This window comes from Enterococcus pseudoavium NBRC 100491 (genome assembly GCF_001544295.1).
Classification (GTDB): Bacteria; Bacillota; Bacilli; order Lactobacillales; family Enterococcaceae; genus Enterococcus_A; species Enterococcus_A pseudoavium.
In genome coordinates, this window is sequence record NZ_BCQF01000006.1 from 1 (window position 1) to 57671 (window position 57671).

General features: G+C 38.8%; 63 protein-coding genes, 1 riboswitch and 1 other annotated feature (1 of these 65 running past the window's edge). Of the genes, 7 read left to right on the forward strand and 56 right to left on the reverse strand.

Features of this window, described 5'->3' with window-relative positions; genetic code table 11:
- Positions 1 to 614 precede the first annotated feature (614 nt).
- Entirely contained in the window at positions 615 to 932 is a 318-nt protein-coding gene (locus EP1_RS04190; RefSeq protein ID WP_067623941.1) for a hypothetical protein, read from the forward strand.
- A 151-nt stretch (positions 933 to 1083) separates the two neighbouring features.
- Here EP1_RS04190 and EP1_RS04195 read toward each other — a convergent pair whose 3' ends face one another.
- The 18 genes from EP1_RS04195 to EP1_RS04280 all read right to left on the reverse strand — a co-directional run bounded on the left by EP1_RS04195 (position 1084) and on the right by EP1_RS04280 (position 15788).
- Entirely contained in the window at positions 1084 to 1848 is a 765-nt protein-coding gene (locus EP1_RS04195) for an ABC transporter permease (RefSeq protein ID WP_067623944.1), read from the reverse strand.
- Positions 1845 to 2780, reverse strand: coding sequence for an ABC transporter ATP-binding protein (locus tag EP1_RS04200; RefSeq protein ID WP_067623947.1), 936 nt, complete (start codon positions 2778 to 2780; stop codon positions 1845 to 1847). Before EP1_RS04200 ends, EP1_RS04195 begins: the two co-directional genes overlap by 4 nt.
- Positions 2777 to 2989 (reverse strand): PLD nuclease N-terminal domain-containing protein, encoded by a 213-nt coding sequence (locus tag EP1_RS04205; RefSeq protein WP_067623951.1) that lies wholly within the window; start codon positions 2987 to 2989, stop codon positions 2777 to 2779. Before EP1_RS04205 ends, EP1_RS04200 begins: the two co-directional genes overlap by 4 nt.
- Entirely contained in the window at positions 2982 to 4109 is a 1128-nt protein-coding gene (locus EP1_RS04210) for a helix-turn-helix domain-containing protein (protein ID WP_067623954.1), read from the reverse strand. Before EP1_RS04210 ends, EP1_RS04205 begins: the two co-directional genes overlap by 8 nt.
- Positions 4110 to 4251: 142 nt before the next feature.
- Positions 4252 to 4923, reverse strand: a complete 672-nt coding sequence (locus tag EP1_RS04215; RefSeq protein ID WP_067623958.1) for a TVP38/TMEM64 family protein — start codon at positions 4921 to 4923, stop codon at positions 4252 to 4254.
- 70 nt (positions 4924 to 4993) lie between these two features.
- Positions 4994 to 5851 carry a nucleoside hydrolase gene (locus EP1_RS04220; RefSeq protein ID WP_067623961.1) on the reverse strand — a complete coding sequence of 286 codons (858 nt, stop codon included), beginning with the start codon at positions 5849 to 5851 and terminating at the stop codon, positions 4994 to 4996.
- Positions 5848 to 6513, reverse strand: a complete 666-nt coding sequence (locus EP1_RS04225; RefSeq protein ID WP_067623963.1) for a TIGR04282 family arsenosugar biosynthesis glycosyltransferase — start codon at positions 6511 to 6513, stop codon at positions 5848 to 5850. The genes EP1_RS04220 and EP1_RS04225 overlap by 4 nt, the downstream gene beginning before the upstream one ends.
- Positions 6506 to 7501 (reverse strand): phosphotransferase family protein, encoded by a 996-nt coding sequence (locus EP1_RS04230; protein ID WP_067623966.1) that lies wholly within the window; start codon positions 7499 to 7501, stop codon positions 6506 to 6508. Before EP1_RS04230 ends, EP1_RS04225 begins: the two co-directional genes overlap by 8 nt.
- Before the next feature lie 13 nt (positions 7502 to 7514).
- Complete coding sequence (locus EP1_RS04235; RefSeq protein WP_067623971.1) at positions 7515 to 8195, reverse strand: TIGR04283 family arsenosugar biosynthesis glycosyltransferase; 681 nt, start codon at positions 8193 to 8195, stop codon at positions 7515 to 7517.
- Entirely contained in the window at positions 8192 to 9187 is a 996-nt protein-coding gene (locus tag EP1_RS04240; RefSeq protein WP_067623974.1) for an ABC transporter ATP-binding protein, read from the reverse strand. Before EP1_RS04240 ends, EP1_RS04235 begins: the two co-directional genes overlap by 4 nt.
- Entirely contained in the window at positions 9171 to 9965 is a 795-nt protein-coding gene (locus EP1_RS04245) for an ABC transporter permease (protein ID WP_067623978.1), read from the reverse strand. The genes EP1_RS04240 and EP1_RS04245 overlap by 17 nt, the downstream gene beginning before the upstream one ends.
- A complete protein-coding gene (locus EP1_RS04250) occupies positions 9962 to 10816 on the reverse strand; it encodes an ABC transporter permease (RefSeq protein WP_067623983.1) in 855 nt (284 codons plus the stop codon). Before EP1_RS04250 ends, EP1_RS04245 begins: the two co-directional genes overlap by 4 nt.
- Positions 10809 to 12047 (reverse strand): ABC transporter substrate-binding protein, encoded by a 1239-nt coding sequence (locus EP1_RS04255; RefSeq protein WP_067623986.1) that lies wholly within the window; start codon positions 12045 to 12047, stop codon positions 10809 to 10811. Before EP1_RS04255 ends, EP1_RS04250 begins: the two co-directional genes overlap by 8 nt.
- 9 nt (positions 12048 to 12056) lie before the next feature.
- On the reverse strand, positions 12057 to 12812 hold the full coding sequence (locus EP1_RS04260) for a heterodisulfide reductase-related iron-sulfur binding cluster (protein WP_067623990.1): 756 nt from the start codon (positions 12810 to 12812) through the stop codon (positions 12057 to 12059).
- A gap of 108 nt (positions 12813 to 12920) precedes the next feature.
- The gene (locus EP1_RS04265; RefSeq protein WP_067623993.1) at positions 12921 to 13274 is read right to left on the reverse strand and encodes a 4Fe-4S dicluster domain-containing protein; all 354 of its coding nucleotides are present in this window, start codon (positions 13272 to 13274) and stop codon (positions 12921 to 12923) included.
- Between the two features lie 3 nt (positions 13275 to 13277).
- Positions 13278 to 13649 (reverse strand): hypothetical protein, encoded by a 372-nt coding sequence (locus tag EP1_RS04270; RefSeq protein ID WP_067623995.1) that lies wholly within the window; start codon positions 13647 to 13649, stop codon positions 13278 to 13280.
- Entirely contained in the window at positions 13649 to 14680 is a 1032-nt protein-coding gene (locus tag EP1_RS04275) for a sulfurtransferase (protein WP_067623997.1), read from the reverse strand. The genes EP1_RS04270 and EP1_RS04275 overlap by 1 nt, the downstream gene beginning before the upstream one ends.
- A gap of 622 nt (positions 14681 to 15302) precedes the next feature.
- The gene (locus tag EP1_RS04280) at positions 15303 to 15788 is read right to left on the reverse strand and encodes a TIR domain-containing protein (protein ID WP_067623999.1); all 486 of its coding nucleotides are present in this window, start codon (positions 15786 to 15788) and stop codon (positions 15303 to 15305) included.
- 274 nt (positions 15789 to 16062) lie between these two features.
- Here EP1_RS04280 and EP1_RS04285 point away from each other — a divergent pair, with 274 nt between their 5' ends.
- Together EP1_RS04285 and EP1_RS04290 are read left to right on the forward strand one after the other, a co-directional pair.
- A complete protein-coding gene (locus EP1_RS04285; protein ID WP_067624002.1) occupies positions 16063 to 16611 on the forward strand; it encodes a GNAT family N-acetyltransferase in 549 nt (182 codons plus the stop codon).
- Positions 16612 to 16683: 72 nt separating this feature from the next.
- Positions 16684 to 17355, forward strand: a complete 672-nt coding sequence (locus tag EP1_RS04290) for a Crp/Fnr family transcriptional regulator (protein ID WP_067624005.1) — start codon at positions 16684 to 16686, stop codon at positions 17353 to 17355.
- Between the two features lie 23 nt (positions 17356 to 17378).
- On the opposite strand, the gene EP1_RS04295 is transcribed toward EP1_RS04290, so the two are convergent.
- The 12 genes from EP1_RS04295 to lepA form a co-directional block, all read right to left on the reverse strand.
- A complete protein-coding gene (locus tag EP1_RS04295; RefSeq protein WP_067624008.1) occupies positions 17379 to 17576 on the reverse strand; it encodes a hypothetical protein in 198 nt (65 codons plus the stop codon).
- A gap of 155 nt (positions 17577 to 17731) precedes the next feature.
- Entirely contained in the window at positions 17732 to 18238 is a 507-nt protein-coding gene (gene msrA, locus EP1_RS04300; protein WP_067624012.1) for a peptide-methionine (S)-S-oxide reductase MsrA, read from the reverse strand.
- An 18-nt stretch (positions 18239 to 18256) separates the two neighbouring features.
- The gene (locus EP1_RS04305; protein ID WP_067624015.1) at positions 18257 to 19072 is read right to left on the reverse strand and encodes a MetQ/NlpA family ABC transporter substrate-binding protein; all 816 of its coding nucleotides are present in this window, start codon (positions 19070 to 19072) and stop codon (positions 18257 to 18259) included.
- 72 nt (positions 19073 to 19144) lie between these two features.
- Positions 19145 to 19376: a binding site (T-box leader), on the reverse strand.
- A gap of 251 nt (positions 19377 to 19627) precedes the next feature.
- Positions 19628 to 21379 (reverse strand): DNA helicase RecQ, encoded by a 1752-nt coding sequence (gene recQ, locus EP1_RS04310; protein ID WP_067624018.1) that lies wholly within the window; start codon positions 21377 to 21379, stop codon positions 19628 to 19630.
- Between the two features lie 213 nt (positions 21380 to 21592).
- Positions 21593 to 22369, reverse strand: coding sequence for a dihydropteroate synthase (gene folP, locus EP1_RS04315; protein WP_376717064.1), 777 nt, complete (start codon positions 22367 to 22369; stop codon positions 21593 to 21595).
- Positions 22356 to 22961 (reverse strand): non-canonical purine NTP pyrophosphatase, encoded by a 606-nt coding sequence (locus EP1_RS04320; RefSeq protein WP_067624026.1) that lies wholly within the window; start codon positions 22959 to 22961, stop codon positions 22356 to 22358. The genes folP and EP1_RS04320 overlap by 14 nt, the downstream gene beginning before the upstream one ends.
- 9 nt (positions 22962 to 22970) lie before the next feature.
- Complete coding sequence (gene folE / locus EP1_RS04325) at positions 22971 to 23534, reverse strand: GTP cyclohydrolase I FolE (protein WP_067624029.1); 564 nt, start codon at positions 23532 to 23534, stop codon at positions 22971 to 22973.
- A gap of 5 nt (positions 23535 to 23539) precedes the next feature.
- A complete protein-coding gene (gene folK, locus EP1_RS04330) occupies positions 23540 to 24028 on the reverse strand; it encodes a 2-amino-4-hydroxy-6-hydroxymethyldihydropteridine diphosphokinase (RefSeq protein ID WP_067624033.1) in 489 nt (162 codons plus the stop codon).
- On the reverse strand, positions 24025 to 24396 hold the full coding sequence (folB, locus tag EP1_RS04335) for a dihydroneopterin aldolase (protein ID WP_067624037.1): 372 nt from the start codon (positions 24394 to 24396) through the stop codon (positions 24025 to 24027). The genes folK and folB overlap by 4 nt, the downstream gene beginning before the upstream one ends.
- Positions 24397 to 24782: 386 nt before the next feature.
- Positions 24783 to 25961: a DUF6179 domain-containing protein gene (locus EP1_RS04345; RefSeq protein WP_067624043.1), complete on the reverse strand. Its 1179-nt coding sequence runs from the start codon at positions 25959 to 25961 to the stop codon at positions 24783 to 24785.
- Positions 25962 to 26378, reverse strand: coding sequence for a DUF6323 family protein (locus tag EP1_RS04350; protein WP_067624047.1), 417 nt, complete (start codon positions 26376 to 26378; stop codon positions 25962 to 25964).
- A gap of 486 nt (positions 26379 to 26864) precedes the next feature.
- The gene (lepA, locus tag EP1_RS04355; RefSeq protein ID WP_067624050.1) at positions 26865 to 28703 is read right to left on the reverse strand and encodes a translation elongation factor 4; all 1839 of its coding nucleotides are present in this window, start codon (positions 28701 to 28703) and stop codon (positions 26865 to 26867) included.
- A gap of 161 nt (positions 28704 to 28864) precedes the next feature.
- Here lepA and EP1_RS04360 point away from each other — a divergent pair, with 161 nt between their 5' ends.
- The 3 genes from EP1_RS04360 to EP1_RS04370 are packed head-to-tail and all read left to right on the forward strand — an operon-like array spanning position 28865 to position 31230.
- A complete protein-coding gene (locus EP1_RS04360) occupies positions 28865 to 30082 on the forward strand; it encodes a GNAT family N-acetyltransferase (protein WP_067624053.1) in 1218 nt (405 codons plus the stop codon).
- A complete protein-coding gene (locus EP1_RS04365; RefSeq protein WP_067624056.1) occupies positions 30069 to 30578 on the forward strand; it encodes a nucleoside 2-deoxyribosyltransferase in 510 nt (169 codons plus the stop codon). The genes EP1_RS04360 and EP1_RS04365 overlap by 14 nt, the downstream gene beginning before the upstream one ends.
- Positions 30568 to 31230, forward strand: a complete 663-nt coding sequence (locus EP1_RS04370) for a DUF2238 domain-containing protein (protein ID WP_067624060.1) — start codon at positions 30568 to 30570, stop codon at positions 31228 to 31230. The genes EP1_RS04365 and EP1_RS04370 overlap by 11 nt, the downstream gene beginning before the upstream one ends.
- A gap of 112 nt (positions 31231 to 31342) precedes the next feature.
- Here EP1_RS04370 and EP1_RS04375 read toward each other — a convergent pair whose 3' ends face one another.
- The 19 genes from EP1_RS04375 to EP1_RS04465 form a co-directional block, all read right to left on the reverse strand.
- Positions 31343 to 32527, reverse strand: a complete 1185-nt coding sequence (locus EP1_RS04375; protein WP_167540741.1) for an acetate/propionate family kinase — start codon at positions 32525 to 32527, stop codon at positions 31343 to 31345.
- Positions 32528 to 32548: 21 nt separating this feature from the next.
- Positions 32549 to 33256, reverse strand: a complete 708-nt coding sequence (locus EP1_RS04380) for an MIP/aquaporin family protein (RefSeq protein ID WP_067624067.1) — start codon at positions 33254 to 33256, stop codon at positions 32549 to 32551.
- Between the two features lie 125 nt (positions 33257 to 33381).
- Positions 33382 to 34500 (reverse strand): 1-propanol dehydrogenase PduQ, encoded by a 1119-nt coding sequence (locus EP1_RS04385; protein WP_067624071.1) that lies wholly within the window; start codon positions 34498 to 34500, stop codon positions 33382 to 33384.
- Position 34501: 1 nt separating this feature from the next.
- A complete protein-coding gene (locus tag EP1_RS04390) occupies positions 34502 to 35908 on the reverse strand; it encodes an aldehyde dehydrogenase family protein (protein WP_067624074.1) in 1407 nt (468 codons plus the stop codon).
- Between the two features lie 2 nt (positions 35909 to 35910).
- Positions 35911 to 36375, reverse strand: coding sequence for a GlcG/HbpS family heme-binding protein (locus tag EP1_RS04395; RefSeq protein WP_067624077.1), 465 nt, complete (start codon positions 36373 to 36375; stop codon positions 35911 to 35913).
- The gene (locus EP1_RS04400; protein WP_067624080.1) at positions 36368 to 36958 is read right to left on the reverse strand and encodes a cob(I)yrinic acid a,c-diamide adenosyltransferase; all 591 of its coding nucleotides are present in this window, start codon (positions 36956 to 36958) and stop codon (positions 36368 to 36370) included. Before EP1_RS04400 ends, EP1_RS04395 begins: the two co-directional genes overlap by 8 nt.
- A 12-nt stretch (positions 36959 to 36970) precedes the next feature.
- Positions 36971 to 37243: a EutN/CcmL family microcompartment protein gene (locus EP1_RS04405; RefSeq protein ID WP_067624084.1), complete on the reverse strand. Its 273-nt coding sequence runs from the start codon at positions 37241 to 37243 to the stop codon at positions 36971 to 36973.
- Entirely contained in the window at positions 37225 to 37737 is a 513-nt protein-coding gene (gene pduM / locus EP1_RS04410) for a PduM family microcompartment protein (protein ID WP_067624087.1), read from the reverse strand. The genes EP1_RS04405 and pduM overlap by 19 nt, the downstream gene beginning before the upstream one ends.
- A gap of 11 nt (positions 37738 to 37748) precedes the next feature.
- A complete protein-coding gene (gene eutJ, locus EP1_RS04415; protein WP_067624089.1) occupies positions 37749 to 38573 on the reverse strand; it encodes an ethanolamine utilization protein EutJ in 825 nt (274 codons plus the stop codon).
- Positions 38574 to 38584: 11 nt separating this feature from the next.
- Complete coding sequence (locus tag EP1_RS04420) at positions 38585 to 39208, reverse strand: phosphate propanoyltransferase (RefSeq protein ID WP_067624092.1); 624 nt, start codon at positions 39206 to 39208, stop codon at positions 38585 to 38587.
- Between the two features lie 28 nt (positions 39209 to 39236).
- Positions 39237 to 39515 (reverse strand): propanediol utilization microcompartment protein PduA, encoded by a 279-nt coding sequence (gene pduA, locus EP1_RS04425; RefSeq protein WP_270264034.1) that lies wholly within the window; start codon positions 39513 to 39515, stop codon positions 39237 to 39239.
- Positions 39516 to 39527: 12 nt separating this feature from the next.
- Entirely contained in the window at positions 39528 to 40016 is a 489-nt protein-coding gene (locus EP1_RS04430) for a BMC domain-containing protein (protein ID WP_067624099.1), read from the reverse strand.
- Positions 40017 to 40355: a glycerol dehydratase reactivase beta/small subunit family protein gene (locus tag EP1_RS04435; protein ID WP_067624101.1), complete on the reverse strand. Its 339-nt coding sequence runs from the start codon at positions 40353 to 40355 to the stop codon at positions 40017 to 40019.
- A gap of 2 nt (positions 40356 to 40357) precedes the next feature.
- Positions 40358 to 42190: a diol dehydratase reactivase subunit alpha gene (locus tag EP1_RS04440; RefSeq protein ID WP_067624104.1), complete on the reverse strand. Its 1833-nt coding sequence runs from the start codon at positions 42188 to 42190 to the stop codon at positions 40358 to 40360.
- A gap of 15 nt (positions 42191 to 42205) precedes the next feature.
- A complete protein-coding gene (locus tag EP1_RS04445) occupies positions 42206 to 42718 on the reverse strand; it encodes a diol dehydratase small subunit (RefSeq protein ID WP_067624107.1) in 513 nt (170 codons plus the stop codon).
- Positions 42719 to 42729: 11 nt separating this feature from the next.
- Positions 42730 to 43461, reverse strand: a complete 732-nt coding sequence (locus EP1_RS04450; RefSeq protein WP_067624110.1) for a propanediol/glycerol family dehydratase medium subunit — start codon at positions 43459 to 43461, stop codon at positions 42730 to 42732.
- Positions 43462 to 43483: 22 nt separating this feature from the next.
- Complete coding sequence (locus tag EP1_RS04455) at positions 43484 to 45148, reverse strand: propanediol/glycerol family dehydratase large subunit (RefSeq protein ID WP_067624115.1); 1665 nt, start codon at positions 45146 to 45148, stop codon at positions 43484 to 43486.
- 37 nt (positions 45149 to 45185) lie between these two features.
- The gene (gene pduB, locus EP1_RS04460) at positions 45186 to 45986 is read right to left on the reverse strand and encodes a propanediol utilization microcompartment protein PduB (protein WP_115872281.1); all 801 of its coding nucleotides are present in this window, start codon (positions 45984 to 45986) and stop codon (positions 45186 to 45188) included.
- A gap of 2 nt (positions 45987 to 45988) precedes the next feature.
- Positions 45989 to 46273 (reverse strand): BMC domain-containing protein, encoded by a 285-nt coding sequence (locus tag EP1_RS04465; protein WP_067624121.1) that lies wholly within the window; start codon positions 46271 to 46273, stop codon positions 45989 to 45991.
- A 278-nt stretch (positions 46274 to 46551) separates the two neighbouring features.
- On the opposite strand from EP1_RS04465, the gene EP1_RS04470 reads away from it, so the two are divergent.
- Positions 46552 to 47565: a PocR ligand-binding domain-containing protein gene (locus EP1_RS04470; RefSeq protein ID WP_067624124.1), complete on the forward strand. Its 1014-nt coding sequence runs from the start codon at positions 46552 to 46554 to the stop codon at positions 47563 to 47565.
- A 61-nt stretch (positions 47566 to 47626) separates the two neighbouring features.
- Positions 47627 to 47797: riboswitch (cobalamin riboswitch) on the reverse strand.
- On the opposite strand, the gene EP1_RS13280 is transcribed toward EP1_RS04470, so the two are convergent.
- The 7 genes from EP1_RS13280 to EP1_RS04500 all read right to left on the reverse strand — a co-directional run.
- Entirely contained in the window at positions 47778 to 48854 is a 1077-nt protein-coding gene (locus EP1_RS13280) for a glycerate kinase (RefSeq protein ID WP_157065573.1), read from the reverse strand. Its footprint overlaps the riboswitch before it by 20 nt.
- 54 nt (positions 48855 to 48908) lie before the next feature.
- Positions 48909 to 49301, reverse strand: coding sequence for a DUF4430 domain-containing protein (locus EP1_RS04475; protein WP_067624126.1), 393 nt, complete (start codon positions 49299 to 49301; stop codon positions 48909 to 48911).
- A gap of 13 nt (positions 49302 to 49314) precedes the next feature.
- Entirely contained in the window at positions 49315 to 50133 is an 819-nt protein-coding gene (locus EP1_RS04480) for an ECF transporter S component (protein WP_067624130.1), read from the reverse strand.
- Positions 50106 to 51791, reverse strand: coding sequence for an ABC transporter ATP-binding protein (locus tag EP1_RS04485; RefSeq protein ID WP_067624136.1), 1686 nt, complete (start codon positions 51789 to 51791; stop codon positions 50106 to 50108). Before EP1_RS04485 ends, EP1_RS04480 begins: the two co-directional genes overlap by 28 nt.
- A gap of 4 nt (positions 51792 to 51795) precedes the next feature.
- The gene (locus EP1_RS04490; RefSeq protein WP_067624139.1) at positions 51796 to 52740 is read right to left on the reverse strand and encodes an energy-coupling factor transporter transmembrane component T; all 945 of its coding nucleotides are present in this window, start codon (positions 52738 to 52740) and stop codon (positions 51796 to 51798) included.
- A gap of 12 nt (positions 52741 to 52752) precedes the next feature.
- Positions 52753 to 53982, reverse strand: a complete 1230-nt coding sequence (locus tag EP1_RS04495; RefSeq protein ID WP_067624141.1) for a DUF4430 domain-containing protein — start codon at positions 53980 to 53982, stop codon at positions 52753 to 52755.
- A 7-nt stretch (positions 53983 to 53989) separates the two neighbouring features.
- Positions 53990 to 57671, reverse strand: partial view of a DUF4430 domain-containing protein gene (locus EP1_RS04500; RefSeq protein ID WP_067624144.1) — the 3' portion only. It continues 1277 nt past the right edge of the window; 3682 of the gene's 4959 nt are visible here — the last part of the coding sequence; the start codon falls outside the window, past its right edge; its stop codon occupies positions 53990 to 53992.

Sequence of the window (57671 nt, forward strand, 5' to 3'; positions counted from 1 at the left end):
AGTAACAAAAAATAATCGTAAAGTAAATTTTAACACCTACCTAACAAATCATTTTCAAGCCCACTGTTGGAGGCTTCCAATCTTTTTTTTTATGGTTTTAAAATAAAAAAGAATATTGCTCTTTTTTTTAATATTCCTGTAAAAAATGCTGTTTTCTATTAATGCCAGCAGAGAATTATAATTCTATTGTTATTTGTTGAAACAGATTACTCTGATATAATAATTACTATAAGGGGGATAGCTCATGGATATTGGTAATAGTGTTTCAATAGTTATATATATTATTTTCTTTTTGATGACTATCATCTATTTCTATCTATTTAGAAAAGATCGCTTTTTGATCCATTTGTATTTCTCCTTGATTCCAACTTTTTTATGCATTTGCTTACTCATGAACTATCATCATTATCAACCTATCCAAGGTGCCTGGGTACTAGGTCTTTTAATGCTCGTCTCAATTTTATCCTGTCTGCTTTATTGGTTAATCCACTCTTTCTGGAAAAATAAGTAATGATTTTCCGAGTCAAATCCTTCATAAATAATTCGTAATTCTTTTATTAGTTATATGCTATAATAAAGCTTGATTATTCTAACCTATTCGAAGGAGCTTTATTATGGCGCTTTTATTGACTCTCTTGTTTGATCTGCTGATGATTCTTTTATTCTTGTTTAGAATGTTTCAGGGGGATCAAGTTATCTTTATCGTTAGTATCGTTTTACAAGGTTTGATTTTTATTGATTTACTGGCTGTGGTTCTCTTACGACCAACTAAAAATAAAATGACTGCTAGTCATAGTGAAGATACTTCTCACAGAAGATCTCACCAAAAAGCAGTACCTAGACGGGGCGGCTTTTTTACCCAGCTTTCCTGTATCGTTGCTTTACTGTTGTTGGCTTACTACATCTACTCAGTTGTTTACTTATTCATTTGATGATAGCTATCATCAGCTTTAATTTGAGCTTATAGAACAGCGTTTATTCAAAAACAGGGAGTGTGACAAAAGTATTGTCACACTCCCTGTTTTTTTGTGGATCTTTATAATTGAAAGGAACCTAATAAAATACTAGCGGCCCCGTTCGAATTTATAATTTCTTTTGATTAAAGATAGCGATACTAAGGGATACGAAGAGGACAAAAAGCAAGACACTTAACAACATTGCCGGCCAATAATCAGATACGACCGCATCTTTTTGTAAGAAAACAAGGTTTTGTGTCACTAAGGAAAGCGGATTAAGGTATTTGAGTTTTTTTACTACACTCAATAGGATAAATAAGAGAATCAAACCACCGCTGAGTAAAAGTCCCTCATAATTATTTCGGGCAATTGTAGAAGTAAATAGAATAAGGCCTACCAACAATAATTGAAAAATCCACAGAGGAAAGACCGCTTGAAATGGATGGGGACTTTGATTATCTGGGAAATAATATTGAGTGTAAAACCAGGTCACTAAAAAAGTTACGGTTAAGCATAAGGTCCACTGGATTACTAAACTCAACAACTTGCCAATAATGACCGTCCAACGACGCAATCCCTTAGTGACGAGATTGATCAAGGTACCTTTATTAATCTCATTACTCACAATCCCACTGAACATCAGCGCTAAGACAATTAACCCCGTCTGAGGATAATTTTTATAAAATTGGGCCCACGAATCAAAGGAAGTCGGTTCAGCTAGCGTATTCGCCAGCCCTTCACCAATCGTCTGTTTAATAATTTCCGGTAGCAACTTTGCCAACAACGGGTTCATTAGCCCGATAATTAAAAAAATAATCAGCAAAATCAGACAGCGGGAAGTTCGCCAGCTTTCAAACAATTCTTTTTTTAGAAAAAAATACAGTTTTTTCATTGGATCACCTCCAAAAAGATTGTTTCTAATGAAGGATCGATTTTTCTTAATGCCTTCGGATAAAGTCGCGCTGTTTCAAAACTTTGAAACATGACAGCAGCAACTTGTTCGTAGCTCTGTGTATATTCTACATTTATCAAAGCTTTGTCAGAGTCATAGGCATAACTTTTAATGAGTTGCTGCTCCTTTAACTCCTGGATAATTTTAAGCAACTCGCTTAAATCTTGTCTCTGGGAAAACTCAATTTCAAGCTGATTCTTGGCATAGCGCTCTTTCAATTGTTCTATTGGACCGCTGACAATTAGTTTTCCTTGATCTAATATTCCAACATAATCACAGATTCGTTCCACATCACTTAGAATATGGGTCGAAAAAAGAATCGTTGTCCGCCCTTTTAAATTAGCGAGCATTTGTAAAAAATCGTTGCGGCCACTTGGATCCAGCGCTGAAGTTGGTTCATCACAAATCAATAATTCTGGATCATTCAATAATGCTTGAGCGATTCCTAAACGTTGTTTCATCCCTCGCGAGTAGCCTTTAATTCTTTTATTATTTAGCGGAAGACCAACTAGTGACAAAATTTCCGAAATTTTGCTCCTCAACTCTTCACCCTTCAAGCCAGTAATTTCACCACACAGTTTTAAGTATTCTTGTCCAGATAAATAATCATAAAATTCCGGAACATCGGGCAAGTAGCCGGTAAATTGATTGGTCCGATTGTCGCCGAAGGTCACTGGAATGCCATTAATTAAGATCTCTCCACTGTTTTTATTTTCTAGTCCTAAGATTAACTTCATTGTAGTCGTCTTTCCCGCACCATTTTCTCCTACAAATCCGAAAATTGAACCCGTCGGCACAGTTAAATTCAAGTGTTCTAAAACTTTTTTGGTTCCATATTTTTTCGAGACATCCTTTAGTTCCAAAATATTCATCCATTATCCCTTCTTCCAAAGACAAAGTAAATAACAGGCCCAATCAGTTGAAAAACAATCACTATTACTAGCCAAAAAGCTTTATTTCCAAAACGATAAGTCGGATGCTTCAAAATATGCCGAACTGCTGTGATCATTAACAACAGTTCTAAAATAATTAGGGGGATAAACAATGCTAAATTTTCCTTGAACAGCTCAAAATTATGCATTTTCGGTCACCTCCTGTTCCTTTAATAATTGTAATTCTGCAAAAATCTGCGCAAACTGCTCTTGTTTTTCAAATTTCTCAAATAGCGGATTATTGAGTATCAGGTCAATCAGACTACTCCTAACCTGCATCGAATCTCTAGGTAATTGATCTCCTAGCTCCGATTGTTCCAACCACGCATCGACTTGATCGAAGTAATCATCGCCATGGAGTTTAACTGGAAATTTCGTATTTTTTAATACCACCATAAATTGCTTTAATATTTGTAAAGTAGCTTCCTCCTCACCCATTTGAGCATATCCAAAAATTGCTGATAATTGAAAATTCATTAGTACCACTGGATGTAGCTCTTGAAAATTAAAAATTTCAGCAAATTCAGAGCCGCGTGTTACCGTATCGGAAAATTTTTTACGATCGTTACCGACGATTTGTAAATAATTGGTTAAAAAACTCATGAAAACCGCGATGTTTTGATAGATGCCACTTTGCAGTGTAGCAATCGCTTGCTGTGGCTCGCCCTTTTGTTGTTGGGCCGCAGCAATTAAAATCTCAATTGGAAAGGCGGCTGGAACACGCTCTCCTAAAAGTGCTAAGACTTGATCATATTCCTGTAACACTAAAGAGGCATAGGCCTCATATTTCAGCGCTTGAGTAATTAATTCCGGATCTTTTGCTTGTGTTCGAACATGGATAAATAATTCCTGAGCTTCTTTTGTATACGTAAAAATTTTTTCCTCCCCAGGTAATAAATCTGCATGATTCATTAGAAACAGGCCCATCTGTAAAACAAATGGATAGCAAGAGTAATAGCGTCGAACAAAGCTACGGATCGTCGCTAAAACTTCCTCCGAAGATTTTGTTTCTAAAAATTCTTTTAGCATCCCATAAATACGCTGGATTTCATGATTATCCAACTGAGGCTCATAAGTCAGTAGCGCATCAATTGTAATATCAAAATAAGCCGCTAAAATGGGCAATAATGTAATATCTGGATATGTTTGACCAGTCTCCCATTTAGAAACTGATGCTTTAGATACACCAATAAAATTAGCTAATTCTTGTTGTGTTACTTTTTTCTCTTTACGTTTTTCTAGAATAATTGGCCCGATATTCATCTCCATCAATATCCCTCCTTACTTTTATTTTAGAAGTAGCTAGTTGAAAAGGCAATGGAGGTGTTGTTAACTTTGGAGTTGAAAAATCAACTTATAAGAAACAAAAAAAGGAGAATTGACAAAAGTCTTGTCAACTCTCCTTTTGTAGCTATTCTTTGTATTCATTGCTTAGCTGATTCATTTTTTTACTAATTTTTTTCGGTAAATAAGTGATCAAAGCTAAGAGCATGCCCGCAACAGTCAATTCTATCAGTAATTTCAGTGAAACACCCTTTGAAGCAATTTCCGAAGCCATGAAAGCATAGATAAAACTAGCCGGCATCATCGTTAAGAAAGAAATGAAGCTAAACTTCTTGACACTCATGGGGGTCAACGCATAGGCATAACTTTGAATTGCAAAGGGAAAAATGGGCACCAATCGGGTAAAAATCAAAAAAGAAAGCCCATTTTCCCGTACACCCTTTTCAACTTTTTGAAAAATTGGATCCTCACCAAAACGCTGAAGGATATAATCTCTGGCTACATATTTCCCGATGATAAAAGAAAGACTAGCTCCTAGAGAAGCTCCGATAACCGTCAGTACACCGCCAACAAAACCACCATAAGCCAAGCCACCTACGATTGCTAGAAATTGTCCCGGCAAAAGGAAAACCGCAACAACAACAGAAAGTAGAATAAAAAACAAATAGCCCCACCAACCAAAATTTTCTAAACAACTTCTTAAGCGAGTGATATCGGTTAGAAATGCTACTAAGCCAAAATGATCAGCTAAAAAAATGACGTCTGCGACTAACAGGATAAAAACAATTAATTTTTTCACTGATACTCCTTTCTCCCAACTTATTTGTTAATGATTTTTTTACGTTTGAGTCTTTATTCACCAATGATATCTATTTTTTTGTAAGGCCTGTGACCATACGCTCAATAGCCAATTGATTGAATTCAGAAAGTGCCAAAAGTTTTTTAGGCATTTTTACATAATATTCTGATCTAGCAGTCAGTTGCAGCTGACCTTTAAAAAGCTGGTCCTGCACAGCTGATAAATAGTAAGCTTCTTCACTAAAAAAATCTGGCCGCTCCAAATAAACTGCAGTTGTCATATCCCAATTGCAAAAACCAGAAAATCTGAAAACTTTTTGGTTCCATTCGATCCATTCTGCTAGAGTGGTCGCCAACCAATCAAAACTAGCGCGGGGCAAGACAGGTTCCGCCGCTTGTAGTAATTCGACCAGTTCATTTTTTGAGAAGAAAGCCGCCGCCGTCATATGGCCATTCATAATAGTTAATTTTGCCTGACTTAATAAAACTGCTTCACTAGCAACCGGATCACAAGAAAAGTTTAATTCCTTGACCGCCCGTTGATTGACAACTAACGGTTCCACAGTCCCACCCATTAAAACGATTGCTTCAACTTTTTGAAAGAATAAGGGGTCAATTTTTTGTGCTTCATACAAATTGGTTAACGCGCCGGTTGCAAGGATTGTCACCTGATTAGGCGCCTGATTGACTTGCTCCACTAAGAATTTTGCTTGATTGGTTGAATAAGCTTGAAAAGGCAAAGCTAAGCGCGTTTGAAGTTCGTTAGTCATTTTCGTGACTTCCGCTAAAGAACTATTCCCATAAGTCAAAGTTACTCCCAGTAAGTCTAGCGTTGGAGCTCCTAGTATATAAAACAATGTTAACCCATCATCGACATCATGATCAGGCAAACCAAAAGTATTATCACAATCCAAAATAACTTTTCTCATTCTAAAACTCCTCGATTTTCGATCAGCCAATGATGCAAATAATGATTTTCTTCCGCCAGATTTTCTTGCATCCTTTTTAAATCACTAGGGTAATCAATATCTTGCAAGGGTGGTAGCAAGCTGACCTCATGTTCGCTTAAACGTTGCAAAGTTTCTTGCAACACTTTCTTTTTTCCCCAAGCAATTTCTGTTTCAAAGATCAGCTTCAAATCGATCTGGGAAGTGCTTCCTACTAAGTAATAACCTCCATCAAAAGAAGGACCAAAAACCAACTCTGTCAATTCAGAAAATGCGGTTAAAATGATTGCTGTATTCAAATTAGGGATATCGCTACCAGTCAACACAACTTTTTCATAACCTTTAGCAAAAACAGTTTGCATCGCATGATTCATTCGTTCACCGATCGTTTTGCCCTGCTGCCGAAAAGTCTGAAAATTTTTTGGCACGCTCTGCAGCAACTCTGTCGGATCTCCTTCATCAGAATAGGCCAGATAACCATCAATCGCGTATTGTTCCAAATCGCTGAATTTTTTGAAACTATCCTGTAGCATTCGCAGCTGGACCTGACTAGCCTCCTCACCACTGAGGCTACTTTGCAATCGTGTTTTCACTTTATTGGCTACGGGAACCCGGGTAAATAAAATATAAGCTGATTTATTCAAAAACTTGCTCCTTTAAGGCTTGATCTAAAAAATCTTCCATTAAATAGCTGGTGACTTTATCAAAGATTTCTTGATTTTTTAATTCTTTCGTATCTTTTTGATAGCTGTCATAGGCCATTGCCGACCAGGCCAAAGCCCGCAGCATCAAATACGGATGATAAATCCGCAAGGCTTCTTCAAAATCGTCCGAAAGAAAGCCCGTTGCTTCCAAGTAATGTTTGAAAAAATGGCGTTTTTCAGCTTGCGTCAGAATTAAATTACTGCGCCAAAGCGTTGTTGTTGATGCCAAAAACTGAGATATATCCTGAACCGGATGACTAATGACCGGTTTCTCCCAATCGATTAAATAGCCCTTCTCACCAATGATAAAATTATGGGAATTCACTTCCGTATTAGTAACACACCATTGATCCAATTGAGTAAAAAAAAGCTGCTGAGAAATGTTTTTTTGACATTTGTCCAACGCGGCTGCCAATTGTTTTTTTGCATGAAGCGGAACAAACTCACTCTTTAAAACAGGTTCTAATAACTGCTGACATTCATTGACCCGGTCAGTCAACAGGGTTGATTTTTCCATGATAAAATTTTTTTCAGCAACTGAATCGATGGGCTTTCGATGGATTTCCCCAAAAATCTGAGCAGCTTCGACTAAATCTTTCCGATAGTCCAAAGGGCTCCCAACCAAAAATTCCATGATCAATAACCCTTGAGGAAAACTTTGGCGCTGATCATCTACATAATAAACTTTAGGCGTGCGACCTGTGGGTTCTAACCATTTTAACGCTTGATATTCATAACTAATTTGATTAGCCAACTGTCTTTGACTGCTATAATTCAAACGGAAAACGTACCGTTTGATACCATCTGAGAGTACAAAATTCTGGTTATATTCCCCTTGCGCCAAAAATTCAACTTTAACGGGGTTCTGTAATTGCAGCCTTTTTACTAGTTGTTGTTCGTCCAAATACTGCTGAATTTTTTCTAACATGGCTGATTCCTTTCTATTTGTAGTAACGACTTCGGAGTTTCTCTGGTGAAACGCCTAATAAATAAAGCAATTTAATTTTGTGCATCCTCAGATGTGTCCGTAGCTTGCCTTTTTGAAAACGGCGACTAGAAGTAACCAGCGTAGCCGATAATTGTTTGAACTTTCCTAATTTCCATAATTTACGACTTAGCTCCCAATCTTCCATCAAGGGGATTGGATCAAAACCGCCGACTTTCTGATAATTCGTCCGAGTGGTAAAGAGTCCTTGATCGCCAAAAATTAATCCCAAGTAACGTGCGCGCCAATTGGAAGTACGTGCTAAATAGCGATAAAAAAAATCATTGGAATTAAAAGCTAATTTGAAAAAACCAGCACTAACTGCTTGATCCGCTGAGACTTCTTGAATTTGTAGCAGCGGATTCTGATAATAGTCTAACTGACTGTCGCTATGTAAAAACCATAAAATCTCCCCGTGACTTTTTTCAGCACCATATTTCAGCTGAATTCCGCGATTTGCATTTTCCAACTGATAAACTGTCGCAAATTTTTGAGCAACGGCAACGCTTTGATCTTGGCTGCCGCCATCAACTACGATCAACTCAAATGGGATTTCATTTCCTAAACTCTCCAGTTGCAATAATAAAGGCAAAAGTTTTTTTTCTTCATTTAATACCGGAATAATAACTGAAATCATTTTTCCATCACCTGTAATTTTTCCGGGAATTCTAAACAGACACTTGTCCCTGAAGTAACTTTTTCTGATAAATTAGTAAAAATACAACGCTCATTCCCAAGTTTAGCGACTACACGTTGGCCTTGTGGTGTCCATTCGCTCTGTTCAATAAAAGCCGGAATGCCGGTTGCTCCCACAATGATTTCAGCTCCATAAGGCAGATATAGCACACCATCACCCGCGATTTCATTGGAATTTCGTACGGATAACGCAAACTGTTCTGTTTGAAAACTCGTTTCGCTAATTATCCCTGGAATAAAATTTGCTTCTCCGATCGCTTCTGTGACTTGACGATTCTCAGGATAAAAATAGATATCTCTAGGTTTGCCAATTTGCTGGATCGTGCCATCCATGAGAATGATCATCCGATTAGCTAGTTGAAAAGCTTCTTCACGATCGTGAGTCACTAACACGATACTAAACTGATAGGTTTGCTGCAAACGGCGCAAATAATCTCGCATGGATTCTTTTAAATGATTGTCCAAATTCGCAAAGGGCTCATCTAACAGTAATAACTTGGGCTCCAAAACCAGCACCCGCGCCAAAGCTACCCGCTGTTTCTGACCACCTGACAACTGGTCAGGAAAATGCCTTTCCAAACCGCTCAAGTCAAAAACTTTAAGGATCTCAGCCGTTTTTTCTTTGATCTGCTGAGACGGGAACTTTCTTGCTTTTAAACCAAAAGCAATGTTTTCAACTACATTCATATGAGGAAAAAGCCAAAAATCTTGAAAAACAAGCAGGGTCTCCGCTTGCGAAAAAGCTCCGTCAAAAGTTATTATCCCTTTTTCTACCGGTTGAATACCTGCAATCATTTTAAGTAAGCTTGTTTTTCCCACACCGGAAGGCCCAAACAGAGCCAGAATTTCTCCTTCTTTTACGTCAAAGGACAAGTCATGTAAAATTTCCTTTTTCCCGTAGCTTAACTTCAAATTTTTAACGCTTAGTCCCATGCGGCTTCCCTCCGATTATTTTTTTTAAGCTAAGTACCCCAATCATTGTACTGACTAAGAAAATCAAACTGTAGGCTGAAGCTAAACCAAAACGACCATTATTCGCATAAGGCAATAGCAGCAGGGGCAGTGTCACAATTCGACCGCCACCAATAAAAAAAGTCGGTAAATATTGACTAAAGGAAACAATAAAAACAAGCATCGCTGCTGTACTCACCCCAGGTCTTAGTAACGGCCAAGTAATTTGTCGAAAAATGGTTCCTGGCTTAGCACCTAAACTTTGAGCTGTTAATTCATAGCCTTCACCTAGTTGCCGATAGCTTTCGATTAGAACTTGCATCGCATAAGGTAAACATAGATAGGTGTGGAGTAAGATGACTCCTAGAAATGTCCCGGTTAAGCGCAACTGAAGAAAAAGTACCTGACTAGACGTAATCACTGCAATTGCCGGTAAGATCAACGGGAGATAGATCAAAACTTCAACGAGTCTTTGCGATAACCTTCGCTGAAAGGCAAAGTACTTCGCCGCTGGCAACGCTATGAATAAGCTGACGACGGTAGTTGCAAAAGCAATCAAAAAACTATTGCAGATAGCTGGGTAAAAATTAGGATCATTTAGCATTTGCTTAAACATTTTATTGCCGATTTGCTGTGGCCAGATAGCCGGGTACATCCATTTTTGACTGAAGGACCAGACTAACATGATCAGTAAAGGTACTAACACCATGATAGCCGCGAGTAATAAGAAAGAGTATTTTTTTTGAACCACAAATTTCATGATGTTTTTCTCCCTCCGGGTAAAACACGGCTAATGGCTAAAACTAACAAAGTAACACCCAAACAGATTCCAGAGATAACTAAATTCAAAGCAAAAGCTTGAGGTCGAGTCATTAGATCGGCTTGGGTAAACAAATCATAAGCAGTTAAAGCAACGGTCTGATGACTGGGACTCCCTAATAGATACGGAACTTCAAAAGAAGCAAAAGTAAAACAAAAGAGAATAATGAATAAACTTGCCAATGTTTTTTGAAGCATTGGTAAAAGAATTGACCAAAAAATGCGCAGAGAGGATGCCCCTAAATTTTTTGCTACTTCCACATAGCCTAATTCCAGCTGCTGTAATATGGCCAAAGTCGAGATCGCTACATAAGGAATTTCTTTATAAAGAAAAACTAATAGGATTCCAATCCCCCCGGGATCATGAATCAATAATGGAAATTGACCAATCTCTTGAATCCAACCTAACTGATAAAACAACCGGGAAAGAATCCCTGTCTGGCTAATCAGTTGCATGACCATTAATGCAACAATGATATGCGGTAGCGAGATTGGCAGACTGATTATTTTATGGAGCCAACCGCTGTTTACTTTTAATAGTAGAAAAGCTAAGAACAGACCTAATAATAATGACAAAAAAGTCGCAGTCAGTGCTAAATAGACACTATAGACAAGCGACTTTTGAAAAAACGGGTTCGTTAAAACCTGCTGGTAATTACCAAAAGATAATTCATCCAGACCGACTAATGGATAATAGCCTAAACTTATTTGCATTCCCTTAAACAGCGCTGCGATAATTATAGCGCTGTTTAATAATAAAAACGGGAGGGCTAATAGTTTTCTTTTATTCATGTAAAACGTGCTCTTTCCATAGAGCTTCGATCACTGGAATTTTTTCGGCCTGAACTTCAGGAATTTGCTTAGCTTGCATCTCTTCTAATGAAAGAACGCCTTGATTTTTATAAAGATCAGTCAGCTTTTGATTCGTTTCCTTCGATAATTTATTCGCATCAAAGGGTGGGATACTGTAGCCATACTTGGCCTCAGCTTTTTTCAACTGTGCATTTTCACTGGTCATTTCATTAATCAGAACAAGTGCGCCAGCCTTCGCTTTCGAAGTGTTGGCAATCGCTAAATAATTTTGGTTAGCGATTGTTCCTTTATCAAAAAGAAACGACTCTGTTGATGCTTTAAATTCATTGTCACTCCGTTTTTCTGCTACATGCATTTGAGAGTAACTATAGTCCAAATCAATTTGACCGGCAGCAAACATTTGGTCTAGCTCAGCAGTAGTAGTAGGATAGGTTTTTCCTTCTTGCCATAAATATGGTTTGATTTCATTTAAATAATCGAGACCTGGTTTGATCACTTTATATAGCTCTTCTTTGTCAGCCGAAGCCTCTTCAACTTTGTCATAACCAACAATATCACAAATAATATTACGGACAAAAGCACTACCGGTAAATTCTGGTGGCGCCGTATAAGTGATTTTCCCAGGATTCTTTTTGGCATAGTCTAGCAATGCTTGGGTATCCGTTGGAAAACCTGTTTCAAATTTTGTTTTGTCTCCGGCAAAAACTAATTGCGCACTCCCGTAAGGCACTTCATAACCGTCAATTTTCACACCAAAATCATATTTTGAATTATGCCCCTTCACGTCCATTAATTTTTCAAAGCTTTCAACGTTTTTTGTGATGGGGCCATAAAGTAATTTTGCTTGTTTTGCGGTATAGAAGTTTTCCCCATTGATCCAAATCACATCAATGTCGCCTTCTTTACTACCGGCTTCTTTTTCCGTTATCAATTTATTCAAAATTTCATCAATCGCCATCGGAACACGTTTCACTGTAATATCATACTTTTCTTTCATCGCTGGGCTGACAACTTCATCGACCCAAGCATTGGCCTTTTCATCGCCACCATAACCATAAAAAGTAACGGTCTGGCCTGCGCCTTCTTTAACTGCCCCAGAAAAACTGCTGATGGAATCAGTCGTCTGGGCGTCTTTTGTTTCACTTGTCTTGCAGGCAGTCAGGGAAAAAAGCATCCCTGCCATCGCCAAAGCTGCTAAACACTTTTTCATAATCTTCTCCTAAGTCTTTGTAACTATTTTTTTTGATTGATAGCGATTTTTCCAAGCCTCGATTGGATTATTCAATGGATGAGTCATCGTTGTATCTTCTTGATAGACAACATCATCAAAGATTAAGTCCAATAAATGCCAAGCATTTCCACCGCCATGGATCATCGCTGAAGTGCAACTGGCACAATAAGTCACAATGTGATCCGTTTTAAAATCTTGAACACGCTTTTGAGCAAAATTTTTCGCTAAAGCGGGATTGGACACACCACACATTCCACCCATTCCGCAACATAAAGTATTCTTTCCTGATAAACGATTTTTGGCCACTTGATACCCCAGTTCTTCCAACAAATAACGGACCGCTTGATGAATCTCAGTGACTTCTTTAGTAGGACAAGAATCTTGAATTGAAAAAACGACATCGCTCGACTTACCTTTGCCAATGACTGCTTTTGGCAACCCCAACTCAGCCATTTTCACCCACAAGGAGGAAGTCGGAAATTGATTTTGAAGCGTCATGGTCTTAATACAGCCTTGGCAGGCCACGATCAGTTCATCAATTTCTGCCGTCCGCACTTGTTGGGTTAACTTTCCAAAGCGTGTTTGAAACAGTTCTTCTTGACCGATCATTCGTGTCGGTTTGCCGCAACAGCCTTGGATGACCGCTAAATCAGGATAAAAAACTTTTAAATAGTCGATAATCTGGGCAACGTGTTTGGGGCTACTTGAACTCAGTGCACAGCCTGCCATAAAGCCGTATTTCATGTTAGTTCTCCTTTTATCGTAAGGATAAGTTACTTGCTAAAACTCGCTTACTTTTTTATCCTCGCTTACATTTCAAAACACTTAACTCTATTTTTCTCTTTCCGTTGACTACTTACCCCGATTGACTGCAGAAAACAATTTACTAGTTGAAAGTTTTTGGTGCATTTCAACACCTTTCAATTGTTTTAGCGGCAACCCGTCTTTGATTAAATCTTGTCGCATTGCTTGAAATGCTTCGTCTAACTTCAATTGTAACGGACAAACCACCGTGCAACGACCGCATAGCATACAAGAATAAGGAACAATCGGTTCCAAGCCTTCGGTTAAAAACTGCTGGAACAATTTTTGGGGATCCTGACAATACTGCTGTAAAAATAGACAGTCCCGCATGCAGCGTTTGCAACTGGTACAGTTTTCTGCAATCATTTGCGCTAACTCAATTGTTTTCTCTGAATAATCCACTGTTTATTTTCCTTTCATTAAAACAATGATCAATTGTACCAAACAAAGCAAACAAAAAATCCCGCTAATTAAAAAATAAATTGGTGTCGTTTGTAGGTCAAAGAAAAGTTGCCAGCTTAAAAAAAGTAAGTTAACAATCACTAACAATCCGGCCTCGAAATTTTTCTTGCTGATCCATAGAAAAATAGCAATTACTAGCAAACAGAGCGGCAGTAAAAACAATTTACTGCCGAATGCGCTGGCTTCAAATTTGTGAGAATAAAAAGAAACATTTCGCATAAACCCTAGATGATTGCGATAAAGATCGTCCATTAGATAAATCGCATAGAGTAGTCCAATTTGGATTAAATGTAAAAGAATGCGTAAAACTTTCATTAGTTAAGGATTTTCACCTTGTCTTTATCTCTTGGATCGCCAACTTGGACAGGATATTTACTTGGGTCTTTTTGATGCGCTTTATCCCAGTCGTACCAACCACCATCGAATAATTTGACGTCTTTCCAACCTTCTTGTTTCGTGATGAAGAAAGTTGTTGCTGCCCGCCAACCGGTTCCGCAATAAAAGGCGACTTCCTTATCTGGTGTAATGCCCCATTTTTCCCAAGCTTTAAAGATCTTTGTCGGTTCTTTGACTGTTCCATCATTGTTCATTAATTGTGCAACATCGGCACTAGTTTTACTTGATTTCGCGTAGACTGCTCCTTCAGGTTCACCAGCATTTTCGATATAATCATATCCACTGGTTTTTCCAGTAAATTCTTTCCAAGAACGTACACTTGCCAAGACCAACTCAGGATTCTTTTCCTTTGCTGCTAGCAAGTCAGCTGACGTTGAAATCAAACTGTCTGGACGACCAGGTACTTTAGCCCCAAAATCTTTAGCCGCCGCAACTTCTTCATTGCCTTTTTCTACTTTATAATCTGCTTTTTCCCAAGCTTTTAGACCTCCGTCTAAAATTTTCACTTGATCCACGCCTAACCAGTAGGCCACAAATGCAACCCGCGCTGCCGCATTAATATCACTAGAATAAACTACTACAGGTGTTGTTTTCGTAACGCCGCGTTTTAAAAATACTTCTTTACACGTTTCGGCAGATAAAATATTCCAGTTATTCTCTTCCGTCTCGATTTCCATCGTATCAATGTGTAATGCTCCAGGAATGTGCGCTTTTTGATACTCTTTTCCTTCACCATATGAAGCTTCGATAACCACCGTCTTTTTATCATCTTTCAATTGCTTGTGTAGCCATTTTGCATCAACAAAGAAATCAGAAGCTTTGATATCATCACTTTTCACTAAGCGCTGAACTTGGCTACTTTTTTTAGCGGCTTGAACCGTTTCTGTTTTTGAATAGATTGCTAATGTTGTTAATAGTAAACAACCGATGACTGTAATAATTTTTTTCATTTTTATTGACTCCTTTTAAATTATAATTTTCACTTGAAACGTTTTCACCGTTAATAGAAAGAACTTTTAAGCACAACAAAAAAACATACTCATGCAAGTATGTTTCCCCCTAGCAGTAATTTTTTACACACTCAATAACCTTTTTAGACAATTCCAAAAAAAGTTGGTTGGAGGAAAGATAATTGTTCTACTTGCTTAGAAACTCTAAGTATTAATCGAATTCATAGTCATTTCTGATAATTTTTAAGCATGAGAACACCTCCTCAACCACTTTATAAACTAGGTTCTTTTCCCTACCGAGTATAACGAAACGTTATTTGATTAGCAAGGGAGATTTGATTAAAAAAACAGAATCTTTTTTGTGAAAAGATCTATATTTTTAATTAATCGCCAGTCCCTGTCTTCGCCTCGAACCTCTTTTAACCCTGGTGTATCTGATAGCTAGATGAATCAAAAAGGACAAGCGTTGAACTTTTAGTTCAAACCCTTGTCCTTTGCTTCTCTCTATCTACCAGTAGTACATTTTTCCCCTTTATTTTTCCCATTTGTTTTTAGGCTCTCCTTTTCAAAATAAGCACTAGTTATTCTGTTGAACATTGAATAATTAACAAACCAACGCTAACTAGCCCTCCTTCACCGCGACTTCTTCTAGCCAGTTTTCTAAGTTATTGTAACCGTCATTCTTGATATAATCATATTCCCCATCAATGATTTCATCAAACCAAAGTAATTCTCCGTCACGCTTTTTACCGGCAATCTTGACCACCGATTGACTAAGTGAGGTTTGTTGACTCAAATTTTTCACCTTGCCGATTTTCACTGCAATAATTGCATTCCCACGTTCATAACTCTTTTCGATTTCATATTGAACATATTTAGAATCTAACGTCTCACTGCCGATCAATACGACAGTGACAGCTGTCCCGCCCAATTGTTTATCGATCCAGCGCTCAACCACATCATCACCGTCACGCTTCATCCGTTCGAATTCGGCTTTGCTCGTGAAACCGGACTCTTCATTTTCCTTCAACGTCCAGTTTTTCTTCACGACCAGCGCTCGTGACAAATCGTTTTCATAGTCAAAACTGAAAAAAACTCTTTTAGCCATTAAAAACACGACCTTCCTCACTTTTTCGTAAAATAGAAATATCACAGTTTATTGGTCATTAAACAACAAAAAAGTCTTGACATTTACCTATAAATCTGAAATCCATTTTCTCTACTCATTATATAATATTCATCAAAATCCGTTGCTTCTTTTTTTTAATAATAGTAATTTTTATGGAGGCCAAGTTTTCAGCGCTCTTTTGCCAAAGAACATGCTGGTTTTTACCTGCTTTGCATGATAAGCTTTTGGTGAGAAAAAGACTGGAGGTATGAACATGTTGGATAAAACCGTTCCTTTTATTCCCTTTACGATGTTTCGCTCTTACAATGCTCCGCCCTTGGCAAACACTCAACTACCACCTGGTTATCGACTAGTTTTTTATCAACCCGGTGACGAAAAAGATTGGTGTCAAATCGAAACAGCCGTTCTAGAATTCGAGACTGAACAACAAGCAGCTAGTTATTTCGAACGTTCCTTTGCCCCATATCCAGAAGAATTAAAACGTCGGATGCTCTTTATTGAAAATCCCAAGGGCGAAAAAGTCGCTACTTTTACTGCTTGGTGGACAGCCGATCATTCTCCACGACTTCATTGGTTAGCGGTGCTACCTACGGAACAACGCAAAGGTCTTGCTAGAGCGTTAGCAATAAAAGTCACTCAGTTACTGCACGAATACTATCCTGATCAAGATCTTTATTTAAGTACTCAAACTTGGAGCCACTCAGCGGTAAAATTGTATCAACAACTTAATTATGAAATATTTCGAAACCAGGACTATCAAAAGATCCAAGATATTTTGACTGCTGCTGATAAAAAGCATTAAGTCCTCATTTTATTCAATCAAAACATCAAATTAAATATAATCGAGAAATTAGCAAAAAGTGAGGAGCTAGCTATGACTGGAAAATTAACCCCGCGCCATCTTGAACTATTGGATCATTATGGTCTGCTGGATCATCAAGCCGTTTCTGAGGTTCGAACATTTAGTTCTGGTGAGACCATTTTTACACAAGGAATAGAGTACAAATACATGATGATTGTCGTTTCTGGTAAAGCCAAAGTTTGTACGAGTGCTCCCACTGGCAAAGACTTGGTTTTAGCTTACTATCTTTCAAGCGGTTTAATTGGTGATGTGGAATTGATGTCAAATACTCCTTACGCAACCGCTTCAGTCGTTACCCTTTCTCCTTTTGAATGTATCGTCGTTCCCTTTGATCCTGAAAAGGACTCGATCTTTAAAAATCTCAAATTTATGACAGCTCTGGCAAAAGGCTTATCAGAAAATTTAATTAATAGTTCTTACAATTACACTTCCAATGCCCTCTATTCTGGCGAGCAACGGCTTTGCGCCTATATTTTACAAGGATCTTATAAAGATTATTTTTCAGATAACTTAACAGATGTTGCTGCTACTATCGGGGTCAGTTATCGCCATTTGTTACGCTTATTGAACAAATTATGTGAGGATAAAATTTTAAAAAAAGCGAAGAAAAGTTTTTGGATTCTTGATCCAGAACAGCTAACCCAGCGTTCCGCTGAAGCTGAGTATTTTAAAAAGAACCACTAAGAAAACAAGAAGCCTCTGATTCTTTAAATCTTAGAATCAGACAGCTTCTTGTTCTCTAATGCTCGTTGGGTTTCAAGTGCTCGATGTAAAATTCGTTGTTTTTGTTGAGCTTCAATTGCATTGATATGTTCCCAATAAATCTGTTTAGCTTGAACTTTTTTTCGTTGTTCAATTACCGCAATGCTAATAATTAATAGTAGTAATAAAATAAGAAAAAACATCTTTATCCCTCCCGTAAGCTCATCATACGACTCTTACAGAAAAACAATTATGACATATGTCACATTTTAAAAATAAAATAAGCCTAGAAAAAATTTCTAGGCCGTGTGCTCAATCTTTTTCAGCAATCCGTTCTCCGCTTAATCGGAAGAATCTTTTACCAAAATTCAGCAATAAACTGCTTTCTTCTTGCCGCATTTTTCTGATAATTCTCTGGATTTCTTTGATAATACGCTTGATGCTCTGCTTCAGCTGGGTAAAATGTTACTGCTGGTTCAATTTGCGTTACGATTGGCTGATCAAAATGTCCACTACTTTGTAAGTGTTTTTTACTTTCCTCAGCCGTCTCTCTTTGTTTTTCATCAAAATAATAGATAACTGGTCGATAGCTACTGCCTCGATCCTCAAATTGACCAAAGGCATCGGTCGGATCTGTTTGTTGCCAATAAATTTCAACTAATTCACGATACGAAATTAGAGTTGGATCAAAAATGATTTCCACCGCTTCCGTATGACCGGTTGTTCCACTTTTTACTTCGAGATAGGTCGGATTTTCCTGATTACCACCGGTATAACCAGAAATTACTGACTCGATACCAGGTAAAGTATCAAAAGGTTGAACCATACACCAAAAGCAGCCACCGGCAAATATTGCTCGTTCCATCGTCTTCACTCACTTCTCTTATTTATTTACTGGGACAATTGAGCCGCCCCATTTTTTCTCGATCCATTTTTGAACTTTTGGTTCATGTAATACTTTAACGATTTTTTCGATATCCTTGTTGTCTTTGTCACTAGTTTTAGTGGCTACAATGTTTACATATGGGGAATCATTTTGCTCAATCATCAATGAATCTTTGACCGGATTTAACCCTTTTTCATAAGCAAAATTAGAGTTTATTGCTACTAGATCGCCTTCATTATTTTCATAAGCAGATGTTAACAAGGTTGGATCCACACTGTGCTCAAAAATCAGCTCTTTCGTATTTTCTGTAATATCTTCAAAAGTTGCTTTGTCAATGGCTACTCCTGATTTCAATTTAATCAAGTTGTTTTTCACAAAAATATTCAATACACGCCCCCATTCAGAAGGTACGTTAGAAACGATGACTTTAGCACCATTAGGGATTGCACTGACCTTTTTGATCTTATGTGAGTAAATCCCCATTGGCTCTAAATGAATCGCACCGACATTAGAGAATTTGTACCCATTCTCTTTCTTCTGCAAGTTGAAATACGGAACGGTTGAAAAATAGTTGGCATCGATCTCGCCATCTTCCAAGGCTTTATTGGGTAATACATAATCATCGAATTTTACAATTTCTAAATCAATTCCTTGTTCCTTCAGTTCCGGTTTAATGTGTTCTAATATTTCTGCATGAGGCGTTGGCGAAGCCCCAATTTTTATTTTATCCGTTGTTGTGGCTGAACCAGAGCCACAGGCAGCCAGTAGTAAGATACTGCTTAAAGTTAATAATGCTAAACCGAATTTTTTCATACAAACACCCTCCAAATTTTTTTGATAAATAAAAAAAATATTCATCCCTTTACCTATCAGACTACTGATAAATAAAGGGACGAATATTTTCGCGTTACCACCCTTATTCGTATTATCCTTACAGATAATACCTCAACGGTACAGACATACCCGGCGATATATCGGTCGCTTCCCGTCCAATTTGCGTGAACAAACTGAATGCTCAGAGCTCATCTTCACAAACTTTCCACGATCCCTCTTTTCACCAGCCGAGGGTCTCTTTAATCGTTTCATGGTCCGTTACTCTTCTCTTCAACGCACATTTATTAATTGAAATCATTCTAATATAACTCTTTTAAAAATGCAACTAAAAACTAATAGTGTGGAATAGGTCTAGCTTAAAATAACTATTCAATCTAATTAAATGACTTGCTACTTTTTCCAAGTAGAAATCTGTGCTTCTTTTGACTTAACTGGTTAACTGCCCGCAGACCAATTGATCAAGCATTCCTAAGCTAAATGAACCGCTAACTTTTTTAAAAGCTAGCGGTTTATTCACTAGTTGGTATAACTGAATTATTTTTCTGATTTCAACAAGGCTAAAAATTGCTCACCATAATTATCTAGCTTGCTTTTCCCGACACCTTTAATCTTTAAAAATTCCAACGATGTCTGGGGCTGTTTTTCAGCTAGCTCCGTCAACGTTTTATCCGAAAAAATCACATACGGCGGAAGATTTTTTTCCTGCGCAAGCTGTGAGCGTAAATTGCGCAGTTCTTCAAACAATGCATCATCGGCTACTAATTTTTTAACTGGAGCTTGTTTGCGATAGACCTTTTGTTTGCCTAAAAGAACTAAAACTCCCTGATCAGAAACTGATAATAATGGATACTGCCCTTCAGAAGGTACTAAAAAGTGTTCTGCCGTCAAGTAATCGATCAAATTAGCAACCTCTTTTTGTGACTGTTCTTTCATTAAACCATAAGTAGGCAACTGCTGAAATTTCCATTGATTGATTTTCTGATCATTTGAACCCGTTAAAACTTTCGCAACTAACGCTTTACCAAATTTTTCACCCATTCGTTTGACACAAGACAGCACTTTTTGTGCATCAATCGTAATATCAACTTGTTCTCGCTCATCTAAACAGTTACTACATCTTCCACAATCTGGCTGATCTTCCCCAAAATAGTTTAAAATGGCACGTTGCAAGCACATTTGTGTATGAGCATATTGATTCATTTCTCGCAATTTGGCATATTCATTTTGTTGATACGTGGTTTCTGATTGAGATTGTTCAATAAAAAATTTCTGGACCTGCAGATCCTGTGGGGCATACAATAATACGGCCTCACTAGGCAGACCGTCTCGTCCCGCACGCCCCGCTTCCTGATAATAAGACTCCAAATTCCCGGGAATTTGCGCATGGATAACAAAACGGACATTGCTTTTATTGATCCCCATTCCAAATGCATTGGTGGCAATCATCACTGCGATTCGATCAAATAAAAAATCCTCTTGATTCTGTTGCCGTTGCTGATCGTTCAAACCGCCGTGATATCTCCCCACAGCAAAACCATGGTGTTTTAAGAGATGATATAGACGTTCGACTTCTTTACGAGTAGACGCATAAATAATCCCCGATTGACCCTGATTCAGTTTCAAATATTCCAATAAATACAAATCCTTTTGTTCCTTGACTACTTGAAAGGCTAAATTCTCCCGAGCAAAACCAGTTTTGACCTCATTTTCTTTTGAAATGTGTAGCAAATCAGAAATATCAGCGGCCACTTGCGGTGTGGCAGTGGCGGTCAATGCAATGATCGTCGGCTGCTGATCAAAATTTTGAATAGTTTCTGCTAACTTCAAATAGCTTGGTCGAAAATCGTGGCCCCATTGAGAAATACAATGCGCCTCATCAACTGCTAAAAGTTCGATTGGAACATAGCGTAATAACTCACGAAAATCAGCTGATTCCAGCCGTTCTGGCGCAACGTATAGCAATTTGATTTCGCCGCGTGCTGCCTTTTTCACCCGTTCATTCATTTCTAAATTCGATAACGTACTATTGATAAATGCTGCTGGGATACCGACTTCGTTCAAACTATCAACTTGATCTTTCATTAACGAGATCAAAGGTGAGATGACTAAGGTCAAACCCTCAAGCACTAACGCTGGCAATTGATAACAAATCGATTTCCCGCCACCTGTTGGCATGATCCCTAAAACATTTTCTTTCTGCAATACTTTTTGAATAATCGCTTCTTGACCACTTCGAAATTGCGTATACCCAAATTTTTCTGCTAATAATTCCCTCATTCGATCCATTTTTGGTTCCTTTCTCAAAACAAACATTATATGACCATTTTTGTCTAAAATTGCTGCTAGGATTTGTTCACCAAATCTAACACATTGGTCCCACATTTAGCAAAAGCATTAACAACAAAAGACCGTTAACAGTAGTCATTTTCACAACTTTGTCAACAGTCCTAAGCATATGCGATACTATTCTAAAAAATTGATTGACTTTCTTTTTAAAGGCTACTCAGCTAATTGCTGCCAAATTTTTAATGCATCTTTCATGCCTTTGACTTGATGAACTCGTACTAATTCAACTCCATGAATCGCCGCAAATAAACTGGCGGTGACTGATCCATAATCTCTTTCTAAAGGACGTTCTTCATCCACTAAATGAGCAATGGTTCGTTTGCGTGAGACGCCATAAAGCAGCGGAATATTTTTGTAACGATATTTCTCTGGATGTTTTAGCAGATCAATATTTTCTTCCATGCTTTTCCCAAAACCAATCCCTGGATCAAAACAAATTCTTTTTTGATTTATTCCCGCAGCTAAACAGGCTTGATATTTTTCTTCATAAAAGGCTTGCAAATCTGCTTCTAAGCTAAGTTCTGATTTTCTAGGACGAGAATGCATAATAATCAATTTCGCTTGCGGATATTTCTTAGCAACCTCCATCATACCATCTAGGTCAAGTCCCCGTACATCATTTAAAATGGTTGCGCCATTTGCTAAAGCATAATCAGCTACCTGGGGAAAATAAGTATCAATCGAGATAGGAATCGTGCTTTTTTCACGAATTGCATTTATGACTGGAGCAATCCGTTTTATTTCTTCTTCCGGAGAAACCTCTATATAGCCGGGCCGAGTCGATTGAGCTCCAAGGTCTAAAATATCAGCCCCCTCTTGAATCAGTTCAAACGCATGCGCCACAGCTTTTTCAGGTTGATAAAACTTACCACCATCGGAAAATGAATCCGGTGTTACATTAACGATGCCCATAACCTTAATCTTTTTCATTTCCATTTGCCTCCAGCACTATCTGATTAGTCAGCTCGCGTAATGCTCTTGTTCGCGGACTGTAACGATTTCGTTCCTCTAACGGTAACTGAGCCAATGTCTTGCCGATACTCGGAATGAAAAAAATCCGATCAAACCCGTAACCTTCAGTCCCGATTTCTTCAAGGGTCAGTTCCCCAGACAGTGATTTTTCAACGACCAATATCGAACCTTTGGGATTAGCATATGCTAATGTCGCAAACAGTGTGACCTTTCGATTGGTTTGGTCTTTCATCAAATCGAACAATTGCTGGTTCTTTTCCTGATCACTCAATCCCGTTTTAAAAAAGCGCGCAGTTTTAATCCCTAGCAATTGGGGAAAAGCTGCCAAAACTAAACCACCATCATCAGCGAGAACGGGCTGGTTCAACGAATGACAAAAATTTTCGGCCTTTTCTACAGCATTTTCCCGAAAAGTTTTACCCGTCTCCGCAAAATCCAGCCTCTGTTTAGTATATTCCGTATAAGAAATCAGTCTCACTTGGTCTGACTGGATACTATCCTGCATCTCGGTTAGTTTGCCTTGATTATTCGTTCCAACAATAATCTTCATTTCTTGCACCTAGTTATTAATTGCCGCTAAGAAATCTTTTTTCCATTCGCGGTCTTCTTTAAAAATCCCTCTATAATGGAAAGTTTTAGTCAAACTATTCGGTGTTTTGACACCTCGCATCGTCATACACATATGTTCTGCCTCGATTGCTACCGCGACCCCTTTAACTGGCACATGCTTGACTAATTGATCCGCAATCATGACCGTTAGATTTTCTTGGACACTGGGACGTTTGGCACAGTACTCCACCAGGCGTGGCAATTTACTTAACCCCACTACCTTATTGCCCTCAGGAACATACGCAACGTGGACTTTTCCGAAAAATGGTAAAAGATGATGCTCGCACATGGAATAAAACTGGATTTCTTTTACTAATACCATATCGTTGTCATTGCCACTATCAAATAACGGGTAATCATTAAATTCTGGTTCATTTAGTGAACTAAATATTTCCTGATACATTTTAGCAACCCGTCTTGGTGTGTTGATTAGACCTTCTCGTTTCGGATCTTCTCCTAATGCTTCCAAAATTTGGGTAACTGCTGCTTCGATCTTCTCTTGCTGCAAATCCATTCCTACTACCAACTTTCTGTACTATTCCATACTTCTTCTTGATTGCCCGTTTGATCAATTAAGTCTTCGATTGCCTGTCCAAATAGTAAACTTTGGGAGTAAACATCTTTCAGCGGAACCAGAACAAAGGAACGCTTTTTGATTTCACTATGAGGAATCGTTAAACGCTGATCAGAAAACGTTAAATCTTCCAATAATAGGATATCGATATCAATCGTTCGTGGTCCCCAGTGAATCAATCGTTCGCGTCCTAATTTTTTTTCGATCAGCTGGGTTTGATCCAATAATTTTAGTGGTTCTAAATTCGTCTCAATTTTTACGACTGCATTTAAATAATTATCTTGCGGAACATCACCATAAGGTTTCGTTTCGTAAATTGCTGATTTCTCTAATACGGTGATTCCTGCCGTCTGATTTAAATAAGTGACAGCTTTTCTTAAATAGTCAATTCGATTTCCTAAATTACTACCAAGAGCTAGATAACCTATTGTCATTTTACTCCCAGCTCTCTTTCCATTTCGATCTCAATATTATCAAAAATCCCCGGCATTGGAACACTATATTTTCGGATTCGAACCATGGCCTTTTGTAATTTTTTTCCATGATTTTTTTCAATGTCATCTAAAATTGCTGAAGCTACTGCTTCAATTAAATCAAATGAATCCTTTTCCAGTCTTGCTGCGATTTGATCATTCACTTCAGCATAGTTGACAGTATCAGCTACATCATCTGTTTTCCCCGCTTTAGTCAAATCCATTGTCAACTCAACATCTATTTCTAATTGTTGTCCTAAAATACGTTCTTCCTTTAGAACACCATTTTTGGTGTAAAACTTAAGATTATTGATTCGAATTTTCCCCATCATCATGCCTCCACTACTACTAGTTTTCATTGTCGAATTCATCCAATGAAATTGCTATCGTTATCTTACCATAGATCGTAACATCTCTAAAATCGTAAATTTCAATGATACACACCTTTTAAATGTGTACCAAGCAAAAATAGATAGTTCCTTACTGCCAATTTTTTATACAGCCTCAAAATATCTTTAGTGACAATAGTAAACGACCAAACGAAAAAGTCAGCCAACATCATCGCAATCGCTTTTTTGAACTTTCTTACAGTCGTTTGTCTTGGGTAAGCGTTCGTCCACTTGATGGATTTTTGATGAGTCCAGAAGCCATAGCGTATGTGGGGAAAATAAGTTAAAACCACTAAAAAAGACCAGATTTTATACTCCTACGTAAATTAAGAAAAATCTCGTTCTCCAATCGTAAACTGTTTCAAAGCCGAAGTAATCATCGTTTTCTGGGATTCTTCCAATCTCTCCACAAATATTTTTAATCCGCAATTGGATAAGAATAAAATATCCTCCCAAGTCTCTAACATACCTTCTTTAAACTGATTCAGCACTAGAATCAACCCTAATCCACGTTCAAAAGGAAGCTGTCGATAAAATAATTCTGGCACAAACTCCACTTCCAAAAATTCAAATAAATCATAAGGTGAAAGAATTTCTTTCAATAAAAAATCCACTTGTTCTATCTCAGTCTCCAGCATATGAAAACTTTCCATCTTTTGATTGAATTCCTTAGCGGTCATTGCCGGTATTAAAGTTAACATCATTTGTCCTTTATCTTCCATTAGCAAAACATTTTTCAAAGAAGAAACCGAGTCCAAGAGGGCGATCCGCTGAATAAAATGTTGGATAGTCTGTTTATGATACGGCTGCTGATCCAATAAAAGTGTGAGTTCATCCGGAATTTTCTGCTGCTGAATACAGCTATAAACATACTCTGCTTCCGGTTCTGTTACCAGTAACGTGGTTTCTGAAGAATTGGCAATCTTTTTGGCAAACCACTGATTCAGCACCACTTGATACAGATTATTAATATCTTTACGATAGTCAAACCGGAGTTTTTTAGTATAGGATTTTAGCACTTCCTGAACCTGCTTTGGCGCAATTTGAATAATAAAATCATTTTCTATCGTCAAACGACTCAGATACTGTTCCACAAAATCGATTCCCTTATATCGTAAATCATCTACAGGATTTGCCAACTGATAATCAATCCAAGCCGAGCCAGATTCGGTGGCCTTGTAATCTATATCGTAGGTCGTGAAAAACTTTGTCAGTTCCTCCAATGTATCCCTCATCGATTCGATTCCAAAGCAGTGATAATTTTCTTTAAGTTGGCCATGAATTTCTGCAACTTTTGCTAATTTTACAGCTAACCTCTGTTTGCCACTATTGAAACGTGACTCTACTGTTTGTCCTTCTATAGCGTGATCCATCACAAATAGAACTGACTGACGAATATTTTCGATTTCGTCCACTGCTAAAACACTACTGCCACTTAGACGACTCTGCAAGTGCTGAATAAAAAATCGTTGAAACTCTTTATCAGAAAAACTTACTTGATACATTTACTCATCCCCCTTAGATCCAGGAAAATCTTCAATATATCCTTGAATATATTCTAAATTGCCATCGAATTTTTCATATAGGCGCCAGATGATTTCCAGTAATCGCTCATCTTCAGCCGGATGAATACTGTGCAAGTAATAAAAACTTTCTTGCAGCACCTCTACGATGTTCAAATATTCTGATTTTGACATCCCACGTCTCTTGGCTATTCCCTTCATAAAATGTACCGAATTATTCAAACTAAAATCGATCAGATGGTGGTCTAGCATCGCTTGTTCCCTGCTGTCCAAAATTTGTTCCACATCTGCGATAGTTAGTGTAAAAGATTGGCCATTCAACTGGAGCACTTGATTGACTTTTTGGACTAACTGTTGCTTATCCTCTTCATTAAATAACAAAGCTTCATAATTCACCATAGAGCTTCTCCACCCTTTCCTAAACTTAATAGCACGGATACTCGGAGAATACAATCTTGATTTTATACCTCTTTTGTGGTATTATGGTTAGTAAGGTTAAGAACGAAAAAATTCGTTCTTAACCTTTTCTTTATGTTACTTTGAATAACATGTCTCCTTTTAAAAAATCGAAAATAAGTTTAGATAACAATCAAATACTGACAGACGCAGTTAATATCTCATACCCACTCCTCACTTTTTTCGCAATAGATTCAAAATAGCACGACCACTTTTGGAGGAGGCAGTCGCATAGCTTTTTTAATACGAATTTATTGTTCCATTTATTCCCCTTAATTTTGACGATCCCAAAACTAAGACCCAGCAGTGGCAAAAATAAAATTCAGACGTATAAAATCGCCCTATTTTTCGTTCCCATAAAACTAAGGGCGAAAAATAGGGCGATTTTAATATATTAATGACATTTCATGAAAACAAACCAATGAACCTTTATTTCTTCTTAGGTTCATCCTCATCCATTTTCAAGACAGCCATGAAGGCTTCCTGCGGTACTTCGACAGAACCGATTTGTTTCATGCGCTTCTTACCTTCTTTTTGTTTCTCTAACAATTTCCGTTTACGAGAGACATCCCCGCCGTAACATTTTGCTAAGACATTTTTACGTAAAGCTTTGATATCTGTCCGAGCAACGATTTTTGTTCCGATAGTCGCTTGGATTGGCACTTCAAATTGTTGGCGCGGGATCAACGTTTTCAACTTATCAACGATGGCCCGACCACGTTCTTGGGCAAATTCCCGGTGAACGATGAAACTTAGGGCATCGACTTTTTCAGCATTTAATAAAATATCCATCTTGACTAGGCGACTTTCTCGATAATCGGCCATTTCATAATCAAGTGACGCGTAACCTTTTGTGCTGGATTTTAGTTTGTCGAAGAAGTCAAAGACAATTTCTGATAACGGAATATGGTAGACTACGTTCACCCGATAATCATCGAGATAATCCATCGTGATGAACTCGCCTCGTTTACGTTGTGATAACTCCATCACAGCACCTACGTATTCATTTGGTACCATTATATTGGCTTTCACGAAAGGTTCTTCAACATTTTGAATTTTAGATGGATCAGGAAAATCGGAAGGATTATCCACAATTAGTTTAGTCCCGTCGGTTAAGTTGACATGGTAGATAACCGATGGCGCCGTTGTAATCAATTCCAGATTAAATTCACGTTCCAAGCGTTCTTGTACTACGTCCATGTGCAACAAACCTAAGAAACCACAGCGGAAGCCAAAACCTAATGCTTGCGAGGTTTCTGGTTCAAATTGTAGGGCTGCATCATTTAACTGCAATTTTTCTAACGCTTCTCGCAAGTCATTGTAGCGAGAAGTATCGATTGGATACAATCCACAAAAGACCATCGGATTCATTTTACGATACCCGTCGAGTGCTTCTTCAGCAGGATTATCAGCTAAGGTGACCGTATCACCGACCCGTGTATCTTGTACTGATTTGATGCTGGCGGTAATATAGCCGACATCTCCTACCATTAAATAGTCACGTTTCACTGCTTTTGGTGAAAAGACACCTACTTCTGTTACATCAAATGTTTTTCCATTACTCATCAATTGAATTTTATCGCCTGGACGAACAATTCCGTCTGTAATCCGAACGTTCAAAACGACTCCTCGATAACTGTCATAGATAGAATCAAAGATCAATGCTTTCAACGGGGCTGCTAAATCACCGCTAGGCGCGGGGACGTTTGTTACAATTTGTTCTAAAATGTCACTGATTCCGATCCCAGTTTTCGCACTGGCAAGTACAGCATCTTCTGCATCGATTCCAATCACGTCTTCGATCTCTTTGCGCACACGTTCAGGATCAGCTGCCGGCAAATCAATCTTATTGATAACTGGTAAGATCTCTAAATCATTATCCAGAGCTAAATAAACATTAGCTAAGGTTTGTGCTTCAATCCCTTGGGCCGCATCAACAACGAGGACAGCACCTTCACAGGCAGCTAAGCTCCTTGAGACTTCATAAGTAAAATCGACATGCCCTGGGGTGTCAATTAAGTGGAAAATATAGTTTTCACCATCATTGGCTGTGTAATGTAACTCCACTGCATTTAATTTGATTGTAATTCCGCGTTCTCGTTCCAAATCCATTGAGTCTAACAATTGTTCTTGCATCTCACGGGAACTTACAGTATTCGTTTGTTCTAAGATCCGGTCAGCCAGTGTGGACTTGCCATGATCAATATGCGCAATGATCGAAAAATTTCGAATCATTTTTTGGCGTTGCTTCAATTCTTCTATATTCATTAAAGTTCCTCATTTCTTTTAGTCAGCACTGTCAATTATACCAACGTTTCTGATATAAAAAAAGTCTTTTCCCCTATTTCCCAAGGTCCATAAGAGAAATATCATCTTGCTTTTGCTATACTAAGAAGGTAAACAGTGAACAAAAACTAGGAGATGAAAGAATGGATAATGACTTTAGGAAGCAACTAGTCTTAAAGCCTGTTAGTGAAGAACACCTGGCTCAGTATGATGAACTACTTAGCTATGTTTTTCAGGTCACCGAGAGTGATATAGAAAATAGCGGGTACGAAAATAAGCGTGAAATGGTTCGAGCGAAAAAACCCGTATTGGAACAATCGAAAGTTTTTGGCTGGTTCCATGAAGATAAATTAATTTCTCAAATCGCAATTTATCCTTGTGAAGTGAATATTCATGGCAAACTTTTTCAAATGGGCGGTGTTACTGGCGTCGGAACTTATCCCGAATATGCCAATCACGGATTGATGAAAGAGCTCATCGAAAAAGCCTTAGTCCAGATGCGGGAAGATCAGCAATGGATTTCATATTTATATCCATATAATATTCCTTACTATCGCCGTAAAGGCTGGGAAATTATGTCGGATAAGCTCAGCTTTAAAATCAAAGATACCCAATTACCTAAACAAGTCGCGTTACCCGGAATCGTTGAACGGAAAGAAGTCGATGATCCCGACGTTTATCAAGTTTATCATGAATTCGCCTTAAACAATCACGGCGCTATGATCAGAAAAGAATTGAACTGGGAAGAATACTGGCGCTTTGAAAATGAAGAAGAACGGACCGCGGCCATCTACTACGATGCTGATAAAAAACCAGCTGGTGTATTGTTCTATTGGATTTCTGACGAAGTTTTTCATATTAAAGAAATGTTCTATTTAAATCAAGAAGCGCGCAATGGCCTATGGAATTTTATTAGCGCCCATTTTTCAATGGTCTATTGGGTCAAAGGTGATATTTTTAAAAATGAACCCCTCTCTTTCTTACTTGATGACAGCGAGATTAGCGAAACCATCGCTCCATTCTTTATGGCGCGAATCGTTGATGTCAAAGAATTTTTGCAAGAATTTCCTTTTGAAAAACCAGTGGAGCCTTTTTATTTTGAGGTTGAAGACCCGGTGGCCAAATGGAACAATGGCGTCTTTGCATTGAGTTGGGACAACTCCGGAAAACTCCACATTTCCGATCAACCAAAGGGCGAAGGTATTCGGCTAAACATTCAGACCTTGACTTGTATGTTGATGAATTATCGCCGAGCTGCTTACCTCGCACGAATCGAACGGCTAGAAGCCAGTAAAAAAGCAATTGAACTATTAGAAACAACAATCCCTGATATGGAGGCGTATTTTAGTGACTACTTCTAAACATATTTATTTTGCGGCACCTTTATTTGCCCAAAGTGATTTACTTTATAATCAACAACTGGTTAAGAAAATTCGTGAACTTGCAACAAACTTGACCGTGTATCTTCCTCAAGAAAATGCTGGAATCAACGATAAGTCCGCCTATGCGGATAGTAAGATGATTGCTCTTGCTGATACAGAAGAAGTTTTGAAAAGTGACTTGATGATTGCTTTATTAGACGGAATCACGATTGATGCCGGGGTTGCCTCAGAAATCGGAGTCGCTTATGCAAAAAAAATTCCGGTGATTGGTTTGTACACGGATTCCCGTCAACAAGGTGCTGACAATTCCCAAAAATTAACGGCTTTACAGACACCTGCCGAAAATCAGTTTCATTATTTAAACCTATATACCGTAGGATTGATCAAACTGAATGGAACAATTGTCAACAGCGAAACAGCCTTATTGGAACAGATTAAATCCTTTGCAGAAGGTCGTGAGCTCCATGACTTATAAAAGATATCGAACAGCCTTATTGGTCTTTTCTGCATTCTGCTTGGTCTACAATATCTATGAATTTGTGATTGGCAAATATTCCACGAAACAAGGCGTTATCTTTATAATCGAATGTTTGGCTGGGATCGCTTTGATCTTCCTACCTGAAATCATCACCAAATTATTTAAACTTGTTTTGCCTGAAAAAATCATTTATTTTTACTGGTTCTTTCTAGTCATCTCGGTCTTTTTAGGAACTTCTTTGCATATGATTTCAATTATTTCTTTTTGGGATAAGATTCTCCATTCTGTCAGTCCAATGGTTTTGACCGCACTGGGGTATGGATTGATTGGTTTCTTTATGAAAGAGGCGAAAATCAGCAAAACGTCGCCTTGGCTTTTCTTATTATTCGGTTTTGCTTTCGCGGGTGTTTGTGGGGTTTTCTGGGAATTTTGGGAATTTCTCTGTGACACAGTCGCAAATATGAATCTGCAACGCTACGCGACTTCAGCCGGAAAATTATTAGTTGGTCGTGCCGCTTTGATGGATACCATGGGCGATCTACTGACCAATACTGTTGGAGCGTTCTTAATGGGAATCTATGCTAAAATTCAAAGTCATGGGAATGCCGGTTATTTTGAAGAATATCGCTTGAAAAAAATTAGTAGATAAAAGAGATTATGCCAAAAGTAGTTTTTCGGAAATAAGTCGAAAAACTACTTTTGAAACATAATTTATTCAGAAACAAGAGGTGTGACAAAATTTTGTCACACCTCTTGTTTTCTTATTTTTCCAATTGGGCAACACGCATAACATCACGAGCAATGATTACTTCTTCATCTGTCGGAATAACCATAACTTTGACTTTGCTATCCGCAGATTCAATCGATAAAGCGTTATCTTGGTTCTTGCTTTCATCAATTTTAACACCTAAATATGTTAGAGAATCACAGACCATTTTACGAACGCTTGCTGAGTGCTCCCCTACGCCAGCAGTAAAAACAAGCGTATCTAAACCATTCAAATCAGCGGCATAAGCACCAATATAATGAATAATTTGATGAGCAAACACATCTAACGCAAGCTGTGCGCGAGAATTTCCTGAAGACGCGGCTGCTTCAATATCACGACAATCATTTGAAATTCCTGAAAGACCCAATAAACCAGATTTCTTATTAAGCAAGTCTTTGATTCCTTGCGCATCTAATCCTTCTTTTTCTTGGATAAAAGGAATAATCTGAGGATCTATATCTCCTGTTCGTGTTCCCATAACCAAGCCAGCCAATGGCGTAAAGCCCATTGATGTATTGATCGATTTTCCTTCAAGAATCGCAGCGATGCTAGCGCCGCTACCGATATGACAAGTAATCATTTTATGAGTAGCAGGATTCAATGAAATTGCTTTTTCTGAAACATATTGATGACTGGGACCATGGAAACCATAACGCCGAATCCCATATTCCTCATAATATCTATAAGGCAATGCGTACATATAATTCTTTTCTGGAATCGTGTGGTGGAAAGATGTATCAAAAATCGCTACTTGTTTAGCGGTAGGTAAAACTTTTTCAAACGATTGAATACCGATTAAATTAACTGGATTATGCAGCGGTGACAACGTACTTAATTCATCGACATGTGCTTCGACAGCTTCATCAATCAAGGTGGCATCTTGATAATATGTGCCTCCATGAGAGATTCTATGCCCCACTCCTGCAATCTCATCATAAGATTTAATGATTTCCTGTTTGATTAGTGTATCCAATACAAGTTGGACTGCTTGCTGATGATCTTTGATCGTTGTCGTACGTGAATTTTTTTCACCAGCATATTTAAAACTAAAAATTGCATCGACTGACCCGATTCGTTCTACGATTCCTTCAGTGATAACAGTTTCTTCTGGCATAATAAATAGTTTGAATTTCAAGGAAGAGCTCCCCGAATTAATTGCCATAATTTTGGTCATAATTTCTTTTTCCTTTCAATTCGCTTAGAATAATGCATGTACAAAACACGCTAGAAATGCTCCGGCAATCGGTCCCAAAATAGGTACCCATGCATAATCCATGTGGGCTTCTCCCTTATTGGGAATCGGTAAAATCGCATAGGCTAGTCGAGGACTAAAGTCGCGGGCCGGATTCAAAGCGTAGCCTGTCGTTGAGCCTAATGCTAAGCCCACCGAGGTAATCACCATCCCGACGATCAACGGTTTTAACCCCACTGTAAATTCACCTAAATTCAACAAAACATACACAAAGAAGAAAGTCGCGATTAATTCACTGATAAAGTTCCAGCTCTTTTTCCCAGGAACTTTGGGGCCAGTACCGAAAATGCCAGCATGATTCCCCTCTTCTTCTGTTTTGGTTGCTTGAAAATGTGGATAATAGTGAATTGCAATAACAACGGCTCCTAGAAAAGCCCCTAAAAATTGTGCAATTAAGTAACCGACAACTTTTGTTTTAGCAAATAGATGAAAAGCTGCAAAAGATAGTGTAACTGCTGGGTTCAGATGTCCTTCAGCTCCAAAAGCACCTGCTACATAGACACCAAACATTACTGCAAGCCCCCAACCGAAACAGATATATAACCAATCGGCTCCTTTTGCATACGCATTTTTTAAATTGACACTGGCGCTTAAACCAATTCCGAGTACAACCAAAACCATTGTCCCCATAAATTCGCCCAAATATTCTCCCATAAATACACTCCTTATTCCGTTTAATATATTTCCCTTAAAAAATGACCCACTCGACAGGGCTACCATTTTTTCACCGCTGTTTCATGAGTCGCACATTCGTTGTCTCTTGAATCATAGATTAGGGACTACTTAATGATTTTTATAATTAATTCTTTCAATTCATCATCTGTTGGTACAATCGGATTTCCTGGGAACGTTCCATCTTCTTTTGCATGACTGACGATCCAATCGATATTTTCAAGAACATCTTTTTCCTTGATAGCAAAATCTTTCAAAGTTTTTGGACAATTCATTTCACGCATCATTGCAAAGATATGTTTTTGCAATCGTTTGATCAATAAATTATCACTTAACGTTGGTGAGCCTAAGTGCGCTTTGACGATTGCTTTTCCGTATTTTTCTGCAACTGTTTTGTCCTGACCATTGAAAGCGACGATATGTGGTAAGAGCATCGCATTAGCAAGACCATGAGGAACATGGAATTTAGCACCTAGTTGATGCGCCAACGAATGACAGATTCCCAGACCAGCCGTGTTGAATGCTAAACCAGCAGCACAAGAAGCTTCATGAATCATTTGTCTAGTTTTAACATCGTCGCCAACTTGATAAGCTGAAACTAATTGATTCGCAATCGTATCGATCGCTTTTTCAGCTAACGCATCGGTGAAAAGATTCGCATCTTTAGCAACTAATGATTCTAACGCATGGGTCAAGACATCTAACCCTGAAAAAGCTGTTACACTTTTAGGCGCACTCATAACTAATGTCGGTTCTAAAATGGCAATATCAGGAATCAAATGATCTCTGATAATCGGGAACTTCACTCCTTTTTTTGTATCAGATACAACAGCAGTATTCGTAACCTCAGAGCCTGTTCCGCTAGTTGTAGGGATGGCAATAAAAGACTCCAGTGATTGATCAACCAATTTTTCACCAAAGAAACGGATGGCTTTGGCTGTGTCAATCGCAGATCCACCACCAATTCCGATCATAATCGCAGGTTTTACCGTCTCAAAAACGGCTACCCCCGCCATGATATTTTCAAGCGGCGGATCAGGTTTTACATCAGAAAATAAAGTTACGCTATTGGAAGGTGCTAAATGACTTTGAATATTTTTTAGACTATCACTCTCTGGTAAAAATGAGTCACAAACCATCAGAATACGACTATTTTGAATTGTATCTAGAACCGATAAACTATCGGTCCCAGAATAAATTTTTGTAGGAATGATCAATTGTTCCATCTTAATCTCTCCAAACTCTCATTGAAAATCCTTCAGGTGAGTTTAGTCGACGGCGGCGAGTAAATGTTTTCGCGGTAGTAGTTCCTTCACCTGTTGGTGTTGAAATTGTTAAGGCAGATGCCCCCGTAAAGCCAACACCCGTTCCAGAATAAGTTGGTCCATTAACAACAAAAATTGATGTATTGATTCGGTGTGCTGCTTTATTGATGTTTGGTAAATATTCAGAATGGATTGAAGCAGTGTGGTGGTTGCCACCTTCAACTTCTACTGCGATGGCTAACATATCGTCAAAGTCACGAGCAGATACAACTGGAACGATTGGCATCAACATTTCTTTGACTACCAAAGGATGATCTTTAGAAGCTTCCAAAATAATTAATTTCGGTTTGCCAGTATAACTGATATGAGCTTCGTCTAAAATGAATGAAGCATCTTTACCGATAAATTTACGGCTAGGTGTTCCATTTTCACGTAACGTGATTGTAGCAAGTGTTTCAATGTCTTTAGGATCTGTAACTAAGAAGGCTCCTTCTTGTTGCATCAAACGAATTAATTCGTCTTTAATGCTATTAACAGCAACAATTTCCTTTTCAGCAGTACATAAAATATTATTATCGAATGCTGCAGAATCAACAATATTGTGAGCAGCAAGAGCAATATTCGCTGTTTCATCTACCATTGCTGGAGGATTTCCGGCACCGGCACCAATTGCTTTTTTACCACTAGTCATCGCTTGATGAACGACACCGGGACCTCCTGTTACAACTAATGCAGCGATATCTGGATGTTTCATCATTTCTTGGGCTGCTTCGATTGAAGGTGTTTCAATCGTGACAACTAAGTTTTCTAATTTAACCGCATCATAGATAAATTCATTAATTTTTTCGACAGCCCAACGAGAAATGACTTTGGCTCCTGGGTGAACACTAAAGTAGACAGTATTTCCGCCAGCTAACATCATAATTGCATTGGCAATAACTGTTTCAACTGGATTGGTACTTGGGGTAACCGCACCAATTACTCCAAAAGGAGCGTATTCATACATGATTAAGCCACCATCACCAGTTTGAACTTCAGGTGTTAAGTCTTCTGTTCCTGGTGTATTGTATAAAGCATTTTGTAATTTTTTAACTTTGGCTTCTTTAGTTCCCATCCCAGTTTCTTTGACGATTTCTTCTGCAATATAGTCTAATGAATCTGCAAAGCCTGCTTTAATTGCTTCTACAACTTTGTTGCGGGTTTCAATTGAACAGTCCACATATACTTCTTGCGCTGCTTTAGCAGCCGCAACTGCATCGTTGACCGTTGTAAAAATCCCTTTATTTCCACGAGTTGAAACGGATGTTACTGCACCTTTACCCATTTCTTCTGCTAAAATTTTTCTGATTTGTTCTTCTAATGATGCCATTATTATTCTCCTTTTAAGAAGGCTGCCACTGCAGTCTCACAAATTAATTGATCTTCTGATACTAAACCACCGCTGACGCCGATTGCCCCTATAATTTTTCCTTTGAAATCAATCGGAATGCCCCCAGCAAATGTCACCAATTTACCATCTAGCATTGTTTCTATTTGATAAAGCTCGCCACCTGGTTCAGTATCTTTGTTTAAATCTTTGGTTGGCGCTTGCATCATCAAAGCAGAATTTGCTTTTTTGGGTGCCAAAGTCAAACTGACTAATTTAGCCTCAGCCATCCGATAAAGGATTCTAGGATTACCAGCCAGATCACTGATACAAATCGTTACCGGAACATTGATCTCTTGCGCCTTATTTTCTGCAATATCGATGGTTTTCTGCAGATTTTTTTTAGAAAAAAGTGCTTCTGCTTGCACTGTGAGAACAGCTTTTTCGATCATTTCTTCTAAATTATTCATTTTGTTCACCTACTTGGTTGAGATAACGTTTGACGATTTCATCGACTTGTTTTTCTTCCTTGTCAAAATGGTCTTCATCACGAGCAATGATGTACAAACAATCAGAGAGACGATTTACGTATTTTAAGAGTTCTGGGCGAATCGTTATCTCCGCTTCTTCAGATAGACGAACGAGCATTCGTTCCCCGCGTCGACAAACCGTTCGGGCTAAATGTAGATGCGCTCCCGCAACGCTAGTCCCTGGCAAAATAAACGAAGTAATCTTAGGTAATTTTTCAGTATAACGGTCGATAACATCTTCCAAACTGAAAATATCCTCCTCAGAAATTTGTTCACTTTTACCGTAGAATTTATCAGTATCCGCAGTCGCAATCTCTCCAGCTAGCTGAAACATTTTATATTGGATTTTTTCTAATAGTTGAATGTTTTCACTGTGTCGACAAAACTTTGCTGCTACACTGATAAACGCGTTGCATTCATCGAATGTCCCATAAGTATCCACTCGATCAGAATACTTTTTTACACGTTTTCCATCGAATAAACTTGTGCTTCCTTTATCGCCCGTTTTTGTATAGATAGCCATACTCACACATCCTTACTTATTAAAGCGATCGATAATTCCTACAATTGCGCAATCGACAACATCACGTGTGCCAGTTGCTTCACGCTGGGTTTTACGAGCGCCAGCTCCCTTTACTAATAAGACATATTCACCTACACCTGCTCCAACAGTATCCGCAGCGACTTCTTCGTAACGAATTTCTTCTTGATTGCTATTGACCTGTTGGACGATCATTAATTTTCGTCCGATAAGTGAAGCATCCTTTTGACTCGCTTCAATCGAGCCAACTACTTTCCCCATATACATGCTTCATCGATCCTTTCTTGTATTTTGATTTTTTTCCGTTGAATAAGTTCAAAAGCTTCAGCCGTTACTTTTTGCTGATTTGTCTTAACTAGTAGCGACCCCTCTTCCAGTAATAACAGATCTTCACGCTTGATTGTCTTTTTTTTACAAGCGACAACTGTTTTCCCTGCTACATGAAAATCAATTGGCCATTGAGTCAACATTTTCCATGGAACAAAGGCAAGTGTCTGCTCGCTGAGGTCAAAGACAAATTGAACTTGATAGGAGATTCCGGTCAAGAGCCAATCAATCCACGGTTCTTTTTCAAAATAATAAAGGTCATGAATCAGCTGAATAGGGACTTGGATCAATCCGATATAATGATAATCAAAAAAGACTCGCTTATCTGGAACAGGTGTTGGCCTAAAATTTTCCTGGCAAAGCAGATTTAGCCGAGCTTTTTCCCTTCTAGTGAGACGCTCAGTGATCAAACTGATGAGTTTTTCTTCATCCATCTATAGGCCTCCTAATCAAACATTGCAATGCCAAGTGGTGTGACAAATTGAGGATAATCAGGTCTTAATATAGAATGTCCCATTACTTTACTGAAGGTCGGAACGAAATCCTCAAAATTCGTCGCGCCACCAACTAAGAAAATTGGTGTCTCTTGATTGAGAGGCACATATTGTTTAGCAATACTAGCCATTTTTTCGACAACGGGGCGAATGATTCCAAAGATTTCCTTTTCATCTTTCGTCTCACGTTTCAAAACTTCAGCTTCGCTCACAGGAATTTTTTTAGCCCCGGACAGTACTAGTGACATATGATAACCACCAGTCGGTTCATCAAAAACGGTGATCTCCTCAGCCTTTTTGAAATTACTGATACCAGTAGTCCCGCCGCCGATATCAACAACACTGCCTTCTTCCAGTTGCAAGAAACGAGCAGCTGCAGTCGGTTCATCAATAATTGCTTTAGCTATAAATCCTGCATCGTTGATGACATTTGCGACCACTTTTTCAGCATTTTCACCAGTACCTGGCGGGATAGCTCCGCTGGCAGAGACCAATTCAACGCCTAATTGTTTTTCCGCTTGCTTTTTCAGTTCTTTTACAATCTTGACTGATTCAATATAATTAACAACAATACCGTCACGAACGACATCGGCATATTGGAACGCTCCGTATAAGGGAACATCATCTTGATCTAAAACAGCCAAGACAATTGATGAAGTCCCCAGATCGATTCCCACTTTTAATTGTTCCTTTGATGAAACTGGTCGAGCAATTTGTTGCTTTTTCACAAGTTCAGCAAACTGTCTCAAAATTTTGTTTGACTGTTTTAAATCCATCAGAAAGCTCCTTAATCTTTTACTAAACGACCCACGGTTCCTTTACCAACATTTGCCGCATTGGCTTCATCGGTATCAATATGCATTTCTAAAACAAATTTAGGATCAGGACGAACGACAACATCATCGTAAATTGTTTTTCGTTGTTCTGTTTCAATCTCTACTTTAACAAGATCGCCTTTTTTAACACCGAAGTTTTCAGCATCTTTATCACTCATATGAATATGACGTTTTGCGGCAATAGCCCCTTGGATTTCAACTTGTCCATCAGGAGTCTTAACCGTGATTACTGGTGTTCCGACTAAATCGCCTGACATTCTGATTGGTACAGGTACACCAATTTGACGTGCTTCAGTCTTTGCCAATTCAACTTGTGAGTGTGCACGGCAAGGGCCTAAGACTCGTACCCGTTCGATCATTCCTTTAGGACCCACAACCGTAACTGTTTGATTTGAGGCAAATTCACCTGGCTGTTTTAAAGGGGCTTTGACAGTCATTTCCTGTCCTGGGAAGAGAACAGCAAAGTCTTCTTTAGTCAAATGGATATGGTGATTGGAAACGCCAATTGGAATAAATGGTTGGCTTTCTTCTGCAATAATTTTACGAATCAGTGTTCTTAACTCTTCTTCATTCATTTCATTCATCCTATCTTTGTATTACAACTTAGTTTTTCTTTGGTAAGATCCCTTCAACATCTGTATGTGGACGAGGAATTACGTATGATGCATAAACATCGCCAACTGTTTCAGCAGCACTAGCACCCGCATCAACTGCCGCTTTAACTGCACCAACATCCCCACGAACCATGACAGTCACTAAGCCTGAACCAATTTTTTCAGTACCTACTAAACTGACATTGGCCGCTTTGACCATTGCATCCGCTGCTTCAATAGCTGCTACTAAACCTTTTGTTTCAATCATTCCTAATGCGTTATTCATAATATATTCCTCCAATTAATCTTTATTTTTCAATTCTTCATAATGAATACAAACTTTCCGTGGCTCACCCTTTTTGCGTGGGCAAGCAGGATCTTTGCATAAATTACAAGTATAATGACCTGCTTTTTCTAATATTTCTATATCTTGTTCAACGATTGGTTCCGCGGCAACAATTGGTTCTTCAATGACTGGATCCTTTAACAGCTCTGGCTCAGTACTAGCATCAATACCATTTTTTAGCCAGATAGCTGAAAGGCCATCAGCCATTCTTGGAATGACCCGTGCTGCGACCAATTTGTCTTGTTGTTGAGCTATTGATTTACCAGCCTCAACCGCCGCATTAACTGCACCGACATCACCGACAACTTTGATGGATAACCAGCCTGACCCTTTCGCTCTTTCAATCCCAATGATTGAAACATTTGCCGTTTTTGCCATTACATCACTTGTATTTACTGCGCAGGCATAGCCAACGACTTCAATTAGTCCTAATGCTTGATTCAATCATTTCACTTCCTTTAATGCTTTAAACGGAATCCCTTTTACTAGACGAGCCGCATTTGTTCCAAGCTTTCTTAGCTCTTCATCGGCCGTATCAATAATAAAAAGTGGTTCATTTTTTGGTAATTTCTTGTAATGCATGACTGCTTGACGTCCATCCATGACGATTCCAACCTCTAATGGCGAATTGACAGCTAATTCGTAAGCCGCCTCTACCAATGTCAACTTTGTCGTCACAACTTCTTCGTAAGGAATCCCTTCTTCTTCAATCCCCAATAAAATCGGAGCTAGAGAAGTATCTGCTACTAATTTAGTAACAAAAATTGTTGGCCTCACCGTCATCGCTATTCCTCCTTAAGCTTGTTGGCATAAGATAAAATCAATCCGGTAGCCACCGCATTTCTTGGTCCTTCAACGCCTCGAATATTCCCTCGACCTGCGACTAACGCATAATGAGATAGGGCATCTGTGACCAATTGTGGAACCTCAAAATCTAATGCCGAGCCCCCTACGATGACAATGAACGGGATATCACGAATATTCCCCGTTGGGCTAACATGAGCCAATGCTCTAAGGGCATTGGTTACAAAGACACGTTCTTTCGCTGTTTGACGAACCAGTTTAATTTTTTCGATACTTAAATCACCATTTACCGGCACAAAACCATCTGGGGTAATCACGACAGTTTTAGCAAAGATGTTGGCAGGCAAAGCTTTGTCAAAAAACTCCACTGTTCCATCTTCATGCCGGATATAGAATAAGCTTTCTACTTTTGCTAAAGGATATTTCTTGATTTCTTCAGCTAAATAGCGATCTTCCAGTCCCAGTTCAGAATTAATAATCATCGTGACCATGTCGCCGGCTCCAGCTAAATGAATAGCTGTCGTTTTACCGGTTTGATCAATGATCGAGGCATCCGTCGAACCAGCTCCTAGGTCTAGAATCGCCAATGGTTTATTCGTCCCTGCCGTTGTCAATGCACCTAAAATAGCCGCTTCTGCTTCAGCTCCACCAATTTCTACAGGTATCCCCAGTTGTTTTTGGATCTCCTCAGCAATTAGCGCCATCTGTAAATGATCTGATTTCACCATGGAAGCAATTCCTACTGCTTGTTCAAGTGAGAATTCTCCAGCTAAACCGCCTTTAACATTTAGCGGAACGAATGTATCGATAGCCAATAAATCCTGAATACGAATATCTTTTAATTGTTTATTCGTTAATTCTGACATCGTTAGGCGGACACGTTCCAACATCCCGCCAATATTCGTTCCAGCCTCGCCAGTTACATTATCAATGTTCTTAAAAGCAGAAATGACCTTCATGATCTTTTCAGCACCTGCTGAGATTCCAATAGTCTCTGTCCGGCCATCCCCTTGTAAGACTAAATTCCCAGCAGGTATGACCCGTGCTTTAACATCCCCCTCAGGTGTCTTAATAACAACTGCTGAACGATTACCGATTAATGCCCGGGACACTGGAACGATATTTTTGGTTTCGTCTGAAGACAAGTCAAAGACTGTTGCGATTCCATAAGGATTAGAAAGTTCAGAAATAACTTGTCCCTGATTAGCCACTTCGACCGCTGCCAGCATCTTTAAAGGAACTTTTTCAATAAAAGCAACTTCATCAACGATCGGAATTTTTTTATGGAGACGATTGTGAATCAATACGCCATCATCTTTTTGTAAAATAGCGGCGCTCACTTGATAACCATATTCAGCATAAAGATTGATCAGCTTAGCCGCATCATCAAAATCGATTGCTTTTGGCACTACTACAATATATTTCCGCTTTTTATCGGTTTCCTTAAAAAGCTCCGTCAATAAAATCGTATAACCAATCCCTAACCCCTCGCCACCAGGCGTTTTAGGGTCATGCCCAATCATTGTTGATTCTGTAATGATCGTTTCCGTAATTGTTTCCATTGCTACATCCCCAATAACAGGAGTAGCTTCGTTGATCCGAATCAAATCTATTTGTTCTTTAGCTAAATTAGCTTTAGCTAAAACTGTTTGAATCGACTTTTGAATTCCAATTAAATTTCTTTTCGTCCCCTTGATTCCGGTTGTTTCGGCAATTGCTGAGGCGATGAATGTAACATCACCGTTGTCTGAAACATCTGCTAATGCTACTTCCGTTGAGGAATTACCGATATCGACGCCTATGACTTTTTTCATAATAAGCCTCCTCGTCTAGTTATCCCCTTTAAGTTTCTTGCGTGTTTCATAATATTCTGCTGCTTCCCGCACAAAATCTGCGGTAATCTTTGCATTGTATTTCGTTTCTAATTCATCTGCCATTGCTAAAAGCTCCACTTTTGAAGAACGGTAAGGTCGTAATTCACCATACATTTCTAATAGACGTTCATCAGGAATCGCTGTTAATTCAGCAGCTCGTTTGAAGTTTTCTTGTAATGCGTCTCGTCCAGCATCACTGGCAATTTGGCCTTGATACTTCAAAGTTTCCCGTGTAATACGTAAATCTTTTCCGTCTACTTCACCAGCTAAAACTTTATCCAGGGTAATCTCATTAATTCCTTTGCCACTAGGTGAACGTACGATGTCAGGATGTTTTTCAAATAATGGATAATCACTGCGCTTCATTTCAGTTTGAGGAGTCGACGCAACAGTTGCTGTTTGTTGTGTACTTTCTTCAGCTGCCATCTGCGCGCTGATTCGTTTGATTAATTCATCTATTTCAGCCATTTTTTCCCCTCCTATGCTTTTGTGAAATCAATTTGAATTTCTTCAGCAGGTTTTCCGATTACAACGTATTTTGTTTCTTTGATATGCATCAGAGCCGATTTCGCTTGGTAAGCAACCCGAGACATTTGATCACTAACCGTAGGAACGGGATCAGGGGATTCACCTTTAGCATATTTTGCGGCATTTTTGCCGATTGCTCGATAGGTATCTAAAGTCAAAGTTGGTGCTTGTGGGAATAATTCAAGATTTGATAGTGGTTCCAAATCTTTTTGATGAATGATTGTTGTTCCCTTCGATTGAATAGCAATTGCGATTCCAGAGCCTGAAAGCTTATCACCTTCAGCACCTGCAAAAGAAACATCGGCTGTACGATAAACTTTGATTACTCGAGCCTGTAAGCCTTCTTCTTCGATCCCTGCAATCATTTGGCGTAAAATTTCTTTATGAGGAATCCCTAAAAGATTCTCTCCCATCGCTTCAGCAAAACCAGGTGCAACCGCGATGACTACTTCATCTTGAGCGACTCCCGGTTGAGCTATACCGGTATGTTTAAACCATGCTAGTTCTTTAATCGCTGTGGGCACATTTTGTTTTTTTTCAATGGCTGGTTGTCCTTCATTAGCTGTAGGAACTTCCCCGATACTCTCTTTGAAGGTCACTGGTTTGTCATCCAGTGGCATTTCTTTTAAAACATCTCGAATAATTGCGCGTAATAGCGATTCATTGATCGTTGTTTCTGACATTTGCTTCTCCCTTCTGTCCCAGTTAAATAGAACGAGGATCCATGGCCATTGGGATATTCTTGACTTGTTCCCATTTTTCTCCTGATAGACGATAGCCGCTACCTGGACCCATATAATCATTGCTGTCATTAACCGCTGACACAACATGCCAATTGTTATCAAAAATTGCAGATGTTTGTAAGAAATCACCGGCAACCCTTTGTTTTAACAGACTCAACACTTCCTCAGCCACATCCATAAAACCACCTTCGGCTAAGGCTTTGACGATATCTGCTCCATTCAGCTTGCGATCTAATAATTCTTGTGCCGCTTTCATATCCTCGACTAAGTTACGAGCAGGCATATCTTTAGAACCATGGGCATATGTCGCAGCTTCAACTTCTTCATCCGTAATTTTTGGCAATCCTAGGCCTTCAAAAACAGCTTGAATAGCACGAGCAGCTTTACTACGGATCTTGATAACTTCTTCTTCTGTGACTGGACGAAGCCCCCCGTCAACTTTTAAGTCACGTTGAAAGACTAAATAATCATCGACGTCTTCAATATCGGTATTAGAACCAGCAAACATGTTGTCATAATTAGGTACTGCCGAATATCCACAAGAAATAATGTCGGTCCCTGGTAAAAATTGACACATTAATTTTTCGGTCCGACGCATATCTGAATGAGAAAATGCTTGGTCATTTCCTGAAGCAACTTCTAAGTCCATCATGACGCAGATCAAATTTTCTGCTAAAACCGCCCGAATACCAGAGGGTACGCTGCCGGGAATTCCAATACAACTTACGGCACCGTTTTGTAGGCCTTGAACACCACTAGCTTTTGTGATGAAAATACAACGGGCTTCTAAATAAAGCATTGATTTTCCTTCAGCATAACCCATCATAACTTCGGAACCAGAGCCGGAAGTAAAACGCATTTTCAAGCCACGAGAAGCATAACAGGAAGCTAAGAATCCTTTTGACCACGGTGTATCGTCTCCATCAGTAAAAACTGGCTCAGTCCCATAAACAGAAATTGTTTCTGCATAGGATGTAAAACCTCGCATCCCTAAATCAAGTTCAAGAGCTTCTTCTACGGAACATTGAGTCAAGACGCCTGGGCGACCGACTTGTGAACCAACCATGATTGAAATCGCGTTGAATGGTGCGTAACGGGCAACCGCAACGGTCGTTTCTTGTTCTGCAAAGCCCCGCAAAGCTCCTTCTGCCGCATCCGCAGCAATCTGAACTGGATTATCGCGTAAGTTTGTCACGTGTGATTGAGTCGCGACACTACGACGTGGATGCATTTTTTGCATCGCCATCATCATTTCAACAACATTCATTTGGCTGACGACATCAACCACTTTGGCCGGTGTCATAGATAATGTTAATTTCACGATATCTTCACGAGCGACATTTGGATTACATAGCATATTGGCTAATTCGACTGAGTCCATTGCCAAAACGCGTTCAGCACCTTCTTTGTCGATCCCATGTTCCGCGATATATAGATCAATCAAATCAAAATCTTCACGTTTCTTTCCATCAAGTTCTGTAATCACACCGTTTTCCACTTTGATACTAGGCTTTGGATCATTTGGGCTTTCCATTGCTATAAACCCTTCATCGATCCATTCTTTAACAAAGCCATCTTGATGGATTGGCCGTTGTTCAAGTACCTCAAAACGTTTAGAACGTTTCATCATTTTTCCTCCTAACTAACAGGCAACACGCGATCAATTAAATATATGAAGGAAAATCATTGATCGGTTCGCTACCTAACGTGTTTAATAGATCGATACCGACTTCACGAGCCGCGATGACAGCTTGACGAACCGCTCCTGAGTCGCCTTTAATATGAATCGTTACTTCATTTGAATATTTTTGTCCATGATTAGGTGAAGCATAGGAAATAACTTCGACATTCGCTGCTTTGACAGCTGTGTCAGCCATAACCACACCAATTGCCGCAGGTGCCGCAGCAATTAAGCCGTAAGACTTCCCAACTTCAGCGCCGAAAGCTTCAGCTAAAGCGAAACTAGCACGAGCTGAATATTGCAATTCGATATGTCCGGCTTCATTATTGTAAACATCACCAAATGTCCGTTCTGTTTCTTTTAATGTCACTTCAACTGCTCGACGTACATCCGAAACATCTTCTCCGCCAAAAATAATCAATACACCGTGACCACCGCCACCTTTAGTATCACGAGGTAATTCAACACTGACGATCTCTGTATTGGTTGCTTTCACTGCTTCATCAGCAGCTGTGATTTGCGGACCAGCACCAGAACGCGCTCCTACAATTCCTAATGAACGGTAATTCTTTTTTAGTTTCATTGCTTCAGCTAGATGACTGTCTACATTAGCAATGACTAAACCAATCGTATCTCCGACTGGGGCAGTACCTACAAACTCTGTTAATGAACTTACTTTTTTATCCACAGAAGTTCCCTCCTTTTTATTGGCTAAATCGGAAGAATTAGTAGATACGATCAAACGTTCCATAATTTTATTGACTAACTCTTCTTCCATAATCATGTCTATTCACTTACGCTTTCTGGTAAAAGTCCTTCAACATCCGTATGAGGACGAGGAATCACGTAATTTGAAACGACTTCACCGATATTTTCAGCTGCTGCGACACCTGCATCCACGGCTGCTTTGACAGCGCCAACATCACCACGTACCATGACAGTAATTAGTCCTTGACCAATCTTCTCTTGACCAACTAATGTAACGTTTGCTGCTTTGACCATTGCATCTGCAGCTTCAATAGATGCGACTAAACCACGTGTTTCAATTAAACCTAACGCTTCTTGTTGCATTGTATTGCCTCCTAAAAGATATTTTTTAACAACCCGAGTATAAGAAAAAAAGCTATGACATATTAGCCATAGCTTTTTTGTGATCTTTTTCTTATTTTGGAAAAAAACGATGATTTTGCTAAAAATCAGCCTTCGTTTATGAGAAACAATTAAATAAACCCTTTGTTATAAATACTTCACAAAGAATTCGATAATGCGTATAATAAGAACTTGTAACACGATTTAGCTTATTCAAAAGCAAATTTATATGATTCCGACTGAAAGAAGGGTACTTTAAATTGGAAGAGTATTATCAATATCTTGAATCTAATCAAAAAATCTTAGATAAAATTTTAAGTGATTTCACTAAAGCAACTGGTTTGGCAACGATCTTGGTTGATACCCATGGTATGGAACTTACCGCAAGCTATGGTTTTTCACCTTTTTGTCAATTGATGCGTAATAATGAGGAAACGCGCCATCTCTGCCAAACTTGCGATATGTTTGGAGGTCGCAGTTCCATTAAAAACAATGTGACAACACCTTATATTTGCCATGCTGGTTTAGTTGATTTTTCTTACCCAGTAACCATTGATGAACAAGTCGTTGGCTTTATCCTATGCGGACAAACGCGAATCGAAAACAAAGACGGCTTTTATCCGATCATCAAGGAAACGACTGACTGGAAAGATGACCCAATTTTTGTCGAAGCTTATGAGAACATGCCGATTACAACCCCTGAGAAAATTCGTTCAGGTAGTGAATTGCTAACGATTATCATTAACTACTACCTTTCCGATATCATGAGTAAACATCTGGTTATTCAGCAACCAACTCAACTGATCAACCAAATCGATTATTCTGAAAAAGAACTTGCTGAGGCTCGCATGAATCACGAACAAATTCCTTTTACTTATCATGAATCTCAGGAAAACGCGGCAGACTCTGCTCAAGTAAAAGTAAAAAATAAAATTAGCCGACCAGAAGTTATTGAAGCACTAGAATATATCAATCATCACTTAAACGAAGTAATCACGCTAGATGAAGTTGCCGACCATGTCTATCTGTCAGGCTATTACTTCGGTAAGCTTTTTAAAAAAGAAGTCGGTATGAACTTCGTCGATTATATCAATGAGAAAAAAATCAATCGTTCGATGATCTTGTTACAGGATTCCACTTGGTCGATTGATAGTATCGCCCACAGCTTAGGTTTCTCTCAATCGAGTTACTTCAGCAAATTGTTCAAAAGAGTTACCAATCTCTCTCCCCGTGAGTATCGTCAAAGAATTCAAAAAGAAGCACTCCGAAAATAAATCGGAGTGCTTCTTTTTCACATAAAAATGTGCAGCAAACACGCCGATCTTTTTTTTCCCGAAAAGATCATGCGATGAAGTATCCTGGCTTTGCTTCTTCCGCCACAGGTCCTTCCAGCAATAATTGCCGTGGTTACCTGTTTTGTCCACAATACAGTTGCGGGTACAGTATCAGATTCTCACTGATTTCCTTCATTCTATTCAATTAATGATTATCGTCCACGAAAATAAAGCAGGCGAATGATTACTTTTAAATAATCAAAGATTTCTAACATATCTTCTGAAGTAAAACTGAAATAAGGCAAAAGCACTTCATTTTCGGCAACCGTTGTGTTGCTTTGAGTTTTAATAACCATCGTTGGAATTTTACGTTCCGTTAACATTTGGCGAAATGTTGTATACTTCTCTGGAATGATAAAATAATCAACTTGTTTCAAATTTGCTTCAAAATCAGTCAGCTCTACAAAGGCTTTCAGTTGATTCATCACTTTCACGTGACGTGTAAAAGCCAAACAAGCAAAACTCAAACCATTGCCAACACTAGCAAGTGGTTCCAGTAAATCAGGCTTATTCAATAAACGGCTAACCGTTTGAATACATTTTTCTGTTTCTCGGTCCAGTACCTTGACAATTTCATCACTGGCACCAGTCAATGCTTGATTCTGATAAGAAATACCCTCTTCTCCTACCAAAAGATCCAGCTCTTTTTTATCAGAAAGAATCAAGTATTCATAATTGAGCCATTTTTTATCTAGTCCCTCATAGGAGAAACTACTGATCTGCCCAATTTTTCCACCACTAATCTCAAATGAACGGCCTTGAGCATTGTAAAAGGTCATCCCTAATTCTTCGAACATACCTAACCCTAAGTCCGTAGCGATACTGTAAGTATTCATAAAAACAATTTTTTGCGTTTCTGAACGTACAATTTTTTTCAAAACAGTCCCGATAATATTACTGCTGGAAATCAATGGTGACTTTGCAATCGTTGGCACGGTAGTAGGCCCCACTAACGATGCGATATCCAAGAAAAGAATTTCCTTATCTTTTGAATAGCCATATCTTGGCTTAATCGAAAAACCAAATAGTCCATCTTCCTGTAACGTCTTTATCGGCTGTTGATAATATTTTAGAATCATTTTCAGTGGATCCTTGTGGTCAACAAAAGGAAATGAACGCGCTTCGGCTTTACTCTCATCTTCAACTAAGTACTCATTGAATTTTTTTACAATATTTTCATCGGTTTTTGTTTCATCTAAAATTGGTGCAATGGCAAACACTTCTGTCATAATTTTCACCCATTGTTAGTATAACAAAAAAAGGTGTGATAATTTAGCTATTGACTAGTTCATTTTGGCTAAATCAAAGACAATTTTGTCGTTTCCTTTCACTTTCACTTCTTTTGCACCTTTCATGATCTCTTTGTCGTTAATTTTAAAGGTCCAATACTTTTTGGCATTCTCATCTTGTGCATGTCCTTCAATTTTAGTGATAAAACCATCCTGATCCTCAATCGTAAAATTCTTGGCCATTACATCATATAACGTTGCACCTTTTTCAAAGTTGATTGTTTTTTTAGAGAGTTCCTTTCCATCTTCTTGTAGCTTAACCGTTGCTTTTTGTTCAGTCTTTTGACTGACCGAAGTTTCTTGTGATGTTGCGGGTTCATTTTTTTGACAGCCGGTAAAACCGACCAAACTTACTAATAGAGCTGCTAAAATCATTGTTTTTTTCATCTTATTTTTCTCCTTAAATTAATCCATATTTTATTTTGATACGTTGCAATTTTTCTAACATCGGTTTGGCTAAAACAGCCAGAAAGATCACCGTTGAGATCGCGTGAATCAAATCCATCGGTGCACCGGAAATAAAGACCGCAATCAGCGCTTCCTTGCTGATCATAGGTGTGAACATCAGTAATGAGGCGGGGTTCATAATTAGTCCATAAATCAGGAAAATACTAAAAAAACCAAATAGACATAAGGACAAGCGATTGGCTCGCAATAAACCGCAACGATAAAAGACTCCGGCCACAAAGCCAATCATGCCAAAAGCAAACATCTGCCATGGCGTCCAAGGCCCTTGACTAAAAAAGATATTTGAGACTAACGCCGTCCCACTGCCAACTAAAAAACCGACTTCTGGTCCAAAAGAAACAGCACTGATAATTACTAACGCTGCCACTGGCTTAAATTGCGGCAACATGAAAAATGCACCACGTCCAGCAACACCTAATCCTATTAGAACTGAAATAATGATCAGTTCTCGTGCCTGTGGCTTACGCCCTTCAAAGATCAGTAGGAAAGGAGCCATTGCCAAAAAGATCAATAACAGACTAACTTTTAAATAGCTACGATCCCCACTTTTTATTCCGTAATAAATCACTAACGGCATACATAGAAAAATAGCTACTAAACTGAGTTTAGTTCGTCGTGAGAGTTTTTTTGCTTCAACCTCTTGATTCCATATTGGCAAGCTTGGTGGATTCTCACTTTTTTTAGGTAATGGCTTCTGGTAATTATCATCTCGATAGAAGTGGCTTAAGAAGTCTGATTTTTTTTGAGACATTCAATCACCTCCTCAACCGTCACTGCGTTAGGAAAATAGCCTCGAGCCATTCGATTAGCCGCAGTAGTATAAAAACTATTGCCCGCAAAAAATTCCCGTGCCGGTTTGGTGGTGACGATGGAACCATCAAAAAATAAGCCACACAGATCACTGAATTTCGCGACAAATTCAACATCATGAGAAACCATCAAGATCGTCACACCTTGCTCTTTTAGTTTCAATAGAATTTCACCTAATTCTTCTTTAAAAAAATCATCCAGTCCCTTGGTAGGCTCGTCAAGCAATAAAATTTTAGGACGTAGTAACAGGACTTTCGCCAAAGCTAGCCGTTGCTGTTCGCCACCACTGAGGTCATAAGGATGTTTCATTAATAACTCTTCTAAGTGAACCAGCTCGACAATTCCCGCAATAGCAGATTCCTTACTCATATTCAAAGGATAGGCCGCTGTTCTTTTTGCTTGTTTCCCGTCAATGATCTCATAAAGATCTTCCAGCACAGTCTTCTTAACAAAAAGGCTTTGGGGATTCTGGGGTAATACACCTAGAAATTGATGATAAAGTTCATTATCAGAAAATTTATTTAAAGGTTTGCCCTTTAGCTTTATTTTCCCACGGTATGGCTGTCGAATCCGACTGATTAAAGATAATGCGGTACTTTTACCTGTACCATTCCCCCCGACAATGCTATAAAAACACCCCGCCGGAACACTTAAGGACAAGTCTTTGATGACATCTGGCGCATCTCGATCATAACGAAACCACAGGTTCTTGACTTCAATCATTGTCGCTGTTTCAGTTATTTTTTCTTCAGGGAATGATTCTGCTGACTTATTTGCCCGACCCTCCAGCCAACTGCGACCTTCTCCAACAGTCAGCGGATAGTCAGAGCCAGCATCACAACTGCCATATATTTTCATTGGAGCAGGCATCGCGATAAAAAGGTCATTTTTAGTCTCTTTTAATGCTTTCCCTACTGTTCTAGGTTCTCCACTGATCATTATGCGCCCTTTCTCCATCATGAAGACCTGATCAGCCATTGGTAAAACTTCTTGCAATCGATGCTCAGAGATTAAGACGGTTGTTCCAATCTCTCGATTGATCTTTGCTACCGTTTCTAAAAAGTTGGTAGCGGCGATTGGATCTAATTGCGAAGTTGGTTCATCTAAAATCAATAGTTTCGGATGTAAAGCCATGATACTAGCTAAGTTCAATAATTGTTTTTGGCCGCCAGAAAGTTCATTGATATTTTTTAAAAACCATGATTGGATGCCGAAATAAGAAGCCATCTCAGCAACCCGCAGGCGAATGGTCGCTTGATCGAGGCCCAGACTTTCTAGTCCAAATGCCAGTTCGTGCCAAACTTTATCCGTTACAATTTGATTATCTGGATTTTGCATGACAAAACCAATCTCTTCACTTTGCTCTCGAAGAGTTAATTCGGTTAATGGTCGATGATCAAATTTAATTAAACCGGTCATCTCTCCAAACGGGCTTAAGGCAGGCTTTAATTGTCTTAGTAACGTTGTTTTTCCGCTGCCACTTTTCCCAAATAGAACATTGAAGCTCCCAGCTGCCAGTTCAAAAGTAACATCATCAAGACGTTTTTCTGAAGACTCTGGATAAGCAAAACTTACTTTATCTACACTTAAAAGTCCCATTTTCTTACTCCTTCTGTCCAATTTGGTTGAAATAATTTGGTAGTGTGGTCGCTTGATTTACCTTAATACGCGACCATTTATAAGCATCCCATGCGCGCAAGAACAGCGGTAGAGAAACTAACAAAAAGAAACTCACGGTTCCAATTCCACTTGACCAATTCAAAGGCCAACCGTGTATGATAATCTGAGGATTGTAACTCACATAGAGCGCCTGATTAGCAAAATTCCACAAACAGCCTAGCGAAGTTAACAACAAATATCCCAAGATGATCCCGTCTCGCAAATCAAAACGATCCAGTGAAAAAGCCGTGCGCCCCTTTAGTCCGTATCCTCGTGCTTTCATAGAGTCAGCTGTTTCAATCGCATTTTCCAACGCCCAAGTGACCATGATTGAAAAAATTTTAAAGGCTCGACGGATCTTCTCGATAAAGTTGCCGTTACTAAGATCCCGTCCGATACTTTTTTGACCATTCCGAACGACGGCTAATTGTTGCGTAAATTTAGGTACGAAACGAAATGCCATTGATAAAATCAATGAGCTGGCTGGAATGAGCTTCCCAAAAAGATAAATGAATTTGTCACTAGTCATCACTTGATTGTAACAAGTAAACCAATTAATCGTGTTAGCAAAAACCAGCGCTAGAGCCAAACCAATGATAATTGCTTCCAAAGTAATCGCATTTCCATTTTCCATCCGATAAAGTTGGGTAACACCGTAATGATTGAAAGCTGGGTTGACTACTGCCACTACTAACATTCCTGGAATAATAAATTTCAACTGAAATAGCAAGCTTTTTTTAACTCCAACTAATAGGGAACTATAACTGAGCGCACCTAAAAAAGAGAGTGCTAAAATGTATGGGTGCAGTGAAAACATACTTATTCCAATCACAAGCAGAAAATATATAAAATTATTCAATGGATGAACTTGTGAAAAAGGATCTCTCATCGCTGCTCCCCCTTATTTTTGATTATTACCAATATCATGTCCTAAATCACAGGTATATTCCCATTTAATCTCATCGCCAGGATGAAGATCTTTGTACTTTGAACAACCATAATTAGGGAACCAACCATTAACTTGATACATCCAGCCAGAAAGATTTCCACAATCAAACTCGTATAGCTGATGAATACCAGATACATAATAGGCATCATACATCGGAGTCCACCGTGATTCCATTTGAATGCCTCTTTCTTTAGTGGCTCGAACTAATAAGTCATAAACACTATCCCCTGATTTCAAGGGAACTTGAGTCGGCGGCAAGATCCAGCCATTACTTGGAACATAGGGTTGTTTTTCTTTGACTAAATCCGACCAATTCGCCAAGATAGTTCTAGCTGATATTGAAAAAGTAACGGTCGACTCAGTTGACTGTTGCTCTCTTTTTGTTTTGTCACCAACCACTTGTGTCTGATTAGTGGCTTGTCCAGTCGGATTTTGCGCCTTTGTCTCTGCAGGATTTTCTGTATCAGCAGTAGTGACTGAATTTTCGGTCGCTTGTTCGTCATTGTTATCTATCTCTTGATCAGGAGTTGCTTTCTGTTGCTGATTAGCTTCCTGCTTGCTTTGATCATTTGAAAGAGCTTGGTTTTCTGTCTCCCCTTCGGTAGTAGCCTGTTCTTGGGTTGAACCACCGGCAACGATATAATAATCTACGCCTGCTTCTAATACCCTAAAACGCAGGAGCGTTTGATTGTCCTTATTTTCTATTGTAATAGGACTTCCTTTGACTTTTTTCAAACTTCCTTTGATATCGCTGACTAAGTATGCCTTATTAGCTTGCCAGTTACTGGGGATCGTTAATTGTAATTCTGGCGTTCCCGCTAGTTCCATTTTTTCGATAGAAAAACCAACAGCATGATTGGCATTATTAGCCGCCTTTTTGACTTGATCCAATCCCTGAGTTTTGAAGTGTAAATTCAACTTTTGTTTGACTGGATTTTGGATTTGTTGTCCTTGATAGGTCCAGCGATAATTAATTTTTTGGTTTTCACCAATAAATCTAAAAGCTTGGTTTTTTCCCACAATAGTTGCCATTTGAGCTTTGCTGATCACGCCATTTTCAGGCAGGCGTGTCTCAGTTTTTAAAGGAGCAACTTTTTCATGTTCTTTTGTTTGAACCTGCCCGCACGCTCCCAAGATTATGCCTGCTGCAATCAGCAGCAAGCATTTGAGAAACTTTTTCATTTTTTACTTATCCTCTCACACGAAATTTTTTGAAATACCAAAATATCCCACCGGTAATCGCTAAAATACTAGCAACCACTTCACTGATTATTGCAACTTTATGTTTATTGTTGGACTCTTTAGCAAGTGATACCTGAGGGGTTTTGGTTGCTTCTCCTTTTGGTGAGTAGGCTTCTCCAGCAAAATCCCATGCTTTTTTATTTTCTGAGGCTTTATCAAGCTTTTTAGTAGTCGGAACCTTCCCATCATTTAGATTTGAATGACTCGGCTGAGCTTTTGTGATCGGTGAAATAGCACTGATATAAGGACTTCCTTCACTGAGAGTATCGCCCTCTTGACTAGTGGTATTTCCAGTTAATCCACTGATCAACCCTCCATTAATTGGTGAAATAGCTGGAAGCATTTTGTTTGATACTTGATTTGTCATTTTCTGACTTTGCTCAGCAGCTGGCTTTTTACCCTCTGACTTCTTCGCTGTTTGCTGCTCATTATTGGTATCAGTCGTTGGTTTCTTCTCTGACATTAATTTTTGAATCGTTGCTTCTGCTGCCTCTAAACACTTCAGATCGTTGGCCGCAATCAAAGCTTTTTGCTTTTTCGTCAAGCCTTCATAGGCAGCTCTAGCAGCTGCTACTTGATTTTTCTTACTTAAGGTAATCGTTCCCAACGCTCTAATTTGATTTGTTACCTGATTACTAATCAATGTATCACTTTCTGAAGAAACATCGTTCATATCATACAACCTGTTTTCATTTTTTAAGAAACGTTTATAGGCAACTAAGGCATACATTCCTTGTTCTGTCGCCATACCATCTACCATTCCCGGTGTCGCACCACCGTTACTATCACCGCCTGGCAAGATATGCATAAAACCACTGCCAGCCACATGATACTCAGCAAATGCCTGAAATAAACTTCTGTCTTTAATGAAGCGAGAATCTTTGGCTCCATCAATCCCTAAAGCACTTAACGCCGTAAGAACTTGTGCACTAGATTCTGAAGTTGCCCCATTACTACCAGAAGCGTTCGATGAAAAGCCACCATCTTTATTTTGTACATTACTTAAAAGGATTAGACCTCGATCTACCGACGCTTTAACTTTAGGTTGCGTTTCATAATAAGGTGCGAGCGCCTGCAACGTCATTGCCGTCAAATCGACATCAGGCTGTGCACCAAACAAATTCCAGCCTCCATTTTTCAGTTCTTTAGCTAAAATAAACTCAATCAATCTCTCCCGTGTGGTTTGATTTCCCGCTGGTTGATTTTTGGGGAATTGATAATTGCTATTTGAATCCACTGCCAACAAAGCAAAATCGGCACCATTAATTCCTTGGAAAGTCGTTTGCTTAAAATCACTGAGGGGTGCAAATAGGTTATAAGTTTGATTTCCTGCTTCAACCCGTTGTGCATCTTTTCCGATTGCAGTGATAGCCAGAATAACTCGTGAATATTCAGTATATTTTCTCGAATCTAGGTTGCCTTTTGTCGCTTCGACAGCTTTCGTTAAATTACCGTAGTAGCTCTGATATAGCGGCTGTTTTCCTGCATACCCATCATAGCCATTTCGAGCTAAGCCCAAAATACTCCATTCTGAACCGTAATCAATAACCGTTTTTTCTGGATTCAAAACGCTCAGCAAGTAGTTTTGCGTTTCCTTAATCAGCGGTTCAACCGCTGGATTTGGTTTTGGAGAGGACAGCTCCTGAATTTTTTTGACTGCCTGCTTCAATTTAGTTTGTAAATCTTTGTCTACTTGTTTCTGTAAAGTAGCTGACAATTGATTGAAGCTTTGTTCAGCAGCTGAAACGAGTGCTTGATCTTTTAGCATCAATTGATTCGGCGCTGGTAATGCCGCAATCTGTTTTTCTACCGCTTTGATAGCTAGATCTGCTTTGGCTAGTTCAGAGATTTTTGCTGTTGCTTCTTTCAATTTTGTTTGTAATGATTCAGCAACCTTAGCTTGCTGTTTTTTTGTCAACTTTTCAAAAGCTTGTTGTGCTTTTGCGACAACCGCTTGATCTTCTAAAGCTAGCTTGTCAATTGCTGGTAAATCTTTAATCTGCTTTTCAACGGCTACAACAGCTGAATCAATCAACGGTTTACCTGGATTTTTTTCGAAGTCGTAAAGCCATCCTTGGTTATTTTTCTGCATCATAATCTGAGTCAATGCTTGGACTGCCTGCTGTGTGGCCATTCCATTTTCGTTGCCATCGTTGATTAACCATTTAAAACCACCATTAGCAAGTTGGAATTTAATTAGAGCATCAATTGGATTACCTTTTTTCATCTTATATGTTTTACTCGTCAAATCTTCTCCGACTGAAGATAATCCTAAAATTGCTTGCGCTTGACTATTGGAGTTGGGTTCTTTCGCATAAAAAGTTTGGATGAAGAAGTTTCCGTCTTGATTTTCAACTTTTTTGAAGAAAGCAACGGCTTTGTCGATGGCTTTTTTCACTTTTTCTTGATTTCGATATGGTGCCAAGGCAGTCAAGGTCATCCCAGTAATATCAATATCACCAGCACTTCCAAATAATGCCCAACCACCGTCAGATAATTGTTGAGTCAATAGTTGGTCGATTAATTGATCAATTTGCTTTTGTTGATTTTTCTCAGTCGCTTTTTTAGCTGACAGAACAATTAAACCATAGATTTGGTTGTTAATCGTTCCATTTATATGACTATCGGATAAATCCGCTACAATATTGTAGCCCTTTATATCTGTCAAATCTCCCCCCAAAGATAAGATACCAATTGCTTGCCGTTCAGCATCTGTCCAGGGGGTCTCTTTCCCATACTGATCCTTTTTATCGAATATTTTTCTGACAAGTTCATCATACGAACGTTGTTGTTGGGCCTCACTGATTGAATAGCCTGAGTGAACAAGAGCCAATGCATCCCACTCTGTTAACGCTTGACCTTCATTCTGACTAATGATCCGTTCAGCACCACTATTCCATGCTGTCTCATATATTTTATCTAAAGAAAACTCATTCATTTTTTCTTTAGCTTTGTCTAAAATTGCTTTATTTGTAACAAAACCTTTCTGATCTTGATCCAGCGCATCAAAAGCTGCTAACGCAGCTTTAATTTCGGCTACATTTTTTTCAGTTAATTGATCATACTTTGGTAAAGCATTGATTTGATCAATAACGGCTTTGACAGCAGCTTGAGTTTTTAATTCATAAATACGTTCTTCTGCATCAAATAGTTTGCTAATAAATTCTTCCGAGACTTGTTCTTGCTGCTCGTCAGTCAATGCATAAAAAGCATTTATCGTATCATAAACTGCCTTTTCATCACTTACTTTTAATTGATCAACTGCCGGAAGACTTTTTATCTGATCCTCAACCTTTTTGACTGGAAGAAGCGGGTCCGGTTGGCCGATCAATTCTTTAATCTTTGCTTCGACTTCAACTAAATAATCAAGATCTTCTTGATTAATATATTTTCTTTGATCAGCGGTCAATTGCTCATATTGAAACCGGCCGTTTTCCGCGTAAAGCTGAACCATTTTAAGATTCGAACTATTTATCACTTTGGCAATTTTTCTCAATGTTTCAATTGAAGAAGTAAAGTTGTTTGCTTGGTTCTTATTTAATTGAATGACTCTAGCTTCCAATGCTTCAAGCTTAGCCAATGATTCGGGAGAAACTTTCTTTTTCGCCTCTGGACTTAGCGCATCATAT

What these genes read in the sequence shown, in the direction of transcription:
- EP1_RS04190 (WP_067623941.1), top strand. Translation starts at nt 615, where the DNA reads ATGGCGCTTTTATTGACTCTCTTGTTTGATCTGCTGATGATTCTTTTA.
- EP1_RS04195 (WP_067623944.1), bottom strand. Translation starts at nt 1,848, where the DNA reads ATGAAAAAACTGTATTTTTTTCTAAAAAAAGAATTGTTTGAAAGCTGG.
- EP1_RS04200 (WP_067623947.1), bottom strand. Translation starts at nt 2,780, where the DNA reads ATGAATATTTTGGAACTAAAGGATGTCTCGAAAAAATATGGAACCAAA.
- EP1_RS04205 (WP_067623951.1), bottom strand. Translation starts at nt 2,989, where the DNA reads ATGCATAATTTTGAGCTGTTCAAGGAAAATTTAGCATTGTTTATCCCC.
- EP1_RS04210 (WP_067623954.1), bottom strand. Translation starts at nt 4,109, where the DNA reads ATGGAGATGAATATCGGGCCAATTATTCTAGAAAAACGTAAAGAGAAA.
- EP1_RS04220 (WP_067623961.1), bottom strand. Translation starts at nt 5,851, where the DNA reads ATGAGAAAAGTTATTTTGGATTGTGATAATACTTTTGGTTTGCCTGAT.
- EP1_RS04230 (WP_067623966.1), bottom strand. Translation starts at nt 7,501, where the DNA reads ATGTTAGAAAAAATTCAGCAGTATTTGGACGAACAACAACTAGTAAAA.
- EP1_RS04235 (WP_067623971.1), bottom strand. Translation starts at nt 8,195, where the DNA reads ATGATTTCAGTTATTATTCCGGTATTAAATGAAGAAAAAAAACTTTTG.
- EP1_RS04240 (WP_067623974.1), bottom strand. Translation starts at nt 9,187, where the DNA reads ATGGGACTAAGCGTTAAAAATTTGAAGTTAAGCTACGGGAAAAAGGAA.
- EP1_RS04245 (WP_067623978.1), bottom strand. Translation starts at nt 9,965, where the DNA reads ATGAAATTTGTGGTTCAAAAAAAATACTCTTTCTTATTACTCGCGGCT.
- EP1_RS04250 (WP_067623983.1), bottom strand. Translation starts at nt 10,816, where the DNA reads ATGAATAAAAGAAAACTATTAGCCCTCCCGTTTTTATTATTAAACAGC.
- EP1_RS04255 (WP_067623986.1), bottom strand. Translation starts at nt 12,047, where the DNA reads ATGAAAAAGTGTTTAGCAGCTTTGGCGATGGCAGGGATGCTTTTTTCC.
- EP1_RS04260 (WP_067623990.1), bottom strand. Translation starts at nt 12,812, where the DNA reads ATGAAATACGGCTTTATGGCAGGCTGTGCACTGAGTTCAAGTAGCCCC.
- EP1_RS04270 (WP_067623995.1), bottom strand. Translation starts at nt 13,649, where the DNA reads ATGAAAGTTTTACGCATTCTTTTACATTTAATCCAAATTGGACTACTC.
- EP1_RS04275 (WP_067623997.1), bottom strand. Translation starts at nt 14,680, where the DNA reads ATGAAAAAAATTATTACAGTCATCGGTTGTTTACTATTAACAACATTA.
- EP1_RS04280 (WP_067623999.1), bottom strand. Translation starts at nt 15,788, where the DNA reads ATGGCTAAAAGAGTTTTTTTCAGTTTTGACTATGAAAACGATTTGTCA.
- EP1_RS04285 (WP_067624002.1), top strand. Translation starts at nt 16,063, where the DNA reads ATGTTGGATAAAACCGTTCCTTTTATTCCCTTTACGATGTTTCGCTCT.
- EP1_RS04290 (WP_067624005.1), top strand. Translation starts at nt 16,684, where the DNA reads ATGACTGGAAAATTAACCCCGCGCCATCTTGAACTATTGGATCATTAT.
- EP1_RS04295 (WP_067624008.1), bottom strand. Translation starts at nt 17,576, where the DNA reads ATGTTTTTTCTTATTTTATTACTACTATTAATTATTAGCATTGCGGTA.
- msrA (WP_067624012.1), bottom strand. Translation starts at nt 18,238, where the DNA reads ATGGAACGAGCAATATTTGCCGGTGGCTGCTTTTGGTGTATGGTTCAA.
- EP1_RS04305 (WP_067624015.1), bottom strand. Translation starts at nt 19,072, where the DNA reads ATGAAAAAATTCGGTTTAGCATTATTAACTTTAAGCAGTATCTTACTA.
- recQ (WP_067624018.1), bottom strand. Translation starts at nt 21,379, where the DNA reads ATGGATCGAATGAGGGAATTATTAGCAGAAAAATTTGGGTATACGCAA.
- folP (WP_376717064.1), bottom strand. Translation starts at nt 22,369, where the DNA reads ATGAAAAAGATTAAGGTTATGGGCATCGTTAATGTAACACCGGATTCA.
- EP1_RS04320 (WP_067624026.1), bottom strand. Translation starts at nt 22,961, where the DNA reads ATGAAGATTATTGTTGGAACGAATAATCAAGGCAAACTAACCGAGATG.
- folE (WP_067624029.1), bottom strand. Translation starts at nt 23,534, where the DNA reads ATGGATTTGCAGCAAGAGAAGATCGAAGCAGCAGTTACCCAAATTTTG.
- folK (WP_067624033.1), bottom strand. Translation starts at nt 24,028, where the DNA reads ATGACAATAGGTTATCTAGCTCTTGGTAGTAATTTAGGAAATCGAATT.
- folB (WP_067624037.1), bottom strand. Translation starts at nt 24,396, where the DNA reads ATGGGGAAAATTCGAATCAATAATCTTAAGTTTTACACCAAAAATGGT.
- EP1_RS04345 (WP_067624043.1), bottom strand. Translation starts at nt 25,961, where the DNA reads ATGTATCAAGTAAGTTTTTCTGATAAAGAGTTTCAACGATTTTTTATT.
- EP1_RS04350 (WP_067624047.1), bottom strand. Translation starts at nt 26,378, where the DNA reads ATGGTGAATTATGAAGCTTTGTTATTTAATGAAGAGGATAAGCAACAG.
- lepA (WP_067624050.1), bottom strand. Translation starts at nt 28,703, where the DNA reads ATGAATATAGAAGAATTGAAGCAACGCCAAAAAATGATTCGAAATTTT.
- EP1_RS04360 (WP_067624053.1), top strand. Translation starts at nt 28,865, where the DNA reads ATGGATAATGACTTTAGGAAGCAACTAGTCTTAAAGCCTGTTAGTGAA.
- EP1_RS04370 (WP_067624060.1), top strand. Translation starts at nt 30,568, where the DNA reads ATGACTTATAAAAGATATCGAACAGCCTTATTGGTCTTTTCTGCATTC.
- EP1_RS04380 (WP_067624067.1), bottom strand. Translation starts at nt 33,256, where the DNA reads ATGGGAGAATATTTGGGCGAATTTATGGGGACAATGGTTTTGGTTGTA.
- EP1_RS04385 (WP_067624071.1), bottom strand. Translation starts at nt 34,500, where the DNA reads ATGGAACAATTGATCATTCCTACAAAAATTTATTCTGGGACCGATAGT.
- EP1_RS04390 (WP_067624074.1), bottom strand. Translation starts at nt 35,908, where the DNA reads ATGGCATCATTAGAAGAACAAATCAGAAAAATTTTAGCAGAAGAAATG.
- EP1_RS04395 (WP_067624077.1), bottom strand. Translation starts at nt 36,375, where the DNA reads ATGAATAATTTAGAAGAAATGATCGAAAAAGCTGTTCTCACAGTGCAA.
- EP1_RS04400 (WP_067624080.1), bottom strand. Translation starts at nt 36,958, where the DNA reads ATGGCTATCTATACAAAAACGGGCGATAAAGGAAGCACAAGTTTATTC.
- EP1_RS04405 (WP_067624084.1), bottom strand. Translation starts at nt 37,243, where the DNA reads ATGTATATGGGGAAAGTAGTTGGCTCGATTGAAGCGAGTCAAAAGGAT.
- pduM (WP_067624087.1), bottom strand. Translation starts at nt 37,737, where the DNA reads ATGGATGAAGAAAAACTCATCAGTTTGATCACTGAGCGTCTCACTAGA.
- eutJ (WP_067624089.1), bottom strand. Translation starts at nt 38,573, where the DNA reads ATGGATTTAAAACAGTCAAACAAAATTTTGAGACAGTTTGCTGAACTT.
- EP1_RS04420 (WP_067624092.1), bottom strand. Translation starts at nt 39,208, where the DNA reads ATGAATGAAGAAGAGTTAAGAACACTGATTCGTAAAATTATTGCAGAA.
- EP1_RS04435 (WP_067624101.1), bottom strand. Translation starts at nt 40,355, where the DNA reads ATGACGGTGAGGCCAACAATTTTTGTTACTAAATTAGTAGCAGATACT.
- EP1_RS04440 (WP_067624104.1), bottom strand. Translation starts at nt 42,190, where the DNA reads ATGAAAAAAGTCATAGGCGTCGATATCGGTAATTCCTCAACGGAAGTA.
- EP1_RS04445 (WP_067624107.1), bottom strand. Translation starts at nt 42,718, where the DNA reads ATGGCTGAAATAGATGAATTAATCAAACGAATCAGCGCGCAGATGGCA.
- EP1_RS04450 (WP_067624110.1), bottom strand. Translation starts at nt 43,461, where the DNA reads ATGTCAGAAACAACGATCAATGAATCGCTATTACGCGCAATTATTCGA.
- EP1_RS04455 (WP_067624115.1), bottom strand. Translation starts at nt 45,148, where the DNA reads ATGAAACGTTCTAAACGTTTTGAGGTACTTGAACAACGGCCAATCCAT.
- pduB (WP_115872281.1), bottom strand. Translation starts at nt 45,986, where the DNA reads ATGATTATGGAAGAAGAGTTAGTCAATAAAATTATGGAACGTTTGATC.
- EP1_RS04465 (WP_067624121.1), bottom strand. Translation starts at nt 46,273, where the DNA reads ATGCAACAAGAAGCGTTAGGTTTAATTGAAACACGTGGTTTAGTCGCA.
- EP1_RS13280 (WP_157065573.1), bottom strand. Translation starts at nt 48,854, where the DNA reads ATGACAGAAGTGTTTGCCATTGCACCAATTTTAGATGAAACAAAAACC.
- EP1_RS04475 (WP_067624126.1), bottom strand. Translation starts at nt 49,301, where the DNA reads ATGAAAAAAACAATGATTTTAGCAGCTCTATTAGTAAGTTTGGTCGGT.
- EP1_RS04480 (WP_067624130.1), bottom strand. Translation starts at nt 50,133, where the DNA reads ATGTCTCAAAAAAAATCAGACTTCTTAAGCCACTTCTATCGAGATGAT.
- EP1_RS04485 (WP_067624136.1), bottom strand. Translation starts at nt 51,791, where the DNA reads ATGGGACTTTTAAGTGTAGATAAAGTAAGTTTTGCTTATCCAGAGTCT.
- EP1_RS04490 (WP_067624139.1), bottom strand. Translation starts at nt 52,740, where the DNA reads ATGAGAGATCCTTTTTCACAAGTTCATCCATTGAATAATTTTATATAT.
- EP1_RS04495 (WP_067624141.1), bottom strand. Translation starts at nt 53,982, where the DNA reads ATGAAAAAGTTTCTCAAATGCTTGCTGCTGATTGCAGCAGGCATAATC.